The sequence below is a fragment of the Actinosynnema sp. NPDC037264 genome, from assembly GCF_055603705.1.
In genome coordinates this window covers 1-49,452 of the sequence record NZ_JBVJVK010000052.1, presented here as the reverse complement: position 1 = coordinate 49,452, position 49,452 = coordinate 1, and the positions used below count along the sequence as shown (strand labels likewise).

The following is a 49,452-nucleotide window of genomic DNA, read 5'->3' as shown; positions in this document are numbered from 1 at the left end:
TGCTTTCCATCCCCCCCCCCCCCCCCCCCCGCGCCCCCCCCCCCCCCCCCCCCCCTCCCCCCCCCCCCCCCCCCCCCCCCCACGTCCACGAGCTGGGTGTCGTCCGGCACGTAGGCGAGCGGGTCGTCCAGCAGCAGGTCGAGGTCGAGCAGGCCCTCCACCAGCGCGTGCAGGCACAGCGCGGAGTAGCCGCGCAGGTAGCCGCCCTCCTGCGTGAGCACGGTCGGCAGGCCCAGCCCCGACACCGCCCGGCCGATGTCCCGGTAGCCGGCGGCGGTGAGGTTGTGCCTGCCGTTCGGGTCGAACGCGGAACCGTCGAAGCCGGACGCGCAGACGAGGAAGTCCGCGCCGAACTCGGCCAGCGCCGGGAACGCGACCTCCGCCAGCGCCCGCCGGTACGCGCCGTCGCCCGCGCCGAGGGACAGCTCGACGTTGATGTTCGAGGCCCCCGACTCGGCCGGCGCGCCGGTCTGGGCGTGGTTGGCGCCCCACGGGCCGTGCCGCATGTGCACCGACACCGTGAGCACGTCGTCGGTGTCGCGGAACACCTCCTGCGTGCCGTTGCCGTGGTGCACGTCCCAGTCGAGGACGGCGACCCGGCGCCCCGCGCGGCGGGCCGTCTCGGCGACCAGCGCGGCGTTGTTCACCAGGCAGTAGCCGTCCGCCAGACTCGGCTGGGCGTGGTGGCCGGGCGGGCGGACCAGGGCGTACGCCAGGCGCGTCCGACCGGCCGCGACCGCCTCGTACGCCGCCAGCGCGGTGCCGGCCGCCGCGCGGATCGCGTCCCACGAGCCGGGGCCGACGACGGTGTTCACCTCGATGGCGGTGGGCCGCTCGCACGCGGCCCGGAGGTCGGCCAGGTAGGACGGCGCGTGGACGCGGGCCAGCTCCTCGTCGTCGGCGAACCGGCCGGTCGACCAGGACAGGTGCGGTGCGACCGGCCCGTGCTCCAGCGCGTGCCGGAACGTGCGCAGCCGGGCCGCGTTCTCCGGGTGCGGTTCGGCCGCGTCGAGCCACTCCCACCGGCCGGGCAGCTCCCACAGCCCCGTGCCGGTGTCGTGCTCGAGGCAGGCGTCGTGCCAGAAGACCTCCACCCCTGGGAGATATCAGGGCGATCACGGATGGTCCAGCGGGTTTGACCACGGGCACACTGTTGTCATGGTCATCGGTCTCATCACGGGCCTCATCGCGATCATCGGTGTGCTCGCCGCGCTGGCGCACGACGGTTACCTCGCGATGCTCGGTTCCGCCGCCAAGTCCAAGCGCGCCGCCGGCGCGCCCATCGCCCAGTACGTGCGCAGCCGGTGGACCGTCGCCGGGGTGACGACGATCATCGCGCTCGTCGGCCTGCTGATCACGTCGGGTGCCTCCACCTCGGGCGACATCATCGGCGCGCTGATCGCGGGCGGCGCCGGCCTGGCCGCCACCAACGCGCTCCAGAGCACCAGGAAGAAGCTGAACAGCGGGAGCTGAAGATTCACTCTTACGTGTGTCGCTGGGCCCCACAAGGCTGATCAGCGCAGCTCTCCGTGCACCCTGCACCTACGCTGAGCTAGCGGCGGGGTCCTCGGCGTCCCACCCCCATTCCCCGCGCCACCTGAAGCCTCAGGTGAGCTCGAGCCACCAGGTGAACCGCGAGGGCCGACGGGTCGGGGGGGCGGGAGGGGTCTGCACAGCATGGACATCGGGGAACCGGAACGGTCGGGTCGGCATCGGCTGGAGGACGGGGCGGCGATCTGGCTGCCCATGGGCGGGGAGCTGGACCACACACCGCTCGATCGCGCGGCGCGACCGGCGCCCGCGCCACCGCCGACGGCACCACCTCCGGCGCCACCCCCGCCCGCACCGCCCCCGCCGGACCCGTTCGTCGACACCGACGCCATGGGGCTGCGCAAGTTCAACATCGGCCTGGTGCCCGCGTCCGTGACGCCGCCGCGGACGTGGAAGCGCGCCGCCTGGTTCACCGTGCTGTCGTCGGCCGGCGTCCTGGTCGGGCTGGCCGTCGCGGCGTCCAACCTGGTCGGCACCAACGGCCCGGCCGAGCGCATCGGGCTGCCCGGCTACCCGACCGACGTGCCGCTGCTGACCGGCTTCCCCACCGCACCGCCCCCGCCCACCCCCTCCACGGCGCGAGGCATCCCCGCCGAGGCCGTGGCGGACAGCCTGGTCGCCGCCGGCGGCGACCGCGCCGCGGCGGGCAGCGCGTCGACCGACGACCAGGGATCGGGGACGTCCGCGCAGGTCACCACCGTTCCCGCCGAGTCCGGGCCGGTCTTGGACGCCGAAGCGATGGCGGTGAGCACCGAGCTGTTCTACGAAGAGGTGGCGGCGAACTCCGACGGCGCGCTGACGCTGGTCTCGGACGGGTTCCGGGTGACCGGCGAGGTGCTCGACCTGGAGCGGGAGTTCGCGGACGTGGCCCGGATCGAGGTGCGGGAGATCAGCGTCGACCCGACGCGGGGGATCACCGTGAGCACGTTGGACGTGGTCCACGAGGACGGGTCGAGGACGACGGAGAAGCGGGAACTGGTGTTCACCACCGGCAGCACGCCGCTGATAGACGGAGAACGGCCCGCGGGCGGCGCCTGAGACCACCGGGGGTGGGCGTCGCTCCGTAATCCTTCCTCCGTTAGAGGTACGGACGTCGACCACTGGTCGCCACGAACGAGTGAACTCCCACGCTGAGCTGGATTCCCGCCGCTGCCCCACGGTACGAGTCTTGGCGACTACACGACCGAGGGAGTCGCCAGTGCAGCGCCCTACGACGAGCGGTCGCCGGCACAACCGCGCGGGTTCGGTCACGGTGGCGGAGCTGATCAGGAAGCAGCCCGCACCGGTGCGGATCCGGACCCGCGAGCAGGCCGCCACCCATGGCCTGATCACCGACCTGTTGCGTGAGGAGAACGACACGGCCCCCTCGGCAAGACGTCCCACCCGTGCGGCGAAGCTCGCCGGCGTGACCACCGGGGCGATCGTCCTGCTCGGCTCGATCGCCGCCACCGCCGTGCTCGCGGGCAACCGCCCCGCCGGCCCCGACGGGCCCCTGGTCGAGCCGCCCGCGGCGATCAGCGGCTCGTCCGCGCTGCGACCCGACTTCCTGTCGGCGCAGCTGGGTCCGGGCCGGCCCGACCGGCTGCCCGCGCAGGCGCGCCTGGCCGTGCCGTCGGCCGACGACACGCCGCTGGAGCCACCGCGGATGGTCCCGCCTCCGCAGGTCGACGTCGGCCCGGAACCGGAGGTCGACATCGTGCGGAAGTTCTTCGAGCTGCTGCCCGCCAAGCCCTCCCAGGCGGCCCGGCTGCTGTCGCCCGAGCTGCTCGGCGGCAGCGCGCGCGATTTCGTCGAGTCCTGGGGCCACGTGCAGGCGATCACGATCGAGTCGACCTCGCGGCGGCCCGACGGCGCGGTGCTCGCGGTGGTGTCGATGCAGGAGCGCACGGGCCGGTGGTTGCGGGTCGAGCAGCTATTCCGGTTGACCGACACGAGCGTTCCCCGCATCGTCGCGACCGAGGTCCTATCAGCCCAACGAGGTTGACCGAGCGTAGCGATCACGCGCCAACTGTTCACTCAGCGTTCAATAAACCCATGAGTCCGTAGGAAACTTCACTCAAAGGGGTTACGTAGACGGTCACGATTCGGTATCCATGGTCCCGGTCAGTAGCGCAACGCACTCCCCGGGAAAGGTGTCCAGCGGTGTCGAACGACGACAAACGCCGTCGGCAGGATGGCTCGACGGCCAAGCTGTCGGTCGCCGACCTGCTCGCCAGGCGCGAGGCGGAGACGCAGCCGATCCCGCGGATCACCGACAGCGGAGCCGTCAACCGGACGCCGGCCGGCAGAGCCGTCAACCGGACCGCCGACGACCGGGCCGCCAACCGGGCTGCCGGTGGCGGCGCCTCGACCCGGGCCGCCGGGCGGAGCACCGACGACGACGAAGAGACCGTGCGCTTCTCCGTGGCCGCCCTCTCGGCGGCGGCCGGCGGGTCGGGGCTCTCGAACCTCTCGGGCCGCGAGCTGCACATCACCGAGCTGCTGCGCCGCGAAGGCCGCGCCGGCGAGGAGGAGCGCGGCGGCGGCGGGTTCTCCGTGCCGAAGCTCGTCGCGATGGCCAGTGGCGGCGTGGTGCTCGCCGGCACCGTCGCGTTCACCGCGACCAACCTGATGTCGTCCCCGGACGAGCGACCGCTGGCGGAGGTGCGCTTCGACGCCCGCCCGGCCGCCCGCGCCACCAACACGCTCACCAAGGACCTCGGCGCCGCGGCCGCCCAGCAGGCGCAGCAGCAGACGCAGCAGCAGACGCAGGCCGAGACCACCACGACGACGCCCGAGCAGGCGCCGGAGACGACGACCCAGCGCGCGCCGCGGCCCGCCACCCAGCAGACGACGACCACGACGCAGCAGCAGACGCAGCAGGCGCCGTCGAGCACGACCACGCAGCCGCCGAGCTCCAGCAGCCAGCAGACGACGACTCCCCCGCCGCCGAGCACCACGGCGCCCGCGCCGCCGAGCGACAGCGCGCAGCCGCCGTCGTCCTCCACGCCGCCGCCGTCCTCGTCGAACCCGAGCACCCCGCCGTCCGACGACGGCTCCGGCCTCGACCTCGGTCTCGACCTGGGCGGGATCCTGAACCCGCTCGGCGGGTTCGACTTCTTCGCTCCGGCCAGCTGACCGCCTCACCGACGTTCCGCGCTCCCGCCGCTCGGGCACGCCGAGTGGCGGGTTCGCGCTGTGCGGTCCGGCGACCGGCGACGGCGGGCGGGCGTCCGGGGTCACCTCGGCGCGTGACTCGTGCACCCGAACGGGTGAGATGTCAGGCGATTAGCCCGATCGGCCGCAAAACTGGTGATCTTCGTGCGAACGGGTGTCCTTACGGCCCGGTATCAGGTATCCCTTCCCGGTCACCTCTCGGCTCACGTGACCTGCGCAACGGCTCGAAAGGCGTAGTCACGGCCGGGGTAGGCTCTGCGGGCGAGCGGTGGCCTAGCCTGTTCCGCGCACCGATCCGCACGACGAGGAGCCCGAGCGTGAGACCTGCTGCCCTTGCCGCGGTCACGCAGCGCCCCAGCGAGGTGGTCCGGTGAGCAACGACGGTCGCGTCATCGCCGAGCGCTACCGGTTCCTGGACCGGATCGGCAGCGGGGCGATGGGCGTCGTGTGGCGTGCCCAGGACGAGCGCCTCGGCCGCATCGTGGCGATCAAGCAGCTGCTGCTGGCGCCGAGCCTCGACGAGCGCGAGCAGGACGAGGCGATCCAGCGCGCCATGCGCGAGGGCCGCATCGCCGCCAAGCTGCACCACCCCAACGCCATCGCCGTCTACGACGTGGTGGAGGAGAACGGCGCTCCGTGCCTGGTCATGGAGTACCTGCCGTCCTACAGCCTGGCCGACACGATGGCCGAGCACGGGCCGCTGGAGCCGATCGAGGTGGCGCAGATCGGCATGCAGGCCGCGTCCGCGCTGGCCGCCGCGCACGCCGCCGGGATCGTGCACCGCGACGTCAAGCCCGGCAACGTGCTGCTCGCCGACAACGGCCTGGTCAAGATCACCGACTTCGGCATCTCCCGGGCCAGCGACGACGTCACGGTCACCAAGACCGGCCTGATCGCGGGCACGCCCGCCTACCTGGCGCCGGAGATCGCGCGCGGCCAGGACCCGACGCCCGCCTCGGACGTGTTCTCGCTCGGCTCGACGCTGTACGCGGCGGTCGAGGGCGAGCCGCCGTTCGGGCTGTCGGAGAACACGCTGGGCGTGCTGCACGCCGTCGCGGCGGGGCGGATCAACCAGCCCACGGTCGACCACCCGTTGACCGACGTGCTGCTGCGGCTGCTCAACTACGACCCCGCCGAGCGGCCGACCATGGCGCAGGCCCGCGACATGCTCAGCGCCGTCGCGCACGGCCGCAACCCCAGCCTGACCGGCCTGCTGCCGGCCAGCTCGCCGGGCTTCGCGCCGGTGCCCGCGGGCGCCACGGCCCTCATCGACGCCGACCGGACCCGCGTGGTGCGGCCCGGGCAGAGGTCCACGGGTGGCGCCACGCCGGTCGCCGCGCCGCCGCCGCCGCGCAAGAACGGCAACCGGCCGCTGGTGATCGCCGCGGTGGTGCTGGGCATCGTGCTGCTGCTCGGCTTCCTGGCGGTGGCGCTGGACTGGTTCGGCGGGAAGGACCCGATCACGCCGCCGGCGGGTGAGACGAGCTCGTCCTCGGCCACGCCGACCACCACGACCACCACGCAGGCCCCCACGACCACCGTGGAGACGCAGACGGTCACGGTCCAGCCGACCACCACGACGACCACCACGACCACGACGACGACCACCACGCCGCCCACCACGACCACCACGACGACGACCGCACCGCCGGTGAGTTCGGTGAAACCGACCACGACCACCACCACTCCGACGACGACCACCACGCAAGCGAACCCGTGAACCTCGTAAGGTGGTGCCGAACCCGATCGGGTGACGCAACGTTCTTGTCCTGGTGGCGTCCTGTCGTTCGCCACTGAATGAAGCCCTAGCAGCTACTGGGAGCACGCCGTGAGCGACGATGGCCGCCTGGTTGCCGGCCGCTACCGACTTGGCCGGCGGATCGGCAGCGGTGCGATGGGCATCGTCTGGGAAGCGCACGACGAGCGGCTGCACCGCACCGTCGCGGTCAAGCAGCTGCTGCTCCAGCCCGGCTTGGCCGAGTCCGACACGGACGAGGCGAAGCGCCGCGCCATGCGCGAGGGCCGGATCGCGGCACGCCTGCAGCACCCGCACGCGATCGCGGTGTACGACGTGGCGGAGGACGACGGCCAGCCGTGGCTGGTGATGGAGTACCTGCCGTCCAAGAGCCTGTCCACGGCGCTGTCGGAGCGCGGCACGCTGCCGCCCCGCGACGTGGCGTCGATCGGCTCGCAGGTCGCCTCGGCGCTCGCCGCCGCGCACAACGCGGGGATCGTGCACCGCGACATCAAGCCGGGCAACATCCTGCTCGGCAACGACGGCACGGTGAAGATCACCGACTTCGGCATCTCCCGGGCCACCGGCGACGTCACGGTCACCGCGACCGGGATGCTCGCGGGCACGCCCGCCTACCTCGCGCCCGAGGTGGCCAAGGGTTACGACCCCGGCCCGCCCTCGGACGTGTTCTCGCTGGGCTCGACGCTGTACGCGGCCATCGAGGGCGCGCCGCCGTTCGGCCTGAACGAGAACACCATCGCCCTGCTGCACCAGGTCGCGTCGGGCAAGGTGGTGCCGCCGAAGCAGGCGGGCCCGTTGACCGCGCTGCTGATGCGCCTGCTGCGCGCCGAGCCGGAGGACCGGCCGAGCATGGCCGAGGCCCGCGAGGCGCTGGCCGCGGTGGCGGCCGGTCGGGCCGCGCCGGAGTTCCCGGTCGCGCTGCCGCAGAGCCACCCGCCGTCGTGGCAGGGCGCGCCCGTCCAGGCGCCGCAGACCCACGCGCTGGCCCCGGCCGGCCGGCACAACCCGCCCGCCGCGCCGAACAACCCGCCGCACTCCGCGACCAGGGTGGCGCCCGCGCCGACCCCGCCGCCCGCGCCGCAGCGGCAGGTGAGCCACAACCCGCCGCCCGCCCGACCGACCGGTGCGTCGAGACCGGCCGGTGGTCCGATGAAGAGCAAGCGGTCCACGGTGCTCACCGCGCTGGCCATCGCGGGCGCGGCGGTCGTGGGCATCCTGCTGGCGAGCATGCTGGCGGACAACAACGACCCGGGCGGCAACCAGGCCGGCTCGACCACGACGACCGCGGCGCTGGAAGCGGGCGGCGAGGCGTCGGTCACGCCGTCGAAGAAGCCGTCCACCCCGACCGCCAAGATCACCGTCCTCCCGACGCCGCAGCAGCAGGAGCAGGCGCTGCGCGACTACTTCGCCCTGCTGCCGGAGAACGTGGACGAGGGTTACAGCCGGTTGACCGCCAAGATGCAGGCCACGGCCGGCGGGGCGACCGGCTACCAGGGCGTGTGGAGCCAGGTGAAGTCGATCGAGCTCAAGAACGTGCGGGAGAACTCGTCGTTCGCCTACGAGGTCGACATCGCCTACCACATGAAGGACAACTCGGTCATGACCGAGCGCAAGCTGATCATCCTGAAGTGGGAGAACCAGGGCATCTACATCGACGGTGAGCAGAAGCTCGGCCAGCCGTAGATCAACCGCAGGTCGGTGGGTCAGCCGTAGGTCGGCAGGTCGGCAGGTCCGCAGGTCTGCAGGTCCGCAGAGGTCCCCGCAGGCCGGCGCCTGCCAGCGCAGGCCAGCACAGGTTTCTGCAAGCCTGCACAGGCAGGCGCAAACTCCCGCAGGCTCCTGCAAGTCAGCGCCAGTCCCCGCAGGTCGACGCAAGTCTCTGCAAGGCTGCACAAGCTGGCGCAAGCCCCACAGATCCCTGCAGGTCGGCGCAAGTACCCGCAAGGCTGCACAAGCCCCCGCAGGTCACCGCGGGTCTCCGCGGGTCAACGCGGGTCGGCGCGGGTCAACGCGGGTCAACGCGGGTCGGCGCAGGTCGGCGCAGGTCAACGCGGGTCGGCACAGGTCGGCAGGGGTCAGCGCGGGTCAGCGTGACGAGGCCGCCAGCGCGTCGAGCAGGCTGGTCACGGCGGGCGAGCCGGCGCCGTCCTCGCGGATCGCGGCGCAGATGCTCCTGGTCGGTTCCGGGTGGCGCAGCTTGCGGACCACCACGCCGGGGTGCACGACACCGAGGCTGAGCTTCGGCACGATCGTCACCCCGAGCCCGGCCGCGACGAACCCCTGCGCGGTCGGGTAGTCGTCGGCCTCCACCACGATGTTGGGCGCGAACCCGGCGCCCGCGCAGGCGTCGAGCACGATGTCCCGGCACGGCCCGGGCGGCGTCACGGCGTCCACCCACTGCTCCTCCGCCAGGTCGGCGAGGTCGAGCACGCGCTTGCGGGTCAGCTCGTGGCCACGCCGCAGCACGGCCACGTACGGGTCGTCGAGCAGGTGCACGACCTGCACGCCCCGCGGCGGCTCGCTGTCGCGGTGGTGCACGACGATGGCCACGTCGGCGCGACCGGCCTCCACCTCGACCATCGGGTCGTCCGGCTCGGTCAGCTTGAGGTCGAGCTGCACGTCCGCGTGCTTGGCCCGGAACAGGGCGACGGCGGGCGGCACGAGCGCCGCGCCCGCCGTGGCGAAGTAGCGCACCCGCAACCGCCCGGTGCGTCCCGCCCGCAGGTCCGCGAGCGCCGCCTCCGCCTCGACCAGCCGGTCGGTGATGTGCGCGGCGTGCTCGGTGAGCAGCCGGCCCGCCAACGTCGGCCGCACGCCCCGCCCGACCCGGTCCAGCAGCGGCAGGCCCGCCTGCTTCTCCAGGGCCGAGACCTGCTGGCTGACGGCCGAGGGCGTGTACCCGAGGTTCACCGCCGCGGCGGTGATCGAGCCGGTGGTCACCACGGCCCGGAGCACCTGCATGCGTCGCACGTCCAACATGACGCAACCGTACAGCTGTGCTTAAGGATCGTGCAGAACTATTCACTTGTGCTGATACTTCGGCATCGCGCACAGTGTGGCCGTGAACAAGCCTGGCACGCTGATCAGGATGGGTGTCCTGGCCCTGCTCTGGGGTTCCAGCTTCCTGTGGATCAAGATCGCGCTCACCGGCCTCTCGCCGGTCCAGATCACGCTCACCCGCACCGCGCTCGGCGCGTTGGTGCTGGTCGCGCTCGTCTACTGGAGCAAGCAGCGGCTGCCGCGGGACCGGGCGTCCTGGCTGCACCTCGGCTTCGCCGCGCTCTTCGGCAGCGCGGTGCCGTTCGCGCTGTTCGCGTTGGGCGAGCAGACGGTGGACTCGGGCGTGGCCGGTGTGCTCAACGCCACCACGCCGCTGTTCGCGCTGGGCATCGGCTTGGTCCTGGGCACGGAACGGCAGCGCAACCCGGCCCGGTTCGCGGGTCTCGTGCTCGGCTTCGCGGGCGTGCTGGTCATCTTCGCGCCGTGGCAGAAGGCCGGGCTGGCGAGCTGGGGCGCCCTGGCGTGCCTGGCCGCCGCGGCGTCGTACGCGGTCAGCTACGCCTACATCGGTCACAAGGTGTCCGGGCGCGGCCTGACGCCGATGCAGATCTCCTCGACCCAGCTGGTGGCCGCGGCGGGCCTGACGGCGGTGGTGGTGCCGGTGGCCGGGTTGCAGCCGGTGCAGCTGTCGTGGCAGCCGCTGGTCGCCGTGGCGATCCTGGGCGTGTTCGGGACGGGCGTCGCGTTCGTGCTGAACTACCGCGTGATCGAGGACGAGGGCGCGACCAACGCCACGATGGTCGGCTACCTGCTGCCCGTGGTGTCGGTGCTGCTGGGCGCGATGTTCCTCGGCGAGGCGCTCAACCTCCGCGTCGTGCTGGGCATGGTGGTGGTCCTCGTCGGCGTCGCGCTGACCCGCAAGCAGCCCGCGACGGCGATCGTGCCGGTGCCGGAGGAGGCGGCCGAGGACGGCCCGGAGGCTTCGGAGACCAAGGTCGCTACGCTCAAGTGACCTGCGATAACGCACTGTTACCCGCCGGTATGGCGGGACTGGCGGCCAACTGAGACACCCGTCCTGGGCAAACGGGTGGACTTGAGACGCAGGTCTCCCCCGATCGCGTGGTGTTCAGGCGATACGCGTCCTGATTCGCCCTCTCGGACGTCTCCTCACATGAGAGGGACGACTTCGGAAGGGAACCCACAGGACATGAGCAACGACAGCATCACCATCACGACGACGTTCCACCTCCTCGTCCCGGGCGTGGCCCCGGCGCCGGTGGAGGCCGAGCTCCACTACGAACCCGAGGACCCGTACGCGGTAGCCGTGCTGTTCCACACCGGCCAGGGCAAGGTCGAGTGGATCTTCGCCCGGGACCTGCTCGCGGACGGCCTGCTGACCTCCTCCGGCGAGGGCGACATCCTGGTCCGGCCGGCCGCCGACGACCCGGAGCGGGTCCTGGTGGAGCTCAACGCGCCGACCGGCTTCGCCATCCTGTCGGCCGACGCCGAGGACATCGCCGAGTTCCTGGACATGACCTACGACGTGGTCCAGCCCGGCGAAGAGGACCTGTGGATCGACTTCGACCGCGAACTGGCCAAGCTGGTCTCGACCAACTGACACCAACGCGGGCCGCGCCATCGCTTAACCTGCTGGCGTGGCGGAGTCCGGGGGGACAGGAACAGGGACGGGGACGGTCGGCGGTCGGTACGCGCTGGTCGAGCGGGTCGGCAGCGGGGCCATGGGCGTCGTCTGGCGGGCGCGGGACGAGCTGCTGGACCGCGAGGTGGCGGTCAAGCAGCTGCGGTGGCCGGACCTGACGGCCGACGAGCTCGAGGTGGCCAGGGCGAGGGCGATGCGCGAGGCGCGCAACGCGGCCCGGCTGCAGCACCCCGACGCGATCTCCGTGTTCGACGTGGTGGTGGAGGACGACCGGCCGTGGCTGGTCATGGAGTACCTGCCCTCGCGCAGCCTGGCCGGGCTGCTGGCCGAGCGGGGCAGGTTGAGCCCGGACGAGGCGGCCAGGATCGGTGGTCGGGTGGCCACCGCGCTGGCTGCGGCGCACGCGGCGGGCATCGTGCACCGGGACGTCAAGCCGTCGAACGTGCTCATCGGGCACGACGGCACGGTCAAGCTCACCGATTTCGGCATCTCACGAGCCGCGGGCGACGGCACGCTGACCGACAGCGGCATGATCACCGGCACCCCGGCGTACCTGGCGCCCGAGGTGGCGCGGGGCGAGCAGCCGGACCAGGCGTCGGACGTGTTCTCGCTGGGCGCGACGCTGTACGCGGCGACGGAGGGGCAGTCGCCGCACGGGGTGAGCGACAACAGCTTCGGGCTGCTGTACCGGGCCGCGGCGGGGCTGATCGAGCCGCCGACGCGTTCCGGGCCGTTGACGGGTGTGCTGACGAGGTTGCTCGCCGCCGATCCGGCCGGGCGGCCCACGGCGGTGGAGGCGGCCGAGTTGCTGGCCGCTCCCCTGCGGGCCGAGCCGGAGCCGGCCGAGCCTGAGCAGGTCGAATCCGGGCCGGTCGAACCCGAGCTGGTCGGCGGTGGACCGGTCGGCGGTGGATCGTCGCAGGTCACGACCGATCGGCAGGGTGAGCCGGAGGTCGGGTCCGGGGTGCGTGAAGCCGGGTCGCCCGACGGCAAGCAGCGGAAGAGGTGGCTGGCGCCGGTGGTGGCGGCGGTCGTGCTGCTCCTCGGTGCGGGCGCGGTCACGGCGGCCGCGCTGGAGGTCTGGACGTTCGGGGACGCCGCACCGACGACGACGTCCCTGGGCCTCACGGCGAGCGACGCGGCCGAACTCGTGCGCAGGCACTACGAGGCGCTGCCCGAGGACACGGCGGCGGCCTACGCGAACCTGGCCGTGCCGTTCCAGCGACCGTTCGAGGAGTACCAGGCGTTCTGGGGCCAGTACGACGACGTGCAGGCCCAGGGCATCGAGGTCGTCGAGATCAGCCCCGCCAGGTACGCCGTGCGGGTGAACGTGAACTTCACCCACGCGGGCACCGCGTCCTACGGGCGCTACGAGCTCGGCGTGTGGCCCGACGGCGGCAGGTTGCAGATCTTCTCCTCCCAGCAGCTGGAGTAGCCCTGGGAGGCAGCCGGAGGGCGGGGAGCGCCCGTCAGACCAGCCTGCGGTCCGAGGCCCAGCGCGACAGCTCGTACCGGTTCGACAGCTGCGTCTTGCGCAGGACGCTCGACACGTGCGTCTCGACCGTCTTCACCGAGATGAACAGCTCGGACGCGATCTCCTTGTACGCGTAACCACGCGCCAGCAGCCGCAGCACGTCCCGCTCGCGCGGGGTCAGCAGGTCCAGCTCCGGGTCGCTGATCGGAGCCGCGCCGGGACGGTCGGCGAACGCGTCCAGCACGAACCCGGCCAGCCGCGGGCTGAACACCGCGTCGCCCTCCGAGACCCGCACGACCGCGCGCACCAGCTCCTGGCTGGAGATGGTCTTCGTCACGTACCCGCGCGCACCGGCGCGGATGACCGCGATGACGTCCTCGGCCGCGTCGGACACCGACAGCGCCAGGAACACCACCTCCGGCAACGCCGTGCGGACCTGGCGCAGCACCTCCGCGCCACCGCCGTCGGGCATGTGCACGTCGAGCAGCACCACGTCCGGGCGGTGGTGCCCGATGCCCGCCACCGCCTCGCCGACCGAACCGGCCTCGCCGACGACCTCGATCTCGTCGGTGATCGAGTCCAGCTCGGCCCGCACCCCGGCGCGGAACAACGCGTGGTCGTCCACCAGGAACACCCGAACGGTCATGTCCTGGCCCCCGTCTCTCGCTTGTCTGCGGTCTTCCTCGGCATCATCAGCTGCACCTCCGTGCCCTCACCCAGCCGGGTGCGGATCCGGACTTCGCCGCCGTGCCGGTCCATCCTCCCCCCGATCGAGTCCGCGAGGCCATGCCGGTCCTCCGGAACGGTCTTCGGGTCGAAGCCCTTGCCCCGGTCGCGGACGAACACCGCCACCCGTTCCGGCTCGACCTCGCCGTACACGCTGATCTCGCCGACGCCCGCGTGCTTGGCCGCGTTGACCATCGCCTCGCGGGCGGCCTGGACGAGGGCGTACAGGTTCGGGTCCAGCTCGCAGTCGCCCACCACGACCTGCTGCACGGCCAGCGCGAAGCTGTCCTCGACCTCGCCCGCCGCCTTGGCGATCGCGGCGGACATGGTGGTCGGCTGGCTGTTCTCCTCCACGATCCGCCCGTAGAGCCACTCCCGCAGCTGCCGTTCCTGGCCGCGCGCCAGGCGCTTGACCTCGCGCGGCTGCTCGGCCTGCTTCTGGATCAGGGCGAGGGTCTGGAGCACGGAGTCGTGCAGGTGGGCGGCGATCTCGGCGCGCTCCTCGGTGCGGATGCGGACCCGGCGCTCCTCGCCGAGGTCGTTGATCAGCTTGATCCACAGCGGCACGGTGAGCACCGCCACCCCGCCGAGGGTCGCGACCACGGCGAGCAGCGCGAAGCGGAGCTGGTCGATGCCGTAGCTGTTGACCAGCAGCACACCGATGCCGATGGCGACGAGCGCCACGCCCGCGAGGACGCGCACGATCGTGCTGCGGCCCGTGCCGCCGAAGATCCCGGACTTAGCGCCGGCCCGCCAGCGGCGGCGCTGCGCCTCGTCCGCCTCGCGCCAGACCACGGCCGCGCCGACCAGGGCCACCGCGAGCGGCCCCGCGATCCAGCCGCTGACCGGGCCGGAGAACAGGCCGGCGAGCACGGCCGCGGCGATGCCCAGGGCGACCAGGCCGAGCGCCTGCTGGCGTTCCCTCGGGTTCGCGGGCCCTTCCGGCTCGCCGGCCGCGCGTTGGGGCACGAACAGCCACAGCAGGCCGTACGCGATCACGCCGACGCCGTTGAGCGCGGTCAGCGCGGCGAACGCCGCCCGCACCCAGAACACCTCGATGCCGAGGTGGTCGGCGACACCGCCCGCCACACCCGCGACCACCCGGCCGGTCCGCCTGCGGCGCACGGGCTCGACGGCCTTCGTCTCCACACTCACCCGTTGATGGTCACACGCTGGTCCGGGCCGGTCATCAGGGTTCCACCCGATGCGCGGTTCAGGGTGGGCCCCCGATGTGCGGACGGCTCGTGTTGAGCAAGCTTGTCGTCGTGAGCGGGAGCATCAGCGCAGCCAGCGTCGAAGAGACGCTGAAGGACTTCTGGGCCACGCGGCCCAGGCGGCCTCACGACGGTCGCAAGATCGCCGGTGTCGCCGCCGGTATCGCCCAGCGGTACCAGATCGACCCGGTGATCGTCCGGGTGGCGTTCGTGGCCATGGCGTTGTGCAACGGCGCCGGGGTGCTCATCTACCTGCTCGGCTGGTTGTGGCTGGCGCAGGCCGATGACGAGGTGTCGGCGGCGGAGGCGCTGCTCGGGCGTGGGCGCAGCTCGACCCCGACGGCGTTGACGGTGCTGCTCGGGATCGCGGTGATCCCGGCGACCGGGTTCTTCGTGGACGGCGGGTTCACCATGGTCGGCGGCGTGCTGCTGTCCATGGGTGCGATCTACCTGCTGCACCGCGGTCGGGGGCAGCTCAACCGGCCGGAGCCGACCGCGGCTTTCGGGGCAGGGGCCGGGCACGGGGTCGGGGTCGGGCACGGGGTCGGAGTCGGTGATGGTGACGGTGTGGGGGGCAAGGTGTCGACGGACGAGCACACGACCGAACGCGTGACGCCACCGGCTTGGGACCCGCTCGGCGCTGCGCCGTTCGCGTGGGACCTGCCCGAGCCGGCCGGTGCGCAGGAGCCGGAAGGCGCGACGCCCGCGCCGGTGGCGGTGCGCCGCCGCAGGTCGCGGGTGGGGTTGGCGACGTTCGGGGCGTCGCTGGTGGTGCTGGCGGGGTCGCTGGTGGCGTCGGGGTACGCCGACTGGTTCCACGCCCAGCACGTCATCGGCCTGCTGGTCGCGGTGATGGGCGCGGGGATGGTGCTCGGCGCGCTGCGCGGTGGCGGTGGGCGCGGGCTGATCTGGCTCGTCGTGCCGCTGTCGGTGGTGGGCGTGCTGTTGACGTCGGTGGACTTCGACCTGGACGGCAAGCACCTGGGCAGCACCACGGACCGCCCGACGAAGGTGGAGGACGTCAAGGACCGGTACACGGCCGGCCTCGGCGAGGTGACCCTCGACCTGACCGGGTTGCCGAACAGCGGGTCCGTGACGACCGCCGTCGAGGTCGAGGCGGGCAGTGCGCAGGTCAGGGTGCCGGCCGACGCGGACGTGACGGTGAACTGCCGGACGGACCTCGGCTCGGTGCACTGCCTCGGCCGGGAGGCCGACGGTGAGGGGCGGCACGAGGAGGTCACCGACTACGGGGCCGACGGGCCGGGCGGGTTGAAGATCGTGCTCGACGTGCGCAGCGATCTCGGAACGGTGGAGGTGAGTCGTGGCTGACCAGGATTCGATCGAGAAGCGCGGGGTCGACGTGGTGGGGCTGGTGTTCGGGGTCGCGGCCCTGGTCGCAGCCGCCTACATGCTCTCCGACGGCGCGTCGTGGCCCGCGTTCCTCGACCTGAGGTGGGCGTTGGCCGGAGGGGCGATGGTGATCGGGTTGGGGTTGCTGGCGGGGTCGGCCCGTCGGCGGAGGTAGAGGGCGCCGGCGGCGGTAGAGGGGGCAGGGGTAGGGGGAAAAGAAAAGGCCCGTCCTGGGGAGGACGGGCCTTTTCTTCGTGCGGCTCTGCTACTCCCACTCGATGGTGCCCGGCGGCTTGCTCGTCACGTCCAGGACCACGCGGTTGACCTCGTTCACCTCGTTGGTGATGCGGGTCGAGATGCGCTCCAGCACGTCGTACGGCAGGCGCGTCCAGTCCGCGGTCATGGCGTCCTCGCTGGACACCGGGCGCAGGACCACCGGGTGGCCGTACGTGCGGCCGTCGCCCTGCACGCCCACGCTGCGCACGTCGGCCAGGAGGACGACCGGGCACTGCCAGATCTGGCGGTCGAGGCCGGCGCTGGTCAGCTCCTCGCGGGCGATCGCGTCGGCCTTGCGCAGGATGTCCAGGCGCTCCTGGTTGACCTCGCCGATGATGCGGATGCCCAGGCCGGGACCCGGGAACGGCTGGCGCTGCACGATCGTCTCCGGCAGCCCCAGTTCGGTGCCGACGCGGCGGACCTCGTCCTTGAAGAGCGCGCGGAGCGGCTCGACCAGGGTGAACTGGAGGTCCTCGGGGAGACCGCCGACGTTGTGGTGGCTCTTGATGTTGGCCGCGCCCGTGCCGCCGCCGGACTCGACCACGTCCGGGTAGAGCGTGCCCTGGACGAGGAACTGGTAGTCGCCCTCGGCCTTGAGGTCGCGCTCGGCCTGCTCGAAGACCCGGATGAACTCGCGGCCGATGATCTTGCGCTTCTGCTCCGGGTCGGTGACGCCCTTGAGCGCGTCGAGGAACCGCTCGCGGGCGTCGACGGTGACGAGCTTGACGCCGGTGGCGGCCACGTAGTCGCGCTCGACCTGGGCGCGCTCACCCGCGCGCAGCAGGCCGTGGTCGACGAAGACGCAGGTCAGGCGGTCACCGATGGCGCGCTGGACGAGAGCGGCGGCCACCGCGGAGTCGACGCCGCCGGACAGGCCGCAGATCGCCTTGCCGTCGCCGACCTGCTCGCGGATCAGGGCCACCTGCTCGTCCACGATCGAGGACGTCGTCCACTGCGGTCGGATGCCGGCGATCTCGTGCAGGAACCGGCGCAGCACCTCCTGGCCGTGCGGCGAGTGGCCGACCTCCGGGTGGTACTGGACGCCCGCGAAGCGGCGTTCGGTGTCCTCGAACGCGGCCACCGGCGCGCCTTCGCTGGTCGCGGTGACCGTGAAGCCCTCGGGCGCCTTGGTGACGCAGTCGCCGTGGCTCATCCACACCGGGTGGTTGGCGGGCAGCTCCTCGTGGAGCAGGCCGCCGGCCTGCTGGACGCCCAGTTCCGTGCGGCCGTACTCACGGGTGCCGGTGTGCTCGACCGTGCCGCCGAGCGCGCCCGCCATGGCCTGGAAGCCGTAGCAGATGCCGAAGACCGGGACGCCGACGTCGAACAGCTTCGGGTCGACCTGGGGCGCGCCGGGCTCGTACACGCTGGACGGGCCGCCGGACAGCACGATGGCGGCCGGGTCGCGTTCCAGCAGTTCCGCCACGGTTGTGGTGTGCGGGACGACTTCCGAGTAGACCTGCGCCTCCCGGACTCGCCGGGCGATCAGCTGCGCGTACTGCGCGCCGAAGTCGACTACCAGCACAGGGCGGTTGCTGCTCTCGGCCACTGGGAAAAACCTCTCGTCTGGCGGATCCGCGCAGGTGAAGGATGTCATGCGTGCAGGAAGAAGTGCTCACCGGAGGCGGGCTCAACGAGGTCGTGCGGGTCGGGTCGACGGTGCGGAGGCCGACCGGTCCGTGGACGCCCAACGTGCACCGGTTGCTGGAACACCTTGCGCCGCTTGGCATTTCGCCGGTGGTGCACGGGGTGGACGAGCGCGGGAGGGAGGTGTTGTCGTACCTGGAGGGTGAGGTCGGCCACCCGCCGTTGAGTGCGTCGTTGCGTTCGGACGAGGTGCTGGTGGCGGTGGCGCGGATGGTGCGGCGGTTGCACGACGCGACGGTGGGGGGTGGGGGTGGCTCGGGGGCGGGGGATGGGGTTGAGGCGGGGGATGGGGTTGAGGCGGGGGTTGGGTTGGTTGGTGTGTTGGGTGGGTGGCAGTTCGAGGCGGTTCAGCCGGTGGAGGTGATCTGCCACAACGATCTGGCGCCGTACAACATGGTGTTCCGGGATGGGATGCCGGTCGGGGTGTTCGATTTCGACGGTGCTCGGCCCGGGCCCCGGTGGTGGGATGTCGCGTATACGGCGTATTGCCTGGTGCCGTTTTCGCCGGAGTTCGGGACGGTGGAGGAGCAGCGGAGGCGGGCGGGGTTGTTCTGCGAGGCGTACGGGTTGCCGGTGGAGGGGATGGGGTTGCGGGTGTTGGCGAGGTTGGAGGACATGGTCGCGATGATTCGGGAGAGGCCCGAGTTCTGGCGGCAGAGGGAAGAGGGGCACGAGGAGTACTACTTGGGGCACATCGAGTATGTGCGGGAGAATTTTTCGGGTTTGTAGGTGGGGTGGGGTGGGTCGTTTACTGCCTGGTTCAGTCCGGCTCGATTTGACATGGGGCCCTTACGGGCACCCCAGGCAGGTCGAAGCCATGTCAAATCGGGCCTAGGTGCGGATGTTCCGGGTCCGTTGTGGGCGGGTGGGGTCGGGTGGTCTCGGCGCGCCGTCGGGCTGAGCGGTTGGGGGCGGCGGTACCACCGGGGTCCGTCGGGCTCGCCGGAGGCTTCCGGGCCGTCGGGGGTGGCGTCCGGGCGGAGTTCGAAGATCAATAGGTCCAACTGCGCGAGTCGGGCATACGGTGTTCGGCATGGACGCGTTTACGCCGCAGCCACGGCCTTGTTGGATTGCCGGACACGCCGAGCAGGGCGTTTCCGCCCTCACTGTCCATCACCCGTTCGATGGAACAGAGGTGGCCTCGGTCGCGGTGCCGGGGCCGGAGCAGGTGGAGCGGGCCGTTGCCGCCGCGGCGGCGGTGGCGAAGGAGTTCAGGCGGACGCCGGCGCACGTGCGGGCGGCTGCGCTGTTGCAGGTGTCCCGGGCTTTGGAGGAGCGGGCGGAGGAGATCGCGGAGACCATCACGGCGGAGAACGGCAAGCCGTTGAAGTGGGCGAACGTCGAGGTGAAGCGGGCGGTCAACACGTTTCGGTTCGCGGCGGAGGAGGCGAGGCGCTTCACCGGTGACTTGCAGCGGTTGGACACGGATGCCACTGGTGAAGGGCGGTTGGCGGTTGTTCGACGGGTGCCGCGTGGGCCCGTGTTGGCGGTGGCGCCGTTCAACTTCCCGTTGAACCTTGTGGCGCACAAGGTGGCGCCGGCGTTGGCGGTGGGGGCGCCGGTGATCGTGAAGCCGGCTTCGGCGACGCCGTTGTCGGCGTTGTTGTTGGGTGAGTTGTTGGCGGAGACCGGCTTGCCGGAGGGCGCTTTCTCCGTGCTGCCGGTGCGTGGTTCGGACATGAAGGCCTTGGTGACGGACGAGCGGTTGCCCGTCATTTCGTTCACCGGGTCGACGGAGGTCGGGTGGTCGTTGGCGGATTCGGCGCCGCGCAAGCACGTGGTGATGGAGCTGGGGTCGAACTCGGCGGCCATCGTGTGCGCGGATTGGGATGACCTGGAATTCGCGGCCGGGCGGATCGCGACGTTCGGGAACTACCAGGCGGGGCAGTCGTGCATCGCGGTGCAGCGGGTTCTGGTGCACCGGGACGTGGCCGGCGAGTTCGTGCCGAAGTTGGTGGAGGCGGTTCGGGGGTTGAAGACCGGGGATCCGCACGACCCCGAGGTGGAGGTCGGGCCGCTCATCGACGAGGACAACGCCCGGCGGGTCGCGGAGTGGGTCGAGGAGGCCGTGGCGGGTGGCGCGGTGCTGCACGTCGGCGGTGGGCGGTCGGGCACGTCGGTCGAGCCCGCGGTGGTGCAGGACGTGCCCGTGGACGCGAAGTTGTGGCACCAGGAGGTGTTCGGGCCCGTGCTGGCCGTGGCGGTGGTGGACTCGGTGGAGGAGGCGTTCGAGCAGGCCAACGCGACGGAGTACGGGCTCCAGGCCGGGGTGTTCACCAAGGACGTGACGGTGGCGTTCGAGGCGGCGGCGGAGTTGGAGGTCGGTGGGGTGATCATCGGCGACGTGCCGTCCTACCGGGCCGACCAGATGCCGTACGGCGGGGTGAAGGGGTCGGGCACCGGACGGGAAGGCGTCCGGTCGGCGATGGTGGACTTCACCGAGGAACGCACGATGGTGCTCACCGGCATCACTCTCTGAGCGCGCCCTTGGCGAGCATCAGCAGGCCGTTGACCAGGTCGTCCGTACCGGAGCCGGTGGCGAGGGCGCGGAGCTTGAGGCCCATCACCATGCCGACGACGGCACTGGCGACCTGGTCGGCGTCCTTCACGCCGATGGACGCCAGGACGGTCTCGGCGAGCTTGTCGTAGGCGGCGAAGCACTCGGCGGCCGCGGCCCGGAGCTCCGGGTCGCGGCCGGCGTGCAGGTAGAGCTCGTACGGGGCGATGCGCTCGCTGTCGGTGCCCGTGGCCTCGGCGACCTGGCCGACGATGTCGACGACCTGGTCGAGGTCGGCGCACTGGGTGTCGTTGCGGGTGGCCAGTTCGCCGAAGCGCCTGGTCTCCTCGGTGACGAAGTGCCGCAGGCTCTCCCGCAGCAGGTCCTGCTGGGTGGCGAAGTGGTAGGTGACGGAGCCGAGCGAGACGCCCGCCTCGTGCGCGATGCGCCGGTTGGTCACGCCGGCGACGCCGTCGTCACCGATGATCCGCAGCACGGCCGCGATGATCCGCTGCCTCGTCTCGGCCGGTCTCGTCATGTCGTTCATTGTCCGCCATGGGACGGATCGGCGGATCCGCGATACTGTTCGTTCGAACGAACAGTATCGGGAGGGCGCATGCGGGTCTCGGGATCGACCGTGTTGTTGACCGGCGCGACGGGTGGGATCGGGCACTCGATCGCCCGTGCGCTGGCCGGTCGTGGCGCGAAGGTGGTCTTGACCGGGCGGAAGGTGGCCGAGCTGGAGCGGCTCGCCGACGAGGTCGGGGGACGCGCGGTGGCGGCCGACCTGACCGAGGAGGGGGCGGTCGAGCGGTTGCTGGCCGAGGCGGGGGCGGTGGACGTGCTCGTCGCCAACGCGGCGCTGCCCGCCGGTGGTGCGTTGGTCGACTTCACGTCCGAGCAGGTGAAGCGGGCGTTGGCGGTGAACCTGGAGGCACCGATCGCGCTGGCGCACGGGTTGGCGCCGTCGATGGTGGCGGCCGGGCGTGGGCACTTGGTGCTCATCGGGTCGTTGGCGGGCAAGGTGGCGTCGGCGTACGCGTCCCTGTACAACGCGACGAAGTTCGGGCTGCGCGGTTTCGCGCTGGGGCTGCGGGAGGACCTGCGCGGCAGCGGGGTCGGCGTGTCGATCGTGCAGCCCGGGTTCGTGCGGGACGCCGGGATGTTCGCCGACACGGGCGCGAAGCCCCCGGCGGGGATGCGGACGGTGTCGCCGCGACAGGTCGCGGACGCGGTGGTGCGGGCGGTCGAGGAGGATCGCGCGGAGGTGAACGTGGCGCCGGTGGAGCTGCGGGCGGCGAGCCTGCTCGGCGGCGCGTTCCCGGCGTTCTCGGCGGGGTTGCAGAGGCGGATCTCGAACGACGAGGTCATGCGGCGGGTCGGCACGGCGAACCGGGGGAAGCGATGACGGCGGCGGTGATCCCCCACCCGAAGTGGCGGGTGCCGTTCCTGGGTGACGTGCTCGGCACGAACCGGCGGACGCCCGTGCAGGACACCATGCGGATGGGGCGCGAGCTCGGCCCCATCTTCACGCGGCGGTTCCTGGACCAGGAGATCGTGTTCGTGGGCGGGGCGGCGCTGGCGGCGGACCTGGCCGACGAGACGCGGTTCGCCAAGCACCTGGCGCTGGGCGTGGAGGCGTTGCGGGACGTCGGCGGGGACGGGCTGTTCACCGCCTACAACGAGGAGCCGAACTGGAAGGCGGCGCACGAGGTGCTGCTGCCCGCGTTCACGCAGAGCGCCATGCGCGCCTACCACCCGACGATGGTGGACGTGACCGCGCAGCTGGTCGCGAAGTGGGACCGGGGTGGTGCCGTCGACGTCTCCGGCGACATGACGAAGCTGACGTTGGAGACGATCGGGCGGGTCGGATTCGGGTACTCGTTCGAGTCGTTCTCGCGGTCCGAGACCCACCCGTTCGTGCGGGCGATGATCGGGTCGTTGCGGTACGCGCAGCGCAAGAACTTCGTGGTGCCGTTGCTGCGCCGGGTGTTCGGGCGCGAGGCGGAGGAGCGCTACCAGCGCGATCTGGCCTACCTGGCGCGGGTCGTGGACGAGGTGGTGCGGTCGCGGCGCGGGTCGGGCGGGTCCGACCTGCTCGGGCTGATGCTGTCGTCCGGCGAGCTGGACGAGGTGAACATCCGCAACCAGGTGATCACGTTCCTGATCGCCGGGCACGAGACGACGTCCGGCGCGCTGTCGTTCGCGCTGTACTACCTGTCGCGGCACCCCGAGGTGGTGGAGAAGGCCCGCGCGGAGATCGACGCGGTGTGGGGCTCGGCGGAGGTGCCGGAGTTCGAGCAGGTCACGAAGCTGCGGTACGTGCGGCGGGTGTTGGACGAGGCGTTGCGGCTGTGGCCGACGGCGCCGGGGTTCGCGCGGGAGGCCCGTGCGGACACCGTGCTCGGCGGGCGGTACCCGATGCGGGCGGGCCAGTGGGCGCTCGTGCTGCTGCCGCTGGTGCACCGCGACCCGTCGGTGTGGGCGTCGCCGGAGGCGTTCGACCCGGACCGGTTCGCGCCGGCGGAGGTGAAGGCGCGGCCCGCGCACGCCTACAAGCCGTTCGGGACGGGCGAACGGGCGTGCATCGGGCGGCAGTTCGCGGTGCACGAGGCGACGTTGGCGCTGGCCACGGTGTTGCGGCGGTACGAGCTGGTCACGTCCGCCGACTACGAGCTGCGGGTGGCGGAGATGCTGACGTTGAAGCCGGACGGGTTCACCGTCACGCCTCGGCGGAGGTGAAGCCCTTGGCCCGGCGCAGCGCCCGGTCGAGGTCGGTCCCGGTGGCGGCGGTGTGGCCGTCGGGGCGGATCAGGGCGTCGCCCTCGACGGTGAAGCCGGGGCCGTAGCGGTGGCTGTCCGGGCGGAGCGCGCCGTCGCCGTTGGTGGTGAGGGGCGAGTCGCGGTAGGCGAAGGGCTCGAAGAGCTTGCCGGAGTCGATCTGGTCGGTGAGGGCGTGCTCCAGGACGTGGCGGCGGTGGGCGCGTTCGGCCGGGGTGCGCGGCACGAGGAAGCGCATGGTCGCGCCGGTGACGCGGAGGTTCTCGTCGGCGGCCGCGGCACGTTCCCGGTGGTAGGACTCCAGCAGGTGCGGGCCCGCCTCGCCGGCGCGGTCGAGGGCGATCTTCCAGGCGGCGTTGTCGGCGTCGCAGATCCCGGAGTTGAGGCCGCGCGCGCCGAACGGGCTCATCACGTGCGCGGCGTCGCCCGCGAGGAGGATCCGGCCGACGCGGAGGCGGGCGGCCCGGCGCTGGTGGAAGCGGTAGGTGGACTGCCAGAGGACCTCGTACGGGCGGTCGCCGGTGATCGCCCGGACGTGGTCGGGCGTGAGCTCGAAGCCCTCGGGGACCTGCCAGTCGATGCGGTGGACGCCGTCGGGTTGGGGGTGGACGAGCACCTGGCGGCCGGGGTGCCATGGCGGGTCGAAGTAGAAGCGGCGCTCCGGCTCGGGGTGGCCCAGGTCGACCCGGATGTCGGCGATGACGAACCGGTCGTCGAACGAGTGGCCCTCGAACGGGATGCCGAGCAGGTCGCGGACGGTGGAGTGGGCGCCGTCGGCGGCCACGCAGTGCGTGCCCTCGAAGGTGCGGTCGCCGGTGTGGACGGTGACCGTGCCGGTCTGCCGGACGTGCACGGCTCGCTGCCCGTACTGGAGGTCGATGAGGGGTTCTGCCAGGGCTTTCGCGTGCAGGATGTGCTCGACGGTGGTTTGCGGGGTGTTGACGAACGGCGGGAAGCCTGCGTCGCGCGGCAGTTCGACGGTGAGCACCTCGCGGTCGCGGAAGTAGGTCCGGCCGCGGTACCAGGTGACGCCGGCGTCCACGACGGCCTGGCCCACGCCGACGCGTTCGAGGATGTTCAGCACGTCCCGGTGCACGCAGATGGAGCGGCTGCCGATGGCCTCGCGGCGCGCGGAGGCCTCCAGGACGGTCGTCGGCACGCCGGCTCGGGCCAGCAGCAGCGCGGCGGTCAACCCCACCGGACCCGCGCCGACCACCAGCACGGGCAGCACCGGCGGCACCGCAGCACCGGCGGCAGATGCCACGGGTGTCACCGCGGGTCCGCGTTCATCGCAGCGCCTCCCACACCTCGCGGTCCCGTTCGGCGGTCCAGATCCGGGGCCAGTCGACGCCGTCGCGCTCGTCCCAGTACCGCTGCACGTTGAACGGCATGCAGTGCTCGAAGATCGGCCACCGGCCGTAGCGCGGCGCCAGGGCGGCGTGCGCGGCCTCGAACGCGTCCTTCACCGTGCCGCCGCTGAGGTGCACGGTCCCGACCGTGCGGCGGAGCTCGTCCAGGAAGTGCCTCGACTGGGCGATGGCCGCGTCGACCTCGGTCCGGTCGCGGGCGGGCGCGCCGCGACCGCCGACGAGTTGCTCGGCGCCCAGCGCGGCGACCCGGTCCAACGTCGACGTGGCCCACTCGTCGTGGAACGCGTCGCCGGTGTAGAGCGCGGCCTGCGACTCGACCAGGTCGCCGGCGAACAGGATGCGCTGGTGCGGCAGCCAGGCCACGACGTCGCCCGCGGTGTGGCCGCGTCCGCAGAAGCGCAGCTCCACCTCGCCCCGGTCGCCGCCGAGCGGGATGGTGAGGCGGTCGGAGAACGTGACGGTGGGCCAGGTGAGGCCGGGGATGGTCTCGGGTTCCTCGAACAGCCGCGGCATCCGGCCGTACTCGCTGAGCCAGTCCTCGCGGCCGCGTTCGGCGATCAACGCCCTGGTGCTCTCGTGCGCGATGATCTCGGCGGCGTCGAACGCGCTCGCGCCGAGCGTGCGGACCGCGTGGTAGTGGGTCAGGACGAGGTGGCGGACGGGTTTGTCGGTGCGCTCGCGGAGCCGGTCGAGCCAGCGCCGGGCGGCCGTCGGCGTGGCCCTGGCCTCGACGCAGACCAGGAAGTCCTCGCCCTCGATCGCGCCGACGTTCGGGTCGCCCTCGGCGGTGAGGGCGTAGACGCCGTCGGCGAGCTCGACGAACCGCTCGTCCTTGGGGGTGAGGTCGGCGCTGGACGCGAACGGCTTCGTTGCCACACAACCCACCATAGGGCGATCAGGTCGACTTGACCTCCACGATCGGCAGCCGCAGCGCACCGGGCGCCCCGGCCGGGACGGCGGGGTTCTTCGGCGCCACCGGGGCGATCCGCCGGTAGCCGGCGGACTGGTCGGGGCGCTGGTCCGGCTCGCCCTTGTTCGGCCACACCGAGAACGCCCGCTCGGCCTGCGCGGTGATGGTCAACGACGGGTTCACGCCCAGGTTCGCCGAGATCGCCGAGCCGTCCACGACCGACAGGCCCGGGTAGCCGTAGACCCGGTGGTAGGGGTCGATGACGCCGCCTGCCGGGTCCGAGCCGATCGGGCAGCCGCCGATGAAGTGCGCGGTCAGGGGGATGTTGAACAGCTCGCCCCACGTGCCGCCCGCGATGCCGTCGATGTGCTCGGCCGCCCTCAGGTTGGCCTCGTGGCCCGCCTTGATGAAGGTCGGGTTCGGCTGCCCGTGCCCCTGCTTCGAGGTGAGCTTGCGGCCGAACAGGCCCTTCTTGGTGAACGTGGTGATGGAGTTGTCGAGGCTCTGCATCACCAGCAGGATCACCGTCCGCTCGCTCCACCGGTGCACCGACATGAGCCGGGCCAGCCGCAGCGGGTGGCGCACCGCCTGGGACAGGAACTGCAGGATGCGCGGGGTGGACTTCGCGCCGTCCGTGGCCAGCGTCTGGAGCAGGCCCATGGCGTTGCTGCCCTTGCCGTAGCGCACCGGCTCGATGTGGGTCTGATCGTCCGGGTGGATGGAGGACGTGATCGCCACGCCCTGGCTGAAGTTGCGCTTTTCGTCCACCGTGTAGCGGGCCGCGCCGATGATCGACTCGGAGTTCGTCCTGGTCAGCTCGCCGAGCTTGGCCGAGAGCTTCGGCAGCGTCCCCTCGGCCTTCATCCGGTGCAGCAGCTGCTGGGTGCCCCACGTGCCGGCGGCCAGCACGACCTGGCCCGCGGTGATCGTCCGCCTGCCCTTGCGCAGCTTGCCGCCCGTGCGCCGGGTGCCGATCGCCCACGTGCCGTCGGGCGCCTGGCGCAGGTCGGTGACGGTGGTCAGCGGCAGCACCCGCGCGCCGTTGCGCTCGGCCAAGTAGAGGTAGTTCTTGACCAGGGTGTTCTTCGCGCCGACCCGGCAGCCGGACATGCACGCGCCGCACTGCGTGCAGCCGGTCCGGCTCGGGCCCGCGCCGCCGAAGTACGGGTCCTCGGCCGGCTTGCCGGGTTCGCCGAAGAACACGCCGACCGGCGTCGGGTGGTAGGTGTCGGCCACGCCAAGGTCCTCGGCGACCCGCCGCATCACCACGTCCGACGGCGTGGTGGTCGGGTTCTCCACCACGCCCAGCATCCGGCTCGCCTGGTCGTAGAACGGGGCGAGCTCGGCCTCCCAGTCGGTGATGTGCGCCCACTGCCGGTCCGCGTAGAACGGCTTGAGCGGCCGGTACAGGGTGTTGGCGTACACCAGCGACCCGCCGCCGACGCCCGAGCCGGCCAGGATCATCACGCTGCGCAGGGCGTGGATGCGCTGGATGCCGTAGCAGCCCAGCGCGGGCGCCCACAGGTATCGCCGCAGGTCCCACGACGTCTCGGCGAACTCGTCGTCGGCGAACCGGCGGCCGGCCTCGATGACGGCCACCCGGTAGCCCTTCTCGGTGAGCCGGAGCGCGGCGACGCTGCCGCCGAAGCCCGACCCCACCACCACGACGTCGTAGTCGGTGTTGTTACCGGCGAGTTCACCCATGGCTGGGAGATTAGGCGTAACTCGCGGTAACAGGCTAGTGCTCGATCGATCCAGACACCTCAGGGCGTGAAAAAGCCCCCGCCTGGAGCAGGGGCTTCTTCGATAGCTCTTCCTAGCCGCGGATGGTCAGGCCGACCTTCTGGAACTCCTTGAGGTCCGAGTAGCCGGTCTTCGCCATCGCCCGCCGCAGCGAGCCGAACAGGTTCGTCACGCCACGCGGGTCCACCGACGGGCCGAACAGCAGCGTGCGCAGGTCGACGACCTGGTCCACGCCGGTCGACACGTGGCTGCGCGGCACCGAGGGGTGCGCCGACGCGGCCGTCCAGTACAGGCCCTGGCCCGGCGCCTCGGACGCCGCCGCCAGCGGCTCGCCCAGCATCACCGCGTCCGCGCCGCACGCGATCGACTTCGCGATGTCGCCGCTGGTCAGCACGCCACCGTCGGCGATCACGTGCACGTACCGGCCACCGGTCTCGTCCAGGTAGTCGCGGCGGGCCGCGGCGGCGTCGGAGATGGCCGTCGCCATCGGCACGCCGATGCCGAGCACCGAGTCCGTCGTGGTCACGCCCGGCGTGTAGCCGTAGCCGACGATCACGCCGGCCGCGCCCGTGCGCATCAGGTGCATCGCGGTCCGGTAGTCGCCGACGCCGCCCGCGATCACCGGGATGTCGAGGTCCGCGATGAACGACTTCAGGTTCAGCGGCTCGCCGTCGCGCGAGACGTGCTCGGCCGAGATGATCGTGCCCTGCACGACCAGGATCTCGACGCCCGCCGCCAGCAGGTCCGGCGTGAGCTCGGCCGCGCGCTGCGGGCTGACCCGCACCGCCACCGTGACGCCCGACTCCCGCACCTGCTTGATCGCCTCGGCGATCAGGTCCATCCGCACGGGCTCGGCGTGCAGCTCTTGGAGCACCCGCACCGGAGCGGCCGGGTCGTCGGTGTCCTCCACCGCCTGCACCAGCCGGAACAGGGCCTCCTCCACGTCACCGTGGCGGGCCCACAGGCCCTCCGCGTTGAGGACGCCCATGCCGCCCAGCTCGCCGATCGCGACCGCCGTGCCCGGCGACACGATCGCGTCGGTCGGGTGGGTGATCAGCGGGATCTCGAACCGGTAGGCGTCGATCTGCCACGCCGTCGAGACGTCCTTCGAGGATCGGGTCCTGCGGGACGGGATGATCTCGAGGTCGTCCAGCTCGTAGGCCCGCCTCGCGGTCCGGCCCATGCCGATCTCGACCAGATCGCGCACCTTTGTCGTCCTTCCGTGGAGCTGATGGTCCCCGGGGGAAGCCGGCGGAACCTGCGAACACTAGCCCAAGGCGATCCGATTCAGCGGGTCGTGTAGTTCGGCGCCTCGACGGTCATGGTGATGTCGTGCGGGTGGCTCTCCTTCAACCCGGCCGCCGTGATCCGCACCAGCTGCTTGCGCTGCAGGTCGGCGACGGTCTTCGAGCCGGTGTAACCCATGGCCGCGCGCAGGCCGCCCACCAGCTGGTGCACCACCGTGGACAGCGGGCCGCGGAACGGCGTGCGGCCCTCGATGCCCTCGGGCACCAGCTTGTCCTCGGACAGCACGTCGTCCTGGAAGTAGCGGTCCTTGGAGTACGACTTGGCCTCGCCGCGGCCCTGGAGCGCGGCCAGCGAGCCCATCCCCCGGTAGGTCTTGAACTGCTTGCCGTTGACCAGCACCAGCTCGCCCGGCGACTCGGCCGTGCCCGCGAGCAGGCTGCCGAGCATGACCGCGCTCGCGCCCGCCGCGATCGCCTTGGCGATGTCGCCGGAGTACTGGATGCCGCCGTCGCCGATCACCGGCACGCCCGCCGGCCCGCACGCCAGGCTCGCCTCGTAGATGGCGGTGATCTGCGGCACACCGACGCCCGCGACCACGCGCGTGGTGCAGATCGAGCCGGGGCCGACGCCGACCTTCACGCCGTCCGCGCCCGCGTCCACCAGCGCTTGGGCGCCGGCGCGGGTGGCGACGTTGCCGCCGACCACGTCGACCTCGTCACCCAGCTCCTTCTTCACCTTGGCGACCATCTCCAGCACGTTGCGCTGGTGGCCGTGCGCGGTGTCGACCATGATCACGTCGACGCCCGCGTCGGCCAGCGCCATCGCCCGCGCGAAGCTGTCGTCGCCGACGCCGATCGCGGCGGCGCACAGCAGCCGGCCGTCCGGGTCCTTCGAGGCGTTGGGGTACTGCTCGGTCTTGACGAAGTCCTTGACCGTGATCAGGCCGCGCAGCTTGCCGTCGCCGTCCACGATCGGCAGCTTCTCGATCTTGTGCCGGCGCAGCAGGCCGAGCGCGGCCTCCGCCGACACGCCCACCTGGGCGGTGACCAGCGGACCCTTCGTCATCACCTCGCTGACCTTGCGCGAGTGGTCGACCTCGAAGCGCATGTCGCGGTTGGTGATGATGCCGACGAGCTTGCCGTTCTCGTCGGTCACCGGCACGCCGGAGATCCGGTAGCGCGCGCACAGCTCGTCGACGTGGCGGATCGTGTCGTCCGGGGTGCACGTCACCGGGTCGCTGACCATGCCGGCCTCGGACCGCTTCACGGTCTCCACCTGGCGCGCCTGCTCCTCCATGGAGAGGTTGCGGTGCAGCACGCCGATGCCGCCCTGGCGGGCCATCGAGATGGCCATCCGGCCCTCGGTCACGGTGTCCATCGCCGCCGAGGCCAGCGGCACGCGCAACGTGATGTTGCGCGAGAGCTTGGTGCTGGTGTCCACGCCGCTCGGCACGATCTCCGACTCGGCGGGCAGCAGCAGTACGTCGTCGAAGGTCAGTCCCAGCATGGCGAACTTGGGCGGGACTCCGTCAGCGTTGAGCTCGCTGGTCATGGCGGCTGGCTTGCCTTCCGTCGTGCGGCGATCCCGCCGCCGCGGATCGGGTGCCACGCAGCGGCGATGGGTTCAGGTCATGGTATCTGGACGTGGCCGGGGGTCCGCCCGGTACCGTGCGGGGTCGTGCCGCACGACGCGTTGCCACCAGACCCGTTCGCGGGCGACCCGGAGGACCCGGCCCGGGCCCTCGGCGAGCCCGACCACGACCACGACCACCCGCCGATGGACGACGCCGAGCGGGCCGAGCTGGTCGGCGACCTCAGCGACCTCGCGGTGTACCAGGCGCTGCTCGAACCCCGTGGTGTCAGGGGAATCGTGGTCGACTGCGGCGAGTGCCAGGAGCCGCACTACCACGACTGGGCGCTGCTGCGGTCGAGCCTGGAGCAGCTGCTGGCCGACGGCCGGATGCGCCCGCACGAGCCCGCGTACGACCCCGACCCGGCGGCCTACGTCAGCTGGGAGTACTGCCGCGGTTACGCGGACGGGGTCACCGCGACCGAGAGCGCCCGCTGACGATGTGACGAAGCCCGCCCCTCATCCGGGGGCGGGCTTCGTCACACGCGCGTGCTCAGGGGGTCAGTTCCCGGCCGTGGTCTCGCTGTCCGTGCCGCCGGGCGTCTGCGTCTCGCCCCTGGTCTGGCCGTTGGTCGGCTCGCCCGAGGTGGGCGGCGGCGGCTGGGCCGTGCCGTCCGTGGTCGGGACCGTCGCCGTGGTCGTCGTGGGCGCGGTCGTCGTGATCGAATCCGGCGTCGTCGTCAGCGTCGGTGACGGCAGGCTGGGCTGGGTCGTGGGCAGCACCGGCGTCGTGGACGGTCCGACGGTGGTCGGCGTGTTCGGCGACGGCGTGGTGCTGGTCAGCTCCTCCAGCAGCGACTCGTGCTTCTGCGCGAGGTCGTCCTTGCCGTCGTCCGGCGAGACCGACGGCAGGCTCTCGCCCGCCTTGAGCAGCGCGTCGCGGGCCTCGCTGTACCGGCCGTCGCGCAGGGCCGCGCGAGCGGTGTCGAGGTCGGTGCGCACGGCGACGGCGGCTTCCACCGACCGCGCGTGCTCGGAGTACAGGACCCGGGTCAGCCCCCAGAGCGCGTCGCCCGGCTCGGCGTCCCGCGCGACCAGGCTCATCCCGGTGAACGCGATCGCCAGCACGGCGGCGGCCGCGGCGAGGGGGATGAGGAGGCGCTGCCTGGCCCTCGGCTGGGTGCGGGCGGCGGCGATCGTGGCCACCGCCGTGTCGGTGTCGACCAGCTCACCCATGGGTGGGCGGTCGACCTCGCGCCGCCAGGCGAGCAGCAGCGCGTTCAGCTCGTCGTCGACGAGCGAGTCCGGCTGGTCGCCGTCGCGCCCGCCCAGCACGTCGAGCAGCGCGTCATCAGCCCGGATGCCCGCGAGGTCGTCCCCCGGCTCGGCCGCGGTGTCCTCGGTCAGGGTGTCATCAGACTGCGGCGGTCTCTCATCTCGTCCGCGCACGACTTCTCCGTTGCCCTTCTCGTGCTGGTCAGCCACTCAGACCACCTCCTCCGCTGCCAACGTCTTGCGAAGGCGGGCCAGGGCGCGGTGTTGCGCCACCCGAACCGCGCCCGGCGTCGAGCCGACCGCGTCGGCGGTCTCTTCGGCCGACAGGCCGACGACCACGCGAAGCAGCAGGATCTCCCGCTGCTTCTCCGGAAGGACCTTGAGGAGCAGGGCCATCCGCTCCGACAGCTCGCCCTGCATGGCGCGCTGCTCGGGACCGGCCTCCGTCTCAGGGGCGTCGGGCACCTCCGGGACCGGTTCCGACCGGTTCCGGGCTGCGGAGCGATGCGCGTCGGCCACCTTGTGCGCGGCGATCCCGTAGACGAACGCCAAGAACGGCCGACCCTGGTCGCGATAGCTGGGCAGGGCCGTCAGCACCGCGAGACACACCTCCTGGGCCACGTCGTCCGCCGAAGCGAAAGACCTCTCCTGCCTTCCGACTCTGGCGCGGCAGTACCGCACCACGAGGGGTCGGATGGATGCCAGGAGCCGCTCGATCGCGTGGCGGTCGCCATCGACGGCTGCGCCCACTTCGGCGTCCAGTCCGTCCCCCAAGTTGGTCATCGCAGACAACTGCCCTGGTGTTACGCGTAGGCGTACCGACAAAGAACAGCATGGGACGATCGACGTCGCCCGTACTGGTGATGCTCACCGTACCGGTCGTCCGGCCGAATGTTCCGCAATGGGGTCCAGATGGGGTCTTTCGACCTCACCTGACCAGCCGACACGCCGAAGGCGCGCGACCGGCCTCGGACGCCCGGAACCGGCGGTGCGGGACCGCTCGGTGATCCGTGGCGGCTCGTGGGGCCGGCGACCTCACAGCGTCCTTGTTGGAGGCACGGCGGCCTCACAGCGTCCCTGTTGGGTGCACGGCAGCGCTCTGTGGACGCACGGCGGCCCGGCGACGCCTGATGACGTCGCCGGGCCGTGGCTAGAGGAAGTGGTGCCGGTGCGACTCGCCGGACGAGTCCGACGAGGCCGCGCCCCGAGCCCTTGAGTCCCGTGCGCTAGGACACGAGGCCGCGCCGGAAGCCGTGCGCGACGGCCTGGGCGCGGTCGCGCACGCCGAGCTTGCGGAACAAGCGCCGGGCGTGCGTCTTCACCGTGTCCTCGGACAGGTAGAGCTCACGCCCGATCTGCCCGTTGCTCTTGCCCTGGCTCATCCCGCGCAGCACCTGGAGCTCGCGCTCGGTGAGCTGGACGCCCGGATCCGACGGCTGGCGCGGCGCGGGCACGCTCGTGCTCGCGAGCGTGTGCGCCAGCGCGGCGACCAGCTCGGGGCGCGAGGCGTCCCAGCGCAGGTAGCCGCGGGCTCCGCCGGCGATCGCGGCGGCGATGCTGCCCGCGTCGTCCGGTGCGCCGAAGACGATGACGTTTGCCTGCGGGTTGGCCGAGACGAGTCGTCGGGTCGCTTCGACCCCGGTCGGGACGGCGCGCTGGGTGCCAACCAGTACGACGTCGACCGGCTGCCGAGAGAACCGAGCCAACAACTCGTCACCGTGCGCTACGCAGTCGATGCGGCTAACCCCTGGGACAGCCGACATCACGCGGGTGAGACCCTCCCGCACACTGCGCCGGTCGTCGCAAATAAGGACCGTGGTCACGGGGACTCCTTCCTGCAGCCGAGTGACGTTCCACATCCCCTATCGGACGCTAGAGGCCGAACCTTGACACGATCCGGTGCTTAATCCGTCAAGAAGTTCGTCTCAGCGTCTGCGTTCGGGGGTTCCCCGGAACGGAGCAGCGATGTCGGGATCCACGGCGAGAGGTCCGCGAGCCGTCGGCCCGACGGGTCGGCTCTGCGCAACACGCAGCTCAGAGCGTTTTCGGCGCGTTCCTTCACGTTTTCCGCGCCCGCAAAAGTGCGGCCTGCCAGGGCGTTTGCCAGGACAAGCGCCGTCGGCCAGATCAACGAGAAAAGCCCTCTACGGTCAGTGTGATTTAGGTCACACAGTAGCACTTCCACCCCGCGATCGACGCTTTCGGGTGTCCCCCACACCACCAATGCCGCACCGAGGACGAGGTCGGACTTGAGGATGTGTCGCGTTGCGCCGGCCTCCCGGGCGGTCGCGGCGGCCACCTCGGCCGGGTGGACCGCCTGCTCGGCGTGACCGCCGGCCAAGGCGATCTCGGCGGCCAGCCACTGGTGGCGCACCCGGCTGCGCCACCCGCGCGGCTCGACCCGGGCGTGCAGCCGCCGTGCTTCTTCGAGCCGGCCGGTGCCGACCGCGTCGGCGGCGAGCCCGAGGAGCGCGTCCGCCCGCGCGCCTGCTGGGTCCACGTCGTCGGGGTCCACGTCGTCGGGGTCCACGTCGTCACGGTTCCGGTCGTCGCGGTCCCGGTCGTCGCTTTCGGGCACCATGGCCAGCGCCCGCCCGTCGAGCACGCGTGCCGCCGCGTGGCCACCCAACTGCCGCCGGTGCGACGCGAGCGTGGACGCCGCCAACGACCCGAACAACCCACCGCGCCCGATCAGCTCACCGAGCACCGACGCCGCCGCCGCGTAGTGCCCCTGACCACCGAGCACGACCGCCGCCAACCAGCGCTCTTCCGGCCCGCCCCGCAACGCCGCCCACACGTCGGCCTCGGGCCGATCCCCGAACGCCGCCTCCCGCACCCCCACCGCTCCACCCACCTCACTCGCGTGCCCAACGTCCGGAACGACCGTGCCCTACGTCCAGAACACCCGAGTTGAACGCTCAGGACCAGCGGGGGGCGCCCCGTGACGGCAGTTGTCCACAGGCAGCGCGCGGACGCGTCGGATTGTCGGACCTTCGTGGCAGGGTAAAAGCAGGGGTCCCTCTGGCGGGGACCCCTGCGGAGCAGGAGCCAGGAGCAGGGCCGGTCGAGTGCGGGGCGAGGGCGGCCGGGTCCGAGGCGGGGTGGGCGGGTCAGCAGACGGCGCGTTCGATGGCGTCCGCAGCGGTGGCGAGGTCGTTGATCCGTTCGGCCGGTTGTGGCACGACGCCGCGTTCCCAGCCCGGTCCCCCGGCGAACACGCGGACCTGTTGGCGGGTCCTCGGCAGAGCCGTCACCACACCCGGATCGGCGTAGCGCGGCAGCTGCGCCCACAGCACGACGGCCGCCGGTGCGGTGCGGCGGACGGCCGAGGCCAGGGCGTCCATCGGCAGCGCGGCGCCCAACTGCCGCACGCCGACGCCGCGCTGCGCCAACACCGCCGCCAACGGGTACAGCGGCAGGTTGTGCCGTTCGTCCGGCATGCACGCCAGCAGCACGGGACGGTGGTTGCGCGGGCCGGCCACGACCGGGGTCGCGCGGACCACGGCGGCCAGCACGCACTCCTCCACCAGGTGCGACACCTCGACCCCCGCGCCGGAGTGCTCCCACCTCGCCGCGATCGCGGCCATCACCGGCCGCACCACCTCGTCCCACGTCGTGATCACGCCGTCCGCCTCGATCGCGTCGGCCAGCAGCGTCTGCACCGCCGCCGAGTCCATCGCCAACGCCGCCCGCCCCACCCCGCGCGCCCGCCGGTTCGCCGCCTGCAGCTTCAGGCCGCGCCCACCGGTCGGCGCCGCACCACCGTCGAGCTCACCCCCGGTGAGCGACGCGGGCACGGCCGCCAGCGGCGCGCGGACCGGGCTGGCGAGGGCGTACTTGGCGGCCTCGGCGGACGACGCGCCGCGCAGCAGGGCCCGCTGCATCAGCTCCAACCGGGCCACGTCGAGTGGCGCGTACTTCCGGTGTCGCCCGGTTGTGTGATCACTGGGTCCGAGGCCGTACCGGCGGTCCCAGGTGCGCAGCGTGGCCGGCGCGACGCCGAGCCTGCGGGCCACGGCGGCCACCGAGAGGGTCACGGAATGCGCGGGATCTTCTTCCGCCGCACCGGTTTCCTGGCCGGTTTCCGGCACGGTCCCGGCGTGGTCGGGGGGCGTCATCACGCTGACATCGTCCGTTCACCTGACGTCACCGGCAACTCCGGCACGGGCGCTCATCGATCACCCATCGTATGAATTGCCGGCAAAAGCCCCCGCACCCCCTTGAACAAGTTTTGGCGCGGTTCTACGGTGGATCATCGTTAAGCCGAATGGAGCAGTTCTCGTCCATGGGCCAAGGAGGCGGTCTCGATGGCGGACACCCGAAGGCTTCCCGGTCCCAACGCGGATCTGTGGGACTGGCAGATGCGCGGCTCGTGCCGCGGGATGGACAGCGCGTTCTTCTTCCACCCGGACGGGGAGCGCGGACCGGCGCGGGCTCGGCGGGAGGCGCGGGCGAAGGCCGTGTGCCTGTCGTGCCCGGTGCTGGAGATGTGCAGGCGGCACGCCCTGGCGGTCCAGGAGCCCTACGGGATCTGGGGCGGCCTGTCGGAGTCCGAGCGGGACAGCATCATCAAGGCGCGCAAGCGGCAGTTGACGCCCGCCTGACGCCGAACGCGCGGGAGGGACGACACCTCGTGGGTGCCGCCCCTCCCGTTCGCGCGATTTCCGACCGATAACGCCTGGTCAGTGACCGTGGCCGTGGCCGTGGCCCTGAGCAGCGGCGGCGGGCTCCTCTTCCTTCTTCTCCACGACGGCGCTCTCCGTGGTGAGCACCATGCGGGCGATGGAAGCGGCGTTGGTGACCGCGGAGCGCGTCACCTTCACCGGGTCGATGATCCCGGCCTCGAGCAGGTCGCCGTAGACCAGGGTGGCGGCGTTGAGGCCGAAGCCCCAGTCCTGCTCGCGCACCTTGTTCACCACGACGGCGCCTTCGAGGCCCGCGTTCGCGGCGATCCAGAACAGCGCCGACCCCAGGGCCTCGCGGACGATCGCGACACCGGTCGCCTCGTCACCGGACAGGCCGAGCCCGCCGTCGAGCACCTTGGCCGCGTGCACCAGGGCCGAGCCGCCGCCGGGCACGATGCCCTCCTCGACCGCGGCCTTGGTCGCCGACACCGCGTCCTCGATGCGGTGCTTGCGCTCCTTCAGCTCGGTCTCGGTGGCCGCGCCGACCTTGATCACCGCGATGCCGCCGGACAGCTTGGCCAGCCGCTCCTGCAGCTTCTCGCGGTCCCAGTCGGAGTCCGTGGCCTCGATCTCGCGGCGCAGCTGCTCCGCGCGACCGGCCAGGTCGGCCTTGGCGCCGCCGCCGTCGACGATGGTCGTGTTGTCCTTGGACACGACGACCCGACGGGCGGTGCCCAGCACGTCGAGGTTGGCCTCGGACAGCTTGAGGCCGACCTCGGCCGCGATGACCTGCGCGCCGGTGACGACGGCCAGGTCGTCCAGGAACGCCTTGCGGCGGTCGCCGAAGTACGGCGCCTTGACCGCGACCACGCGCAGCGTCTTGCGCAGGGCGTTGACCACCAGGGTGGACAGCGCCTCGCCCTCGACGTCCTCGGCGATGATCACCAGCGGCTTGCCGGCCTCGGCGACCTTCTCCAGGATCGGCAGCAGGTCGGCCAGGGCCGAGATCTTCTCCCGGTGCAGCAGGATGCGGGCGTCCTCGAACACCGCCTCCTGGGCCTCGAGGTCGGTGGCGAAGTGCGCCGACACGTAGCCCTTGTCGAACTGCACGCCCTCGGTGATCTGGAGCTCGGTGGCCATCGAGGAGGACTCCTCGACGGTGATCACACCGTCCTCGCCGACCTTCTCGATGGCTTCGCCGAGCAGGGCGCCGATGGACTCGTCACGGGACGAGACGGTGCCGACCTGGGCGATGTTGTCGCGGCCCTTGACCGGGGTGGCCTTGGCCTTGAGGGCGTCCACGACGGCCTCGGCCGCGGCCTGGATGCCGACGCCGAGCGACATCGGGTTCGCGCCGGCGGCCACGTTGCGCAGACCGACCCGGACCATGGCCTGGGCCAGCACGGTCGCGGTCGTCGTGCCGTCGCCCGCCACGTCGTTGGTCTTGGTGGCGACGCTCTTGGCGAGCTGCGCGCCGAGGTTCTCGAACGCGTCGTCCAGCTCGATCTCGCGGGCGATGGTCACGCCGTCGTTGGTGACGGTGGGCCCGCCGAACTTCTTGTCCAGGACGACGTGCCTGCCGCGCGGGCCGAGGGTGACCTTGACCGTGTCCGCGAGCTTGTTCACGCCGCGCTCGAGTGCCCGACGAGCGTCCTCGTCGAAGCTGATCTGCTTGGGCATTGCCTACGCCTCTCTTGATGCGAAACGCCCCGGGAGCCCCGGTGAGGGGTTCGCCGGGGCGTCTTGCGTGTCAGCCGAGCGTCAGTTGATGACGGCCAGCACGTCGCGGGCGGAGAGGATGAGGTACTCCTCGCCGTTGTACTTGACCTCGGTGCCGCCGTACTTGGAGTAGATGACGACGTCGCCGACAGCCACGTCCACCGGGACGCGGTTGCCCTTGTCGTCGATCCGGCCGGGGCCCACCGCGATGACCTTGCCCTCCTGGGGCTTCTCCTTCGCGGTGTCCGGGATCACGAGGCCGGAAGCGGTCGTGGTCTCGGCCTCACTGGCCTGGACGACGATCTTGTCCTCGAGCGGCTTGATGTTCACGCTCACCGGGCTGACCTCCACGGTCGTCGAAAGCGTTGGCAGGTTGCGTTACGGCTCCTGCCACCCCGCCGTCGCGGGGGTCGGGGCGGTTGCTGGTGCCGTGCATCTAGCACTCTACCCACGCGAGTGCCAACGCTTCAACGACCCCCCGCTACCGGCCGGGTGAAGTCGTCCACTCGTGTAACACCGCCGTTCACCTGGTCGCCAACCTGGTCGGCAACGGTGTCGGGCATGACTGCGGTGACCCGACGTTCCCTGCTCATCGGCGGTGTGGCCGGTGTGGCGCTCGCCACCACCGGCGCGGGCTTCCCCAAGCTCGACGACCCCTTCACCCTCGGCGTCGCCTCCGGCGACCCCCGTCCCGACGGCGTGGTGCTGTGGACGCGCCTCGCGCCGCGGCCGCTCGCCGAGGACGGTCTCGGCGGCATGCCCGACCGGGTCGTCCCGGTGCACTGGGAGCTGGCCGAGGACGAGCGGTTCCAGCGCGTGGTGCGGCGCGGCGTGCAGCCCGCCCGGCCCGAGCTCGGGCACAGCGTGCACGTGGAGCCGTTCGGCCTGCGGCCCGGCCGCGAGTACTTCTACCGGTTCCGCGTCGACGGCCACCTGTCCCCCGTCGGCCGCACCCGCACCACGCCCGAGCCGTGGGTCCTCGGGCAGGACCTGACCATGTGCTTCGCGTCGTGCGCGCACTTCGGCGAGGGCTACTTCACCGCGTACCGGCGGCTGGCCGAGGATCACCCGGACGTGGTGCTGCACCTGGGCGACTACCAGTACGAGTACGCGGCCAAGGCGGCGGACGTGCGGCCGGTGCTCGGGCCGGAGACGCGCACGCTGGGCGACTACCGGCTGCGGCACGCGCAGTACAAGACGGACGCCGACCTCCAGCTCGCGCACTCCGTGGCGCCCTGGCTGGTGGTGTGGGACGACCACGAGATCGAGAACAACTGGGCCGACGACGTGCCCGAGCAGCCCGACCCGGCCTTCGCCGCACGGCGGGCGGCGGCGTTCCAGGCGTACTACGAGAACATGCCGCTGCGGCGCGGGGCGCGGCCCAACGGCACCGACCTGCAGCTCTACCGGCGGGCCCAGTGGGGCGGGTTGGTCAACTTCCACATGCTCGACACCCGGCAGTACCGCGACGACCAGGCGTGCGGCGACGGGTGGAAGACCTGCGCGGACGCCGGGCTGCCGACCCGTTCGATCACCGGCGCCGAGCAGGAGGAGTGGCTGCTCGACGGGTTCCGCCGGTCCCGGTCGCGGTGGGACGTGCTGGGCCAGCAGGTGTTCTTCGCCGAGCGCGACCGCAAGGACGGGCCGGAGAAGGAGGTCTCCATGGACGGGTGGGACGGCTACCTGGCCTCCCGCGACCGGGTGACGCGCGGGTGGGTCGACGCGGGCGTGCGCAACGCGGTCGTGCTGACCGGCGACGTGCACGCGCACTACGCGGCGGACGTGAAGCTGGACTGGCACGACCCGGCGTCGTCGCCGACCGTGGGCACCGAGCTGGTGTGCTCGTCGGTGACCTCCGGCGGCGACGGCAACGACACCGTCGACCAGGTGCAGCTGCGGCTGAACCCGCACATCAAGCTGCACAGCAGGCGGCGCGGGTACGTGCGGACGAAGTTCACCGCGCGGGAGATGCGGGCGGACTTCCGCACGCTGCCGTACGTGCGCACGGCCGGGGCCGGGGCCACGACGCTCAAGTCGTTCGTCGTCGAGGACCGCAACCCCGGCCTGAACCCCGTGTGATCAGCCCCGGATGACGTTGATCAGGGCGGTGAAGCTGTCCTTGGCGTGCCCCGCCGCGATGGCGCGGTCGTAGAGGGACTTCACCGCCCCGGGCAGCGTGGAATCGATCCCGGCGGCCTCGCTCGCGCCCGCCACGTGCGCCGCGGTGGCGCCCATCATGGCCGTGTTGGCGAGGTCGCCGGGGTGCTCGCCGGAGTCGACGTGCCGCGCGATGCCCGACACGTACATCGACAGCGTGGAGACGTTGTCGCTGAGGTAGGGCGCGTACCGCTCGGCCGTGACGCCCGCCGACTTCACCAGGGCGATGCCGTGCAGCATCGCGGCCAGCGAGGTGAGGAAGACGTCCAGCTGCGCCTGGTAGAGCAGCTGGGCCAGGGTGTGGTCCTCGCCCATGTAGTCGGGCCTGCCGAGCACGGCGAGCGTGTCGGCGTGCCGGTCGAAGACCTCGCGCGGTCCGCTGTAGAAGACGTACGCGTCGGGGTGGCCGACCATCTCCGCGTTCGCCATGATGCCGCCGACCAGCAGCTCCGCGCCGCGTTCGGCGAGCCAGGCGGCGGCCTTGAGGGTCTTGTCCGGCGTCTCGGAGCTGAGGTTGACCACGACGCGGCCGGCGAGGTCGACGCCGTCGAGGATCTCGTACATCGCCGCGTAGTCGGTGAGGCTGAGGACCAGCAGCCGGTTCGCGGCCACGGCGTCGGCGGCGGTGGCGGCCCGGACGGCGCCCTTGGCGACGACGGCGTCGGCCCGGGACGGGGTACGGTTCCAGACCGTGGTCGGGTGGCCGGCGTCGAGGAACCGGGTGACCATGGCCTGGCCCATCGGGCCCAGGCCGATCAGGGTCAACGGGGTCTTGGCAGTCATGTGTTCTTCACTCCTTCGTGTGACTTCCACGGTGGCCGGTGGCGCGCACGGATCGCTGCGGGTCCGCTGGGGGTCCCCTGCGGGTGCTCCGGTTACCGTCCGGGGCGTGAGATTCGGGGTGTTGGGGCCGCTCGGGGTGTGGACGGCGGGCGGTGAGGCGGTCCGGGTGCCCGAGGCCAAGGTCCGGTTGCTGCTGGCGGACCTCCTCGCGCACGAGGGGCGGCCCGTGTCGGCGGACCGGTTGGCGTTCGACCTGTGGGGCGACGAGCCGCCCGGCAACCCGGTGAACACGTTGCAGACCAAGGTCTCGCAGCTGCGGCGGGCGCTGGAGGCGGCCGAGCCGGGCGGGCGGGAGCTGGTCGCGCACGGTCCGGCCGGGTACGCGGTGCGCGTCGATCCGTCGACTTTGGACGTCCTGCGGTTCCGGGAGCTGGTGGCCCGCGGGCGGTTCGGCGAGGCGTTGGCGTTGTGGCGCGGCGAGCCGCTGGCGGAGCTGGCGGACGCGCCGTTCCTGGCGCCGGTCCTCGCGCGGTGGGCCGAGGAGCGGTTGGCCGCGCTGGAGGAGTTCGCCGAGTCGGCTCCGGGCGAGGTGGACCTGGCGGCCGAGGTGGCGCGGCACCCGTTGCGCGAACGCTTGCGCGGGCTGCACATGCGCGCCCTCTACCGGGCCGGTCGGCAGGTCGAGGCGTTGGAGAGCTACGCGCAGCTGCGCCGGTCGTTGGCCGAGGAGCAGGGGCTGGAGCCCGGTCCCGAGTTGGCCGAGCTGCACCGGGCGATCCTCGACCACGACCTCGCGCCGGCCGCGCGGACGAACCTGCCGGTGCCCGTGACGGAGCTGGTCGGCCGGGACCGGGCGGTGCGGGACCTGTGCGGGCTGCCCCGTGACGCCCGGTTGGTCACGCTCACCGGTCCCGGCGGCGTCGGCAAGACGAGCCTGGCCCTGGAGGTCGCGCGGCAGGTGTCGGTCGCGGACGGGGTGTGGCTGGTCGAGCTGGCGGGCGTCGGCCGGGCCGAGCAGGTGGTGAGCGCGGTGGCCGACGTGCTCGGCGTGCGCGAGGACGCGTCGGGGACGGCGCTGGTGGAGGCGTTGCGCGGGCGCGAGGTGCTGCTCGTGCTGGACAACTGCGAGCGGCTGGTCGAGCCGGTCGCCGCGCTGGTCTCCCGGCTGCTGCGGGCCGTGCCGGAGCTGCGCGTGCTCGCCACCAGCCAGGAACCGCTCGGGCTGGCGTTCGAGACGGTGTGGGCCGTGCCGCCGTTGGACCTCTCGGACGCGGTCACGCTGTTCGCGGCGCGCGCTGCCGCCGCCGCGCCCGGTTTCACGGTGACGCCGGACAACGCGCCGGTGGTGGAGGCGATCTGCCGACGGCTCGACGGGTTGCCGCTGGCGGTGGAGCTGGCCGCCACGCGCGTGCGCGGGTTGGGCGTGACGGCCCTGCTCGACCGGCTGGACGACCGGTTCCGGGTGCTGGCCGGCGGGCACCGGGACGCGCCTGCCCGGCAGCGGACGTTGCGCGCGATGATCGACTGGAGCTGGGACCTGCTCGGTGACGCCGAGCGGACCGTGCTGCGGCGGCTGTCCGTGCACGTGGACGGGTGCGCGTTGGACGCCGCCGAGGCGGTCTGCGCGGGTGGCGGCGTGGCGGCCGACGAGGTGGCGGACGTGCTGGCCAGGCTGGTCGACCGGTCGCTCGTGGTCGCGCCCGAGCACACCGGTGAGCCGCGGTTCCGGCTGTTGGAGTCGGTCGCCGACTACGGGCGGGAACGGCTGCGCGAGGCGGGCGAGTTCGACCGGGTGCGGGCCCGGCACGCGGCGTTCTACCTGGCGTTGGCCGAACGGGCGGACCCCCGGTTGCGCGAGGCCGGGCAGCTGGCGTGGTTGGACCGGCTGGACGCGGACACCGCGAACCTGCGCGCCGCGCACGACGCGTTGGGGCCGGCGGACGGCGTTCGGCTGACGTCCGCGCTGACCTGGTACTGGTTCCTGCGCGGGCGGCTGCGGGAGGGTCGGCGGCTGATGACCTCGACCGACCCGGTGACGATGGCGTGGCGGGCCGGGTTCGGGGTGCTGCTGGGTGAGGCCGCGGAACCGTCGGCGATCTCGGGGACGGCGGAGATCGCGGACCCGCGACAGCGGGCGCGGGCCCGGTGGTTCCTGGGGTACGTGCTGTCGACCGTGGGCGACATGCCGTCCGCCGAGGAGTTGACCGAGCAGGCGCTGGAGGCGTTCGAGGAGCTGGGTGACGAGTGGGGTGTGGCGGCGGCGCACAGCGACCGGGTCAGCCAGGCGCTCGCCCGGGGTTCGGTGGACCAGGCGCGGGCGTCGGCTTCACGGTGTGCGGAGCTGTTCACGTCGTCGGGTGAGCGGTGGGGGCAGCTGAAGGCGTCGTTCGGGTTGGGGATGCTCGCGCAGCTGTCGGGCGACTACGAGCGGGCGGAGGCCGTGCACCGGGACGGGCTGCGGGTGGCGGAAGAGCTGCGGTCGTGGCCGGAGGTGTCGTACAAGCTGTCCTGGCTCGGACGGGTCGCGTTGACCGTCGGTGACTACGCGAAGGCGCGTGAGCTGCACGAACAGGCTCGTCGGACGGCGGCGGAGCACGGGTTCTCGCCGGGTGAGGTGTACGCGGAGACCGGGTTGGCGCTGGGCGCGCGCCGGGAGGGGCGGCTGGACGCGGCGGAGGCGCACTGGGAGCGGCTGCGGTCGTGGCACCGGCAGGTCGGGTTCGAGGCGGGTGCGACGTTGGTGCTGGCGGAGCTGGGGTTCGTGGCCGAGCTGCGCGGTGACGCGGCGCGGGCGGCGCGGCTGCAGTCGGAGGGGTTGGCGCTGGCGCGGCAGGTGGGCGACCCGCGGGCGATCGCGCTGGCGTTGGAGGGGGTGGCGGGCGCGCGGGCGTTGGCGGGTGACGCGGTCGGGGCGGCCCGGCTGCTGGGTGCGGCGACGGCGGCGCGGGCGTCCGTGGGCGTGCCGCTGCCGGCGGGCGAACGCGGTGACGTGGACCGCATCACCGCCACCGCGCGTGCCGCCCTGGGCGCGGACGCCTTCGACGCGGCCTTCGCCGCCGGCCACGCCGAAGGCCTCGGCATCGGGACCTGACGGTTCGACTCGCGCGCAGTCAGAGGATCTGGATGGTGCCCACCGGGAGGCCGGGGGTGGTGGAGAGGTCGAGGGCGGAGGGCTTCGCGCCGGCGGCCACCAGGTGGGCGCCGAGGGCGGCGATCATCGCGCCGTTGTCGGTGCACAGCCGGGGGCGCGGGACGCGCAGCTCGATGCCCGCCTCGGCGCAGCGCTCGGCCGCGAGGCCCGACAGGCGGGAGTTCGCCGCCACGCCGCCGGAGATCACCAACGTGTCCACGGCCAGGTCCTTGCACGCCCGGATCGCCTTGGCGGTCAGCACGTCGGCCACCGCCTCCTGGAACGACGCGGCGACGTCGGCCAGCGGGATCTCCTCGCCCGCGCGTTCCTGCTTCTCGACCCACCGGGCGACGGAGGTCTTCAGGCCGGAGAACGAGAAGTCGTACTTCGAGTCACGCGGCCCGGTCAGCCCGCGCGGGAACGCGATCGCGCAGCCGTTGCCCTGCTTGGCGAGCTTGTCGATCGGCGGACCGCCGGGGTAGGGCAGGTCGAGCAGCCGGGCCACCTTGTCGTAGGCCTCGCCCGCCGCGTCGTCCACGGTCGACCCGATCTCGGTGATCTTCTCCGCCAGGCCCTCGATCAGCAGCAGCTGCGAGTGGCCGCCCGACACCAGCAGCGCCACGCACCGCTTCGGCAGCGGGCCGTGCTGGAGGGTGTCCGCGGCGACGTGCCCCGCGAGGTGGTTGACGCCGTAGAGCGGCTTGTCCAACGCCGCCGCGTACGCCTTCGCCGCCGACACGCCGACCAGCAGCGCGCCCGCGAGCCCGGGACCGGCGGTGACCGCGATGGAGTGCACGTCGCGCAGCTCGATCCCGGCCGTCTCCACGGCACGGCGCATGGTCGGGACCATCGCCTCCAGGTGCGCGCGGGACGCGACCTCGGGCACGACGCCGCCGAAGCGGGCGTGCTCCTCGACGCTGGAGGCGACCTCGTCGGCGAGCAGTTCCATCGACCCGTCCGGGCCGAGCCGGACGATGCCGACGCCGGTCTCGTCGCACGAGCTCTCGATACCGAGGATGAGCCGGTCAGTCACGGTTCGCGGGCCTTCCCATCGTGTACGCGTCGGCGCCCGACGGCTGGTAGTAGCGGCGGCGCACGCCCAGGTGCTCGAAACCGTGCGCCAGGTAGAGGCCGATCGCCGGCGCGTTGTCCGTGCGGACTTCCAGGAACACCGGCAGACCGCGCTCGTCGGCCTGGGCGAGCAGGGCGCGCAGCAGGGTCTTGCCCACGCCGCCGCCCTGGTAGTCGGGCACGACGGCGATGGTGTGCACGCTGGACTCGAAGTCGGTCAGGCCCAGCCCCGCGTAGCCGATCAGCGTCTCGCCGACGTACGCGCCGACGTAGAAGTTGCCGTTGTCGAGCTCGCTGCGGAAGGCGTTCGCGCTCCACGGGTCGTCGCCGGGGAACAGCTGCTCCTCGATCTGCGCGCACCGCACGGCGTCCTGCCTGCGCAGCGGTGCGATCGTGACGGTGCCGGAGCTCACGCCTTGGTCACCCGCTTGCGCCCGACCGGCTCCACGGCGTCGGGACGCCGCAGGTAGAGGGGGGTGAGCGCGGCGGGACGCGCGCCGGCCAGCAGCTCGTCGGCCGCCGCCGCGACCAGGGACACCGGTGACGGGTGGCGCGCCGCGACCACCGGGAGCCCGATCACGTCGGCGTACAGCTCCGCGCCCTCGCCGGCGGCCTCGACCACGGCGGGCAGCACCGCGGCGAGCTTCGCGACCACGTCGGCGGGCCGGTCGACGTGCGGCCCGTCGGTGCGCCGGCCGGCCGCGTCGTAGGCCGCCCAGTACACCTCCTTGCGACGCGCGTCGGTGGCCACGAGCAGCGGTTTGCCGGTGGCGGCGTCCAGCGCGACGGCGTCCGGCGTCGGCACGGGGTAGACGGGCCGGTTGAGCGCCTGGCCGAGGGCGGCGGCGGTGACCAGGCCGACGCGCAGGCCGGTGAACGGCCCCGGTCCCGAGCCGCACACGATCGCGTCGAGGTCGGAGAGCCGGTGACCGGCCTCCTCCAGCGCCGCTTGCAGGTGCGGTGTGAGCAGCTCACCGTGCGCCTTCGCGTTCACCGTCACCCGCTGGGCGAGCAGCCGGGGAGGCGATCCGGGCGTCAGTTCGACGACACCGGCCGTGACGGCGGGGGTCGCGGTGTCCAAGGCGAGCACTAGCACAACTGACAAGGGTATCGGGTGGCGTGCACCACACTTGTGTTGACGTCCACGTCAAGGCGGAGGATCTACGCGTGCGCATCGGAGAACTGGCACGGCGGAGCGGCACGACCACCCGCGCGCTGCGCTACTACGAGTCCCTTGGCCTGCTGACCGCGCGCCGCGCGGCGAACGGCCAGCGGGAGTACGACGAGGACGACCTGAAGCTGGTGCACGAGATCCGGTCGCTCGCCGACATCGGGTTCGCCTTGGAGGACACCCGGCCGTTCGTGCAGTGCCTGCGCGACGGCCACACCACCGGCGACGCCTGCGCGGCGTCCGTCGAGGTGTACCGGCGCAAGGTGGCCGAGCTGGACGACTGCATCACGCGGCTGCAGGCCGTGCGGGACCAGGTGCGCGCGCAACTGCGGGAAGCCGAGCAGAGGAGCAGGCCGTGCGGACGTTGACCGACGACGAGTTCACCGGGGCCGTGGCCGCCGGGAACGTGCTGGTGGAGTTCGGCGCCGACTGGTGCGGGCCGTGCCGGATGCTGGAACCGGTGCTGGACGAGATCGACCGGGAGCGCGGCGACCTGACCGTGGTGAAGGTGGACATGGACGCGAGCCCGCGCACGGCGCGCGACCAGCGGATCATGTCCGCGCCCACGCTCCAGCTCTACCAGGACGGCCGGTTGGTGGCACAGACCGTGGGCGCTCGGCCGAAGATCCACCTGATGGCGTGGCTCGAACCACACTTGTGATGCGGGTGAGGGCCGGGAACATCACTGTATGGAGATGCTGCTGCCGGCCCTGGCCTCGCCGCCGTCCAAGATCGCCCTCCGGTTCCCCGACCGGGAGCTGACGTACGAGCAGTTGGCGCGCGAGGCGCGGGCGGTCGCGGCCGGGTTGGCGGGCAGGCGGCGGGTCGCCGTGTGGGCCCGGTCGACGCCCGAGACCTGCGTGGTGGTCGTCGGCGCACTGCTGGCGGGGGTGCCGGTCGTGCCGCTCAACCCCAAGATCGGGGAACGGGAGCTCGCGCACATCCTCGCCGACAGCGCGCCGGACCTCGTGATCGACGACGAGCTGCCGTCCGGACCGGTGGTCGACCTGCCGGAGCCGGACGGCGAGGCGCCCGCGCTGATCGTCTACACGAGCGGCACGACAGGTCCACCCAAAGGCGTGGTGCTGCCGAGGCGTGCGTTGGCGACGAACCTCGACGCGCTGGCGGCGGCGTGGGCGTGGACCGAGGACGACGTCGTGGTGCACGGCCTGCCGCTGTTCCACGTGCACGGGCTCGGCGTCGGGGTGATCGGGCCGTTGCGGCGCGGCGGGACGGTGCGCCACCTCGGGTCGTTCAGCGTGGCGAAGGCCGCCGAGGCGTTGGGCGACGGCGGCACGATGCTGTTCGGCGTGCCGACCATGTACCACCGGATCGCGGCCGAGCCCGAGCACGCCGAGGCGTTCGGGAAGGCCCGGTTGCTGGTGTCCGGATCGGCCGCGCTGCCCGCGTCGGTGCACGAGCGCATCGAGCGGCTGACCGGCCGGCGGGTGGTCGAGCGGTACGGGATGACCGAGACGTTGATGAACACCAGCGTGCGGGCGGACGGCGACCGGCGGCCCGGCACGGTGGGGTTGCCGTTGGACGGGGTCGAGCTGCGGGTCGTGGGCGGTGAGCCCGGCGGCGGGTCGGGTGGTCAGTCGGGTGATCAAGCGGGTGGTCAAGCGGGTGGTCACGCAAGTGACGAGCCGGGCGAGATCGAGGTGCGCGGGCCGAACCTGTTCCTGGAGTACCTGAACCGGCCGGACGCCACGCGCGAGGCGTTCCGCGACGGTTGGTTCCGCACCGGTGATTTGGCCGTGGTCGAGCCGGACGGGTACGTGCGGATCGTCGGCCGGCGCGCCACGGACCTGATCAAGAGCGGTGGCTACAAGATCGGTGCGGGTGAGATCGAGAACGCGCTGCTGGAGCACCCGTCGGTGGCCGAGGTGGCGGTGACGGGCGAGCCGGACGACGACCTGGGTGAGCGAGTGGTGGCGTGGGTCGTGGCGAACGGCGAGCCGCCCGCTCCGGAGGTGTTGAGCGATCACGTGGCCCGGCTGCTGTCGCCGCACAAGCGGCCGAGGGTGGTCCGGTACGTGGACGCGCTGCCGCGCAACGACATGGGCAAGGTGCTGAAGCGGGAGCTGCGGTGAACCCCCTCGGCTGGCCGGGCTACGAGGCCCAGCTCGACCGGGCGCGGGAACGGTCCGGTGGCGTCGAGTCGGTGTCGTGGCGACGGCGGCCGCGCTCGGTGGAGATCACCTTCGACTTCCGGTTCCTCGGTGGTTCGATCGGCACGGCCGCCGGCGCGTTGATCGAGGAGGCGTTCACCGAGGCGCGGCAGGCGTGGCTGCCCGTCGTGTCCCGGATCGCCACCGGTGGGAGCCGGATGCAGGAGGGGATGCTGTCGTTGCGGCAGCTCCAGCGCGTGGCGCGGCTGTGCGCCGTGCACCGGGAGGCCGGTCTGCCGCACGTGTCCGTGCTGCGCGACCCGACCACCGGTGGGCTGTGGGCGTCGCTCGGCGCGGGGGCGGACGTCGTGATCGGGGTGTCCGGCGCGCAGGTAGGGTTCGCGGGCAGCCGGGTGCGCCCGTCGGACGACCCCGCTTACACGGCGGAGGGCCAGTTCGCGGCGGGCACGGTCGATCTCGTGGTGGAGCCCGAGGACGTCGACGCGACCGTGGCCAAGATCCTCTCCCTGATCACGCGCGGTGACGCCGTGCCTGCCGAGGTGCCGCGCGCTCTTGGTGCTCAAGAGCTGCCCGTGGACGGGTGGAGCGCGGTGCTTCGGGCGCGCGCGGCGGACCGTCCCCGTGCTGCGGCTTACCTCGACGACTACTTCGACTCCCGGATGCCGATCAGCGGCGATCGGGCGGGTGGCGTGGACGCCGGGATGCTGTGCGGCATCGGGCGGCGGGGCGAGCGGGCGATCGCGTTCGCCGCACAGACCGGCACGGCCAACACCCCGGCCGGTTTCCGCACCGCGGCTCGGCTCGTGCGGCTCGCTTCGCGGTTCGCGCTGCCCGTGTTGACCTTGGTGGACACTCCGGGCGCGGCCAACGACGCGGCGGCCGAACGGGCCGGCGTCGGCGCGGCGATCGCGGAACTGTTCGCCGCCGTTGCGGAAACGCGGGTGCCGATCACGACTTTGGTCATCGGGGAAGGCGGTTCCGGTGGGGCGTTGGCGCTGTCGTCGCCGGAGCACACGTGGATCACTCCGGATGCCTATTTCTCGGTCATCGCGCCGGAACTGGCTGCGGCGATCCTGAAGCGCGACGACGTGCAAACGCTTGCCGACGACTTGCGGTTGCGGCCACAGGACTTGGTGGAGCTCGGGGTGGTGCGCGGCATCTCGGAACGTTGAGCACCGGGTTGGTGGGTCGCCGAGCCTTAAAAGCATTAAAGATTAAAAGCGTCCTCGCCGGACGGGCAGATCAGCAGGATGACCCCTGGTACGGCGGTCAAGCGCCGGGTCCGTCGTGGGTCCGGGCTCCGTGTCATCCCACCGACCTCCCTCCGGGCTACCACACGTATCAAGGGGGCAGCCATCAGCGCACCACCGGGCAAAGGACGCACAGCCCCCTTGACACGCGCGGTAGGGCAAAGCCAGGTCGGCGGGATGACACGAACCCCTCGTTTGGGAAAGCGAAAGC

The 49,452-nt window shown here is 72.2% G+C and carries 44 protein-coding genes and 1 pseudogene; 23 read left to right on the top strand and 22 right to left on the bottom strand.

Features of this window, described 5'->3' with window-relative positions; translation table 11 throughout:
* Nucleotides 1-1,094, bottom strand: a pseudogene (locus ACZ7GX_RS35935) (arginase family protein); the annotation flags it as partial.
* A gap of 64 nt (nt 1,095-1,158) precedes the next feature.
* Between ACZ7GX_RS35935 and ACZ7GX_RS35930 the strand changes: the two are divergent.
* From ACZ7GX_RS35930 to ACZ7GX_RS35905, 6 genes are all read left to right on the top strand, one after another.
* Nucleotides 1,159-1,473, top strand: coding sequence for a hypothetical protein (locus ACZ7GX_RS35930; protein WP_230572381.1), 315 nt, complete (start codon nt 1,159-1,161; stop codon nt 1,471-1,473).
* A gap of 204 nt (nt 1,474-1,677) precedes the next feature.
* Nucleotides 1,678-2,589: a hypothetical protein gene (locus tag ACZ7GX_RS35925; RefSeq protein WP_498783502.1), complete on the top strand. Its 912-nt coding sequence runs from the start codon at nt 1,678-1,680 to the stop codon at nt 2,587-2,589.
* Nucleotides 2,590-2,749: 160 nt separating this feature from the next.
* Nucleotides 2,750-3,535 (top strand): hypothetical protein, encoded by a 786-nt coding sequence (locus ACZ7GX_RS35920; RefSeq protein ID WP_498783501.1) that lies wholly within the window; start codon nt 2,750-2,752, stop codon nt 3,533-3,535.
* A gap of 158 nt (nt 3,536-3,693) precedes the next feature.
* Nucleotides 3,694-4,668, top strand: a complete 975-nt coding sequence (locus tag ACZ7GX_RS35915) for a hypothetical protein (RefSeq protein WP_498783499.1) — start codon at nt 3,694-3,696, stop codon at nt 4,666-4,668.
* A gap of 409 nt (nt 4,669-5,077) precedes the next feature.
* Entirely contained in the window at nt 5,078-6,427 is a 1,350-nt protein-coding gene (locus ACZ7GX_RS35910; RefSeq protein ID WP_498783497.1) for a serine/threonine-protein kinase, read from the top strand.
* 108 nt (nt 6,428-6,535) lie between these two features.
* Entirely contained in the window at nt 6,536-8,146 is a 1,611-nt protein-coding gene (locus ACZ7GX_RS35905; protein WP_498783495.1) for a serine/threonine-protein kinase, read from the top strand.
* A gap of 402 nt (nt 8,147-8,548) precedes the next feature.
* On the opposite strand, the gene ACZ7GX_RS35900 is transcribed toward ACZ7GX_RS35905, so the two are convergent.
* Nucleotides 8,549-9,442, bottom strand: a complete 894-nt coding sequence (locus ACZ7GX_RS35900) for a LysR family transcriptional regulator (RefSeq protein ID WP_498783493.1) — start codon at nt 9,440-9,442, stop codon at nt 8,549-8,551.
* A gap of 76 nt (nt 9,443-9,518) precedes the next feature.
* On the opposite strand from ACZ7GX_RS35900, the gene ACZ7GX_RS35895 reads away from it, so the two are divergent.
* From ACZ7GX_RS35895 to ACZ7GX_RS35885, 3 genes are all read left to right on the top strand, one after another.
* Nucleotides 9,519-10,475, top strand: a complete 957-nt coding sequence (locus ACZ7GX_RS35895; RefSeq protein WP_498783492.1) for a DMT family transporter — start codon at nt 9,519-9,521, stop codon at nt 10,473-10,475.
* A gap of 195 nt (nt 10,476-10,670) precedes the next feature.
* A complete protein-coding gene (locus ACZ7GX_RS35890) occupies nt 10,671-11,081 on the top strand; it encodes an SsgA family sporulation/cell division regulator (protein ID WP_498783491.1) in 411 nt (136 codons plus the stop codon).
* 37 nt (nt 11,082-11,118) lie between these two features.
* Nucleotides 11,119-12,558 carry a serine/threonine-protein kinase gene (locus tag ACZ7GX_RS35885; RefSeq protein WP_498783489.1) on the top strand — a complete coding sequence of 480 codons (1,440 nt, stop codon included), beginning with the start codon at nt 11,119-11,121 and terminating at the stop codon, nt 12,556-12,558.
* A 34-nt stretch (nt 12,559-12,592) separates the two neighbouring features.
* Here ACZ7GX_RS35885 and ACZ7GX_RS35880 read toward each other — a convergent pair whose 3' ends face one another.
* Both ACZ7GX_RS35880 and ACZ7GX_RS35875 read right to left on the bottom strand, forming a co-directional pair.
* Nucleotides 12,593-13,243: a response regulator gene (locus tag ACZ7GX_RS35880; protein WP_053721568.1), complete on the bottom strand. Its 651-nt coding sequence runs from the start codon at nt 13,241-13,243 to the stop codon at nt 12,593-12,595.
* Entirely contained in the window at nt 13,240-14,478 is a 1,239-nt protein-coding gene (locus tag ACZ7GX_RS35875) for an ATP-binding protein (RefSeq protein ID WP_498783487.1), read from the bottom strand. Before ACZ7GX_RS35875 ends, ACZ7GX_RS35880 begins: the two co-directional genes overlap by 4 nt.
* Nucleotides 14,479-14,588: 110 nt before the next feature.
* On the opposite strand from ACZ7GX_RS35875, the gene ACZ7GX_RS35870 reads away from it, so the two are divergent.
* A complete protein-coding gene (locus tag ACZ7GX_RS35870) occupies nt 14,589-15,866 on the top strand; it encodes a PspC domain-containing protein (RefSeq protein WP_498783485.1) in 1,278 nt (425 codons plus the stop codon).
* Nucleotides 15,859-16,062 (top strand): hypothetical protein, encoded by a 204-nt coding sequence (locus tag ACZ7GX_RS35865; protein WP_498783483.1) that lies wholly within the window; start codon nt 15,859-15,861, stop codon nt 16,060-16,062. Before ACZ7GX_RS35870 ends, ACZ7GX_RS35865 begins: the two co-directional genes overlap by 8 nt.
* A gap of 90 nt (nt 16,063-16,152) precedes the next feature.
* On the opposite strand, the gene guaA is transcribed toward ACZ7GX_RS35865, so the two are convergent.
* Complete coding sequence (gene guaA / locus ACZ7GX_RS35860; RefSeq protein ID WP_498783481.1) at nt 16,153-17,760, bottom strand: glutamine-hydrolyzing GMP synthase; 1,608 nt, start codon at nt 17,758-17,760, stop codon at nt 16,153-16,155.
* A 2-nt stretch (nt 17,761-17,762) separates the two neighbouring features.
* Between guaA and ACZ7GX_RS35855 the strand changes: the two genes are divergently transcribed.
* Nucleotides 17,763-18,539 (top strand): aminoglycoside phosphotransferase family protein, encoded by a 777-nt coding sequence (locus tag ACZ7GX_RS35855; RefSeq protein ID WP_498783479.1) that lies wholly within the window; start codon nt 17,763-17,765, stop codon nt 18,537-18,539.
* Between the two features lie 304 nt (nt 18,540-18,843).
* Nucleotides 18,844-20,289: an aldehyde dehydrogenase family protein gene (locus tag ACZ7GX_RS35850; protein ID WP_498783477.1), complete on the top strand. Its 1,446-nt coding sequence runs from the start codon at nt 18,844-18,846 to the stop codon at nt 20,287-20,289.
* Here ACZ7GX_RS35850 and ACZ7GX_RS35845 read toward each other — a convergent pair.
* Nucleotides 20,279-20,845, bottom strand: a complete 567-nt coding sequence (locus ACZ7GX_RS35845; RefSeq protein WP_498783475.1) for a TetR/AcrR family transcriptional regulator — start codon at nt 20,843-20,845, stop codon at nt 20,279-20,281. The two genes, ACZ7GX_RS35850 and ACZ7GX_RS35845, sit on opposite strands and share 11 nt — an antisense overlap.
* A 78-nt stretch (nt 20,846-20,923) precedes the next feature.
* Here ACZ7GX_RS35845 and ACZ7GX_RS35840 point away from each other — a divergent pair, with 78 nt between their 5' ends.
* Both ACZ7GX_RS35840 and ACZ7GX_RS35835 read left to right on the top strand, forming a co-directional pair.
* The gene (locus ACZ7GX_RS35840; protein WP_498783473.1) at nt 20,924-21,715 is read left to right on the top strand and encodes an SDR family NAD(P)-dependent oxidoreductase; all 792 of its coding nucleotides are present in this window, start codon (nt 20,924-20,926) and stop codon (nt 21,713-21,715) included.
* Nucleotides 21,712-23,049, top strand: coding sequence for a cytochrome P450 (locus ACZ7GX_RS35835; protein ID WP_498783471.1), 1,338 nt, complete (start codon nt 21,712-21,714; stop codon nt 23,047-23,049). Before ACZ7GX_RS35840 ends, ACZ7GX_RS35835 begins: the two co-directional genes overlap by 4 nt.
* Here the strand turns inward: ACZ7GX_RS35835 and ACZ7GX_RS35830 are convergent.
* The 5 genes from ACZ7GX_RS35830 to guaB all read right to left on the bottom strand — a co-directional run bounded on the left by ACZ7GX_RS35830 (nt 23,030) and on the right by guaB (nt 29,910).
* Nucleotides 23,030-24,352 (bottom strand): FAD-dependent monooxygenase, encoded by a 1,323-nt coding sequence (locus ACZ7GX_RS35830; protein ID WP_498783469.1) that lies wholly within the window; start codon nt 24,350-24,352, stop codon nt 23,030-23,032. The genes ACZ7GX_RS35835 and ACZ7GX_RS35830 overlap by 20 nt on opposite strands.
* A 22-nt stretch (nt 24,353-24,374) precedes the next feature.
* Nucleotides 24,375-25,334 (bottom strand): MBL fold metallo-hydrolase, encoded by a 960-nt coding sequence (locus ACZ7GX_RS35825; RefSeq protein WP_498783468.1) that lies wholly within the window; start codon nt 25,332-25,334, stop codon nt 24,375-24,377.
* Between the two features lie 19 nt (nt 25,335-25,353).
* Nucleotides 25,354-27,072, bottom strand: coding sequence for an FAD-dependent oxidoreductase (locus tag ACZ7GX_RS35820; protein WP_498783466.1), 1,719 nt, complete (start codon nt 27,070-27,072; stop codon nt 25,354-25,356).
* A 112-nt stretch (nt 27,073-27,184) separates the two neighbouring features.
* Complete coding sequence (locus tag ACZ7GX_RS35815) at nt 27,185-28,318, bottom strand: GuaB3 family IMP dehydrogenase-related protein (RefSeq protein ID WP_230572404.1); 1,134 nt, start codon at nt 28,316-28,318, stop codon at nt 27,185-27,187.
* Nucleotides 28,319-28,398: 80 nt separating this feature from the next.
* Entirely contained in the window at nt 28,399-29,910 is a 1,512-nt protein-coding gene (gene guaB, locus ACZ7GX_RS35810; RefSeq protein WP_498783463.1) for an IMP dehydrogenase, read from the bottom strand.
* 66 nt (nt 29,911-29,976) lie between these two features.
* Between guaB and ACZ7GX_RS35805 the strand changes: the two genes are divergently transcribed.
* Complete coding sequence (locus ACZ7GX_RS35805) at nt 29,977-30,426, top strand: DUF5319 domain-containing protein (protein WP_123745329.1); 450 nt, start codon at nt 29,977-29,979, stop codon at nt 30,424-30,426.
* Nucleotides 30,427-30,489: 63 nt separating this feature from the next.
* Here the strand turns inward: ACZ7GX_RS35805 and ACZ7GX_RS35800 are convergent, their stop codons facing one another.
* The 5 genes from ACZ7GX_RS35800 to ACZ7GX_RS35780 form a co-directional block, all read right to left on the bottom strand.
* Nucleotides 30,490-31,413 (bottom strand): anti-sigma-D factor RsdA, encoded by a 924-nt coding sequence (locus ACZ7GX_RS35800; RefSeq protein WP_498783461.1) that lies wholly within the window; start codon nt 31,411-31,413, stop codon nt 30,490-30,492.
* Entirely contained in the window at nt 31,414-31,986 is a 573-nt protein-coding gene (locus tag ACZ7GX_RS35795; protein WP_158844722.1) for a sigma-70 family RNA polymerase sigma factor, read from the bottom strand.
* 443 nt (nt 31,987-32,429) lie between these two features.
* Nucleotides 32,430-33,026 (bottom strand): response regulator transcription factor, encoded by a 597-nt coding sequence (locus tag ACZ7GX_RS35790; RefSeq protein ID WP_015805222.1) that lies wholly within the window; start codon nt 33,024-33,026, stop codon nt 32,430-32,432.
* Nucleotides 33,027-33,106: 80 nt separating this feature from the next.
* Complete coding sequence (locus ACZ7GX_RS35785; RefSeq protein WP_498783459.1) at nt 33,107-34,045, bottom strand: hypothetical protein; 939 nt, start codon at nt 34,043-34,045, stop codon at nt 33,107-33,109.
* 268 nt (nt 34,046-34,313) lie between these two features.
* Nucleotides 34,314-35,321 carry a MerR family transcriptional regulator gene (locus tag ACZ7GX_RS35780; protein ID WP_498783518.1) on the bottom strand — a complete coding sequence of 336 codons (1,008 nt, stop codon included), beginning with the start codon at nt 35,319-35,321 and terminating at the stop codon, nt 34,314-34,316.
* Between the two features lie 189 nt (nt 35,322-35,510).
* Between ACZ7GX_RS35780 and ACZ7GX_RS35775 the strand changes: the two genes are divergently transcribed.
* Nucleotides 35,511-35,807, top strand: coding sequence for a WhiB family transcriptional regulator (locus ACZ7GX_RS35775; protein ID WP_033428626.1), 297 nt, complete (start codon nt 35,511-35,513; stop codon nt 35,805-35,807).
* 78 nt (nt 35,808-35,885) lie between these two features.
* Here ACZ7GX_RS35775 and groL read toward each other — a convergent pair whose 3' ends face one another.
* Together groL and groES are read right to left on the bottom strand one after the other, a co-directional pair.
* A complete protein-coding gene (gene groL / locus ACZ7GX_RS35770) occupies nt 35,886-37,508 on the bottom strand; it encodes a chaperonin GroEL (protein WP_498783457.1) in 1,623 nt (540 codons plus the stop codon).
* Between the two features lie 81 nt (nt 37,509-37,589).
* Complete coding sequence (gene groES, locus ACZ7GX_RS35765; RefSeq protein ID WP_015105192.1) at nt 37,590-37,883, bottom strand: co-chaperone GroES; 294 nt, start codon at nt 37,881-37,883, stop codon at nt 37,590-37,592.
* Between the two features lie 225 nt (nt 37,884-38,108).
* Between groES and ACZ7GX_RS35760 the strand changes: the two genes are divergently transcribed.
* The gene (locus ACZ7GX_RS35760) at nt 38,109-39,626 is read left to right on the top strand and encodes an alkaline phosphatase D family protein (protein ID WP_498783455.1); all 1,518 of its coding nucleotides are present in this window, start codon (nt 38,109-38,111) and stop codon (nt 39,624-39,626) included.
* On the opposite strand, the gene ACZ7GX_RS35755 is transcribed toward ACZ7GX_RS35760, so the two are convergent.
* Nucleotides 39,627-40,487, bottom strand: a complete 861-nt coding sequence (locus ACZ7GX_RS35755; RefSeq protein WP_498783453.1) for an NAD(P)-dependent oxidoreductase — start codon at nt 40,485-40,487, stop codon at nt 39,627-39,629.
* A 106-nt stretch (nt 40,488-40,593) separates the two neighbouring features.
* Here ACZ7GX_RS35755 and ACZ7GX_RS35750 point away from each other — a divergent pair, with 106 nt between their 5' ends.
* Nucleotides 40,594-43,578: an AfsR/SARP family transcriptional regulator gene (locus tag ACZ7GX_RS35750; RefSeq protein WP_498783451.1), complete on the top strand. Its 2,985-nt coding sequence runs from the start codon at nt 40,594-40,596 to the stop codon at nt 43,576-43,578.
* Nucleotides 43,579-43,597: 19 nt separating this feature from the next.
* Here the strand turns inward: ACZ7GX_RS35750 and tsaD are convergent, their stop codons facing one another.
* Genes tsaD through tsaB form a run of 3 tightly spaced genes read right to left on the bottom strand, consistent with a single transcriptional unit; the run spans nt 43,598 to nt 45,784 of the window.
* Complete coding sequence (gene tsaD / locus ACZ7GX_RS35745; protein WP_498783449.1) at nt 43,598-44,650, bottom strand: tRNA (adenosine(37)-N6)-threonylcarbamoyltransferase complex transferase subunit TsaD; 1,053 nt, start codon at nt 44,648-44,650, stop codon at nt 43,598-43,600.
* Nucleotides 44,643-45,101 carry a ribosomal protein S18-alanine N-acetyltransferase gene (gene rimI / locus ACZ7GX_RS35740; RefSeq protein WP_498783447.1) on the bottom strand — a complete coding sequence of 153 codons (459 nt, stop codon included), beginning with the start codon at nt 45,099-45,101 and terminating at the stop codon, nt 44,643-44,645. Before rimI ends, tsaD begins: the two co-directional genes overlap by 8 nt.
* Nucleotides 45,098-45,784 (bottom strand): tRNA (adenosine(37)-N6)-threonylcarbamoyltransferase complex dimerization subunit type 1 TsaB, encoded by a 687-nt coding sequence (tsaB, locus tag ACZ7GX_RS35735; RefSeq protein WP_498783445.1) that lies wholly within the window; start codon nt 45,782-45,784, stop codon nt 45,098-45,100. The genes rimI and tsaB overlap by 4 nt, the downstream gene beginning before the upstream one ends.
* Before the next feature lie 71 nt (nt 45,785-45,855).
* On the opposite strand from tsaB, the gene ACZ7GX_RS35730 reads away from it, so the two are divergent.
* From ACZ7GX_RS35730 to ACZ7GX_RS35715, 4 genes are read left to right on the top strand one after another with little or no spacing between them, the layout of a single operon-like run.
* Nucleotides 45,856-46,227 carry a MerR family transcriptional regulator gene (locus ACZ7GX_RS35730; protein ID WP_498783443.1) on the top strand — a complete coding sequence of 124 codons (372 nt, stop codon included), beginning with the start codon at nt 45,856-45,858 and terminating at the stop codon, nt 46,225-46,227.
* Nucleotides 46,215-46,520 (top strand): thioredoxin family protein, encoded by a 306-nt coding sequence (locus tag ACZ7GX_RS35725; protein ID WP_498783441.1) that lies wholly within the window; start codon nt 46,215-46,217, stop codon nt 46,518-46,520. Before ACZ7GX_RS35730 ends, ACZ7GX_RS35725 begins: the two co-directional genes overlap by 13 nt.
* 34 nt (nt 46,521-46,554) lie before the next feature.
* Complete coding sequence (locus ACZ7GX_RS35720; RefSeq protein ID WP_498783516.1) at nt 46,555-47,952, top strand: acyl-CoA synthetase; 1,398 nt, start codon at nt 46,555-46,557, stop codon at nt 47,950-47,952.
* Complete coding sequence (locus tag ACZ7GX_RS35715) at nt 47,949-49,163, top strand: carboxyl transferase domain-containing protein (protein ID WP_498783439.1); 1,215 nt, start codon at nt 47,949-47,951, stop codon at nt 49,161-49,163. The genes ACZ7GX_RS35720 and ACZ7GX_RS35715 overlap by 4 nt, the downstream gene beginning before the upstream one ends.
* Nucleotides 49,164-49,452: the final 289 nt, after the last annotated feature.

Excerpts from the sequence above, each read along its gene's own strand:
- ACZ7GX_RS35760 (WP_498783455.1), top strand. The coding sequence starts at position 38,109 with ATGACTGCGGTGACCCGACGTTCCCTGCTCATCGGCGGTGTGGCCGGT.
- ACZ7GX_RS35795 (WP_158844722.1), bottom strand. The coding sequence starts at position 31,986 with ATGACCAACTTGGGGGACGGACTGGACGCCGAAGTGGGCGCAGCCGTC.
- ACZ7GX_RS35720 (WP_498783516.1), top strand. The coding sequence starts at position 46,555 with ATGCTGCTGCCGGCCCTGGCCTCGCCGCCGTCCAAGATCGCCCTCCGG.
- ACZ7GX_RS35880 (WP_053721568.1), bottom strand. The coding sequence starts at position 13,243 with ATGACCGTTCGGGTGTTCCTGGTGGACGACCACGCGTTGTTCCGCGCC.
- groL (WP_498783457.1), bottom strand. The coding sequence starts at position 37,508 with ATGCCCAAGCAGATCAGCTTCGACGAGGACGCTCGTCGGGCACTCGAG.
- ACZ7GX_RS35805 (WP_123745329.1), top strand. The coding sequence starts at position 29,977 with ATGGGTTCAGGTCATGGTATCTGGACGTGGCCGGGGGTCCGCCCGGTA.
- ACZ7GX_RS35755 (WP_498783453.1), bottom strand. The coding sequence starts at position 40,487 with ATGACTGCCAAGACCCCGTTGACCCTGATCGGCCTGGGCCCGATGGGC.
- guaA (WP_498783481.1), bottom strand. The coding sequence starts at position 17,760 with ATGACATCCTTCACCTGCGCGGATCCGCCAGACGAGAGGTTTTTCCCA.
- ACZ7GX_RS35820 (WP_498783466.1), bottom strand. The coding sequence starts at position 27,072 with ATGGGTGAACTCGCCGGTAACAACACCGACTACGACGTCGTGGTGGTG.
- ACZ7GX_RS35850 (WP_498783477.1), top strand. The coding sequence starts at position 18,844 with ATGGACGCGTTTACGCCGCAGCCACGGCCTTGTTGGATTGCCGGACAC.
- ACZ7GX_RS35925 (WP_498783502.1), top strand. The coding sequence starts at position 1,678 with ATGGACATCGGGGAACCGGAACGGTCGGGTCGGCATCGGCTGGAGGAC.
- ACZ7GX_RS35840 (WP_498783473.1), top strand. The coding sequence starts at position 20,924 with ATGCGGGTCTCGGGATCGACCGTGTTGTTGACCGGCGCGACGGGTGGG.
- ACZ7GX_RS35930 (WP_230572381.1), top strand. The coding sequence starts at position 1,159 with ATGGTCATCGGTCTCATCACGGGCCTCATCGCGATCATCGGTGTGCTC.
- guaB (WP_498783463.1), bottom strand. The coding sequence starts at position 29,910 with ATGACCAGCGAGCTCAACGCTGACGGAGTCCCGCCCAAGTTCGCCATG.
- ACZ7GX_RS35780 (WP_498783518.1), bottom strand. The coding sequence starts at position 35,321 with ATGACGCCCCCCGACCACGCCGGGACCGTGCCGGAAACCGGCCAGGAA.
- ACZ7GX_RS35900 (WP_498783493.1), bottom strand. The coding sequence starts at position 9,442 with ATGTTGGACGTGCGACGCATGCAGGTGCTCCGGGCCGTGGTGACCACC.
- ACZ7GX_RS35775 (WP_033428626.1), top strand. The coding sequence starts at position 35,511 with ATGGCGGACACCCGAAGGCTTCCCGGTCCCAACGCGGATCTGTGGGAC.
- ACZ7GX_RS35835 (WP_498783471.1), top strand. The coding sequence starts at position 21,712 with ATGACGGCGGCGGTGATCCCCCACCCGAAGTGGCGGGTGCCGTTCCTG.
- ACZ7GX_RS35845 (WP_498783475.1), bottom strand. The coding sequence starts at position 20,845 with ATGACGAGACCGGCCGAGACGAGGCAGCGGATCATCGCGGCCGTGCTG.
- ACZ7GX_RS35890 (WP_498783491.1), top strand. The coding sequence starts at position 10,671 with ATGAGCAACGACAGCATCACCATCACGACGACGTTCCACCTCCTCGTC.